The 56570-nt window shown below is 68.4% G+C and carries 56 protein-coding genes (2 of these 56 cut by a window edge); 23 read left to right on the top strand and 33 right to left on the bottom strand.

From position 1 onward, the window contains the following. Positions 1-768, top strand: the end of a protein-coding gene (gene fadD11, locus ACFV2O_RS16470; RefSeq protein WP_379252489.1) for a fatty acid--CoA ligase FadD11. The gene continues 1074 nt to the left of window position 1, outside the view; 768 of the gene's 1842 nt are visible here — the last part of the coding sequence; the start codon falls outside the window, past its left edge; it ends in the stop codon at positions 766-768. Here the strand turns inward: fadD11 and ACFV2O_RS16465 are convergent. The 7 genes from ACFV2O_RS16465 to ACFV2O_RS16435 form a co-directional block, all read right to left on the bottom strand. Next, complete coding sequence (locus ACFV2O_RS16465; RefSeq protein WP_379252488.1) at positions 752-1831, bottom strand: MBL fold metallo-hydrolase; 1080 nt, start codon at positions 1829-1831, stop codon at positions 752-754. The genes fadD11 and ACFV2O_RS16465 overlap by 17 nt on opposite strands. A gap of 43 nt (positions 1832-1874) precedes the next feature. Continuing rightward, positions 1875-3113, bottom strand: a complete 1239-nt coding sequence (gene mshC / locus ACFV2O_RS16460; RefSeq protein ID WP_379252487.1) for a cysteine--1-D-myo-inosityl 2-amino-2-deoxy-alpha-D-glucopyranoside ligase — start codon at positions 3111-3113, stop codon at positions 1875-1877. Positions 3114-3250: 137 nt separating this feature from the next. Further along, complete coding sequence (locus ACFV2O_RS16455; protein ID WP_379252486.1) at positions 3251-3673, bottom strand: hypothetical protein; 423 nt, start codon at positions 3671-3673, stop codon at positions 3251-3253. A 78-nt stretch (positions 3674-3751) separates the two neighbouring features. Continuing rightward, entirely contained in the window at positions 3752-4561 is an 810-nt protein-coding gene (locus ACFV2O_RS16450) for an SCO1664 family protein (RefSeq protein WP_379252485.1), read from the bottom strand. Positions 4562-4565: 4 nt separating this feature from the next. Beyond that, positions 4566-5150 carry a DUF3090 domain-containing protein gene (locus tag ACFV2O_RS16445; RefSeq protein WP_355078007.1) on the bottom strand — a complete coding sequence of 195 codons (585 nt, stop codon included), beginning with the start codon at positions 5148-5150 and terminating at the stop codon, positions 4566-4568. 71 nt (positions 5151-5221) lie between these two features. Next, entirely contained in the window at positions 5222-5980 is a 759-nt protein-coding gene (locus ACFV2O_RS16440) for a histidine phosphatase family protein (RefSeq protein ID WP_379252484.1), read from the bottom strand. A 16-nt stretch (positions 5981-5996) separates the two neighbouring features. After that, on the bottom strand, positions 5997-6926 hold the full coding sequence (locus ACFV2O_RS16435) for an undecaprenyl-diphosphate phosphatase (RefSeq protein ID WP_379252483.1): 930 nt from the start codon (positions 6924-6926) through the stop codon (positions 5997-5999). Between the two features lie 281 nt (positions 6927-7207). On the opposite strand from ACFV2O_RS16435, the gene ACFV2O_RS16430 reads away from it, so the two are divergent. From ACFV2O_RS16430 to ACFV2O_RS16415, 4 genes are all read left to right on the top strand, one after another. Beyond that, positions 7208-8167, top strand: coding sequence for an aldo/keto reductase (locus ACFV2O_RS16430; protein WP_379252482.1), 960 nt, complete (start codon positions 7208-7210; stop codon positions 8165-8167). A gap of 83 nt (positions 8168-8250) precedes the next feature. Continuing rightward, on the top strand, positions 8251-9240 hold the full coding sequence (locus tag ACFV2O_RS16425) for a hemin ABC transporter substrate-binding protein (protein ID WP_379252542.1): 990 nt from the start codon (positions 8251-8253) through the stop codon (positions 9238-9240). Then, positions 9237-10331 (top strand): FecCD family ABC transporter permease, encoded by a 1095-nt coding sequence (locus ACFV2O_RS16420; RefSeq protein ID WP_379252481.1) that lies wholly within the window; start codon positions 9237-9239, stop codon positions 10329-10331. Before ACFV2O_RS16425 ends, ACFV2O_RS16420 begins: the two co-directional genes overlap by 4 nt. Before the next feature lie 82 nt (positions 10332-10413). Beyond that, complete coding sequence (locus ACFV2O_RS16415; protein WP_379252480.1) at positions 10414-11244, top strand: heme ABC transporter ATP-binding protein; 831 nt, start codon at positions 10414-10416, stop codon at positions 11242-11244. Positions 11245-11332: 88 nt separating this feature from the next. Here the strand turns inward: ACFV2O_RS16415 and ACFV2O_RS16410 are convergent, their stop codons facing one another. The 5 genes from ACFV2O_RS16410 to ACFV2O_RS16390 are packed head-to-tail and all read right to left on the bottom strand — an operon-like array spanning position 11333 to position 15058. Next, positions 11333-11668, bottom strand: a complete 336-nt coding sequence (locus ACFV2O_RS16410) for a hypothetical protein (protein WP_379252479.1) — start codon at positions 11666-11668, stop codon at positions 11333-11335. Between the two features lie 59 nt (positions 11669-11727). Further along, positions 11728-12027 carry a recombinase family protein gene (locus tag ACFV2O_RS16405; RefSeq protein WP_379252478.1) on the bottom strand — a complete coding sequence of 100 codons (300 nt, stop codon included), beginning with the start codon at positions 12025-12027 and terminating at the stop codon, positions 11728-11730. Positions 12028-12056: 29 nt separating this feature from the next. Continuing rightward, positions 12057-14150: an MMPL family transporter gene (locus ACFV2O_RS16400; protein ID WP_379252541.1), complete on the bottom strand. Its 2094-nt coding sequence runs from the start codon at positions 14148-14150 to the stop codon at positions 12057-12059. Positions 14151-14161: 11 nt separating this feature from the next. Then, positions 14162-14695 (bottom strand): hypothetical protein, encoded by a 534-nt coding sequence (locus tag ACFV2O_RS16395; RefSeq protein ID WP_355078000.1) that lies wholly within the window; start codon positions 14693-14695, stop codon positions 14162-14164. A 6-nt stretch (positions 14696-14701) separates the two neighbouring features. Beyond that, on the bottom strand, positions 14702-15058 hold the full coding sequence (locus ACFV2O_RS16390; RefSeq protein WP_356966110.1) for a hypothetical protein: 357 nt from the start codon (positions 15056-15058) through the stop codon (positions 14702-14704). A gap of 153 nt (positions 15059-15211) precedes the next feature. Between ACFV2O_RS16390 and ACFV2O_RS16385 the strand changes: the two genes are divergently transcribed. The 3 genes from ACFV2O_RS16385 to ACFV2O_RS16375 are packed head-to-tail and all read left to right on the top strand — an operon-like array spanning position 15212 to position 17605. Continuing rightward, complete coding sequence (locus ACFV2O_RS16385; protein WP_379252477.1) at positions 15212-16225, top strand: YncE family protein; 1014 nt, start codon at positions 15212-15214, stop codon at positions 16223-16225. Next, positions 16225-16524, top strand: coding sequence for a DUF5703 family protein (locus ACFV2O_RS16380; RefSeq protein ID WP_355077997.1), 300 nt, complete (start codon positions 16225-16227; stop codon positions 16522-16524). Before ACFV2O_RS16385 ends, ACFV2O_RS16380 begins: the two co-directional genes overlap by 1 nt. A 4-nt stretch (positions 16525-16528) precedes the next feature. Further along, complete coding sequence (locus ACFV2O_RS16375) at positions 16529-17605, top strand: quinone-dependent dihydroorotate dehydrogenase (RefSeq protein ID WP_379252476.1); 1077 nt, start codon at positions 16529-16531, stop codon at positions 17603-17605. 9 nt (positions 17606-17614) lie between these two features. Here the strand turns inward: ACFV2O_RS16375 and ACFV2O_RS16370 are convergent, their stop codons facing one another. Next, positions 17615-18004 carry a hypothetical protein gene (locus ACFV2O_RS16370; protein WP_379252475.1) on the bottom strand — a complete coding sequence of 130 codons (390 nt, stop codon included), beginning with the start codon at positions 18002-18004 and terminating at the stop codon, positions 17615-17617. Between the two features lie 760 nt (positions 18005-18764). Here ACFV2O_RS16370 and ACFV2O_RS16365 point away from each other — a divergent pair. The 3 genes from ACFV2O_RS16365 to ACFV2O_RS16355 all read left to right on the top strand — a co-directional run bounded on the left by ACFV2O_RS16365 (position 18765) and on the right by ACFV2O_RS16355 (position 23005). Then, positions 18765-20246, top strand: a complete 1482-nt coding sequence (locus ACFV2O_RS16365; RefSeq protein WP_379252474.1) for a PfkB family carbohydrate kinase — start codon at positions 18765-18767, stop codon at positions 20244-20246. Then, a complete protein-coding gene (locus ACFV2O_RS16360; RefSeq protein WP_379252473.1) occupies positions 20243-20983 on the top strand; it encodes a GTP cyclohydrolase II in 741 nt (246 codons plus the stop codon). The genes ACFV2O_RS16365 and ACFV2O_RS16360 overlap by 4 nt, the downstream gene beginning before the upstream one ends. 189 nt (positions 20984-21172) lie before the next feature. Continuing rightward, on the top strand, positions 21173-23005 hold the full coding sequence (locus ACFV2O_RS16355; RefSeq protein ID WP_355077992.1) for a long-chain fatty acid--CoA ligase: 1833 nt from the start codon (positions 21173-21175) through the stop codon (positions 23003-23005). Positions 23006-23451: 446 nt separating this feature from the next. Here the strand turns inward: ACFV2O_RS16355 and ACFV2O_RS16350 are convergent, their stop codons facing one another. From ACFV2O_RS16350 to ACFV2O_RS16335, 4 genes are all read right to left on the bottom strand, one after another. Then, positions 23452-23721 (bottom strand): hypothetical protein, encoded by a 270-nt coding sequence (locus ACFV2O_RS16350; protein ID WP_379252472.1) that lies wholly within the window; start codon positions 23719-23721, stop codon positions 23452-23454. Between the two features lie 159 nt (positions 23722-23880). Continuing rightward, the gene (locus ACFV2O_RS16345; RefSeq protein WP_379252471.1) at positions 23881-24159 is read right to left on the bottom strand and encodes a hypothetical protein; all 279 of its coding nucleotides are present in this window, start codon (positions 24157-24159) and stop codon (positions 23881-23883) included. Positions 24160-26095: 1936 nt separating this feature from the next. Next, positions 26096-26626 carry a class IV adenylate cyclase gene (locus ACFV2O_RS16340; protein ID WP_379252470.1) on the bottom strand — a complete coding sequence of 177 codons (531 nt, stop codon included), beginning with the start codon at positions 26624-26626 and terminating at the stop codon, positions 26096-26098. A 73-nt stretch (positions 26627-26699) separates the two neighbouring features. Beyond that, a complete protein-coding gene (locus ACFV2O_RS16335; RefSeq protein WP_379252469.1) occupies positions 26700-27152 on the bottom strand; it encodes a winged helix-turn-helix transcriptional regulator in 453 nt (150 codons plus the stop codon). Positions 27153-27236: 84 nt separating this feature from the next. Between ACFV2O_RS16335 and ACFV2O_RS16330 the strand changes: the two genes are divergently transcribed. Together ACFV2O_RS16330 and ACFV2O_RS16325 are read left to right on the top strand one after the other, a co-directional pair. Next, positions 27237-28547, top strand: a complete 1311-nt coding sequence (locus ACFV2O_RS16330) for an MFS transporter (RefSeq protein ID WP_379252468.1) — start codon at positions 27237-27239, stop codon at positions 28545-28547. Between the two features lie 235 nt (positions 28548-28782). Continuing rightward, positions 28783-29913 (top strand): FAD-dependent oxidoreductase, encoded by a 1131-nt coding sequence (locus ACFV2O_RS16325; RefSeq protein WP_379252467.1) that lies wholly within the window; start codon positions 28783-28785, stop codon positions 29911-29913. 207 nt (positions 29914-30120) lie between these two features. Here the strand turns inward: ACFV2O_RS16325 and ACFV2O_RS16320 are convergent, their stop codons facing one another. From ACFV2O_RS16320 to ACFV2O_RS16310, 3 genes are all read right to left on the bottom strand, one after another. Further along, the gene (locus ACFV2O_RS16320) at positions 30121-30348 is read right to left on the bottom strand and encodes a hypothetical protein (protein ID WP_379252466.1); all 228 of its coding nucleotides are present in this window, start codon (positions 30346-30348) and stop codon (positions 30121-30123) included. 96 nt (positions 30349-30444) lie between these two features. Beyond that, positions 30445-30819: a DNA-directed RNA polymerase subunit beta gene (locus ACFV2O_RS16315; RefSeq protein WP_379252465.1), complete on the bottom strand. Its 375-nt coding sequence runs from the start codon at positions 30817-30819 to the stop codon at positions 30445-30447. A gap of 129 nt (positions 30820-30948) precedes the next feature. Next, positions 30949-31173 carry a hypothetical protein gene (locus ACFV2O_RS16310; RefSeq protein ID WP_379252463.1) on the bottom strand — a complete coding sequence of 75 codons (225 nt, stop codon included), beginning with the start codon at positions 31171-31173 and terminating at the stop codon, positions 30949-30951. On the opposite strand from ACFV2O_RS16310, the gene ACFV2O_RS16305 reads away from it, so the two are divergent. Both ACFV2O_RS16305 and ACFV2O_RS16300 read left to right on the top strand, forming a co-directional pair. Beyond that, the gene (locus ACFV2O_RS16305; protein ID WP_379252462.1) at positions 31172-32509 is read left to right on the top strand and encodes a hypothetical protein; all 1338 of its coding nucleotides are present in this window, start codon (positions 31172-31174) and stop codon (positions 32507-32509) included. The genes ACFV2O_RS16310 and ACFV2O_RS16305 overlap by 2 nt on opposite strands. A gap of 612 nt (positions 32510-33121) precedes the next feature. Next, positions 33122-34258, top strand: coding sequence for a hypothetical protein (locus ACFV2O_RS16300; protein WP_379252461.1), 1137 nt, complete (start codon positions 33122-33124; stop codon positions 34256-34258). Positions 34259-34389: 131 nt separating this feature from the next. Here the strand turns inward: ACFV2O_RS16300 and ACFV2O_RS16295 are convergent, their stop codons facing one another. Beyond that, on the bottom strand, positions 34390-34809 hold the full coding sequence (locus tag ACFV2O_RS16295) for a hypothetical protein (RefSeq protein ID WP_379252540.1): 420 nt from the start codon (positions 34807-34809) through the stop codon (positions 34390-34392). 361 nt (positions 34810-35170) lie between these two features. After that, complete coding sequence (locus tag ACFV2O_RS16290; protein WP_379252459.1) at positions 35171-35680, bottom strand: HXXEE domain-containing protein; 510 nt, start codon at positions 35678-35680, stop codon at positions 35171-35173. 41 nt (positions 35681-35721) lie between these two features. Here ACFV2O_RS16290 and ACFV2O_RS16285 point away from each other — a divergent pair, with 41 nt between their 5' ends. Further along, entirely contained in the window at positions 35722-36291 is a 570-nt protein-coding gene (locus ACFV2O_RS16285; RefSeq protein WP_379252458.1) for a TetR/AcrR family transcriptional regulator, read from the top strand. A 162-nt stretch (positions 36292-36453) separates the two neighbouring features. Here the strand turns inward: ACFV2O_RS16285 and ACFV2O_RS16280 are convergent, their stop codons facing one another. The 4 genes from ACFV2O_RS16280 to ACFV2O_RS16265 all read right to left on the bottom strand — a co-directional run bounded on the left by ACFV2O_RS16280 (position 36454) and on the right by ACFV2O_RS16265 (position 39520). Continuing rightward, positions 36454-36921, bottom strand: coding sequence for a hypothetical protein (locus ACFV2O_RS16280; protein ID WP_379252457.1), 468 nt, complete (start codon positions 36919-36921; stop codon positions 36454-36456). Between the two features lie 57 nt (positions 36922-36978). Continuing rightward, entirely contained in the window at positions 36979-37512 is a 534-nt protein-coding gene (locus tag ACFV2O_RS16275) for a YbhB/YbcL family Raf kinase inhibitor-like protein (RefSeq protein WP_379252456.1), read from the bottom strand. Between the two features lie 22 nt (positions 37513-37534). Beyond that, positions 37535-38896: a M20/M25/M40 family metallo-hydrolase gene (locus ACFV2O_RS16270; RefSeq protein ID WP_379252455.1), complete on the bottom strand. Its 1362-nt coding sequence runs from the start codon at positions 38894-38896 to the stop codon at positions 37535-37537. Between the two features lie 120 nt (positions 38897-39016). Continuing rightward, complete coding sequence (locus tag ACFV2O_RS16265) at positions 39017-39520, bottom strand: GtrA family protein (protein WP_355077980.1); 504 nt, start codon at positions 39518-39520, stop codon at positions 39017-39019. Positions 39521-39627: 107 nt separating this feature from the next. Here ACFV2O_RS16265 and ACFV2O_RS16260 point away from each other — a divergent pair, with 107 nt between their 5' ends. Continuing rightward, on the top strand, positions 39628-41982 hold the full coding sequence (locus tag ACFV2O_RS16260) for a beta-ketoacyl synthase N-terminal-like domain-containing protein (protein WP_379252454.1): 2355 nt from the start codon (positions 39628-39630) through the stop codon (positions 41980-41982). A 298-nt stretch (positions 41983-42280) separates the two neighbouring features. Here the strand turns inward: ACFV2O_RS16260 and sigJ are convergent, their stop codons facing one another. Both sigJ and ACFV2O_RS16250 read right to left on the bottom strand, forming a co-directional pair. Next, the gene (gene sigJ, locus ACFV2O_RS16255) at positions 42281-43201 is read right to left on the bottom strand and encodes an RNA polymerase sigma factor SigJ (protein WP_379252453.1); all 921 of its coding nucleotides are present in this window, start codon (positions 43199-43201) and stop codon (positions 42281-42283) included. After that, positions 43198-44391 carry an NAD(P)/FAD-dependent oxidoreductase gene (locus tag ACFV2O_RS16250; protein WP_379252452.1) on the bottom strand — a complete coding sequence of 398 codons (1194 nt, stop codon included), beginning with the start codon at positions 44389-44391 and terminating at the stop codon, positions 43198-43200. Before ACFV2O_RS16250 ends, sigJ begins: the two co-directional genes overlap by 4 nt. A 367-nt stretch (positions 44392-44758) precedes the next feature. Between ACFV2O_RS16250 and ACFV2O_RS16245 the strand changes: the two genes are divergently transcribed. After that, a complete protein-coding gene (locus tag ACFV2O_RS16245) occupies positions 44759-46258 on the top strand; it encodes a serine/threonine-protein kinase (protein WP_379252451.1) in 1500 nt (499 codons plus the stop codon). A gap of 13 nt (positions 46259-46271) precedes the next feature. Here the strand turns inward: ACFV2O_RS16245 and ACFV2O_RS16240 are convergent, their stop codons facing one another. Beyond that, positions 46272-47249, bottom strand: a complete 978-nt coding sequence (locus tag ACFV2O_RS16240) for a zinc-binding dehydrogenase (RefSeq protein ID WP_379252539.1) — start codon at positions 47247-47249, stop codon at positions 46272-46274. A gap of 120 nt (positions 47250-47369) precedes the next feature. On the opposite strand from ACFV2O_RS16240, the gene ACFV2O_RS16235 reads away from it, so the two are divergent. Further along, on the top strand, positions 47370-48140 hold the full coding sequence (locus tag ACFV2O_RS16235) for an AraC family transcriptional regulator (RefSeq protein ID WP_379252450.1): 771 nt from the start codon (positions 47370-47372) through the stop codon (positions 48138-48140). 13 nt (positions 48141-48153) lie between these two features. Here the strand turns inward: ACFV2O_RS16235 and ACFV2O_RS16230 are convergent, their stop codons facing one another. Next, the gene (locus ACFV2O_RS16230; RefSeq protein ID WP_364425683.1) at positions 48154-49155 is read right to left on the bottom strand and encodes a YafY family protein; all 1002 of its coding nucleotides are present in this window, start codon (positions 49153-49155) and stop codon (positions 48154-48156) included. On the opposite strand from ACFV2O_RS16230, the gene ACFV2O_RS16225 reads away from it, so the two are divergent. Beyond that, positions 49155-50381 (top strand): epoxide hydrolase family protein, encoded by a 1227-nt coding sequence (locus ACFV2O_RS16225; RefSeq protein ID WP_379252449.1) that lies wholly within the window; start codon positions 49155-49157, stop codon positions 50379-50381. The two genes, ACFV2O_RS16230 and ACFV2O_RS16225, sit on opposite strands and share 1 nt — an antisense overlap. A 114-nt stretch (positions 50382-50495) precedes the next feature. On the opposite strand, the gene ACFV2O_RS16220 is transcribed toward ACFV2O_RS16225, so the two are convergent. Continuing rightward, positions 50496-51335 (bottom strand): LysR family transcriptional regulator, encoded by an 840-nt coding sequence (locus ACFV2O_RS16220; protein WP_379252448.1) that lies wholly within the window; start codon positions 51333-51335, stop codon positions 50496-50498. Positions 51336-51440: 105 nt separating this feature from the next. On the opposite strand from ACFV2O_RS16220, the gene ACFV2O_RS16215 reads away from it, so the two are divergent. Both ACFV2O_RS16215 and ACFV2O_RS16210 read left to right on the top strand, forming a co-directional pair. Next, positions 51441-52166 carry an SDR family oxidoreductase gene (locus tag ACFV2O_RS16215; protein WP_379252447.1) on the top strand — a complete coding sequence of 242 codons (726 nt, stop codon included), beginning with the start codon at positions 51441-51443 and terminating at the stop codon, positions 52164-52166. Positions 52167-52239: 73 nt separating this feature from the next. After that, positions 52240-53163 (top strand): NADP-dependent oxidoreductase, encoded by a 924-nt coding sequence (locus ACFV2O_RS16210; RefSeq protein WP_379252446.1) that lies wholly within the window; start codon positions 52240-52242, stop codon positions 53161-53163. A 241-nt stretch (positions 53164-53404) separates the two neighbouring features. On the opposite strand, the gene ACFV2O_RS16205 is transcribed toward ACFV2O_RS16210, so the two are convergent. Then, positions 53405-53917 (bottom strand): helix-turn-helix domain-containing protein, encoded by a 513-nt coding sequence (locus ACFV2O_RS16205; RefSeq protein ID WP_355077966.1) that lies wholly within the window; start codon positions 53915-53917, stop codon positions 53405-53407. Positions 53918-54051: 134 nt separating this feature from the next. On the opposite strand from ACFV2O_RS16205, the gene ACFV2O_RS16200 reads away from it, so the two are divergent. Next, positions 54052-55005 (top strand): NmrA family NAD(P)-binding protein, encoded by a 954-nt coding sequence (locus ACFV2O_RS16200; RefSeq protein ID WP_379252445.1) that lies wholly within the window; start codon positions 54052-54054, stop codon positions 55003-55005. Positions 55006-55342: 337 nt separating this feature from the next. On the opposite strand, the gene ACFV2O_RS16195 is transcribed toward ACFV2O_RS16200, so the two are convergent. After that, positions 55343-56570, bottom strand: partial view of a cytochrome P450 gene (locus ACFV2O_RS16195; protein WP_379252444.1) — the 3' portion only. Its footprint extends 122 nt past the window's final position; 1228 of the gene's 1350 nt are visible here — the last part of the coding sequence; the start codon falls outside the window, past its right edge — the gene reads right to left on this strand; the stop codon is at positions 55343-55345.

The following is a 56570-nucleotide window of genomic DNA, read 5'->3' as shown; positions in this document are numbered from 1 at the left end:
TCGGAGATCTGGGGCATGTCCGAACTGACCTGCGTGGCCAGCGCCTGCTCGCCGGAGCAGGCGCGGCTGGGTTCGGTGGGCCGGATGCTGCCGGGAATGCAGTGGCGGATCGCCGAGGACGGCGAATTCCTGGTGCGCGGGCCACTGGTGATGAAGGGCTACCGCAAACAGCCGCGGCAGACCGCCGAAGCGCTCGACCCGGACGGGTGGCTGCACACCGGCGACATCATGTCCGTCGACGCCGAGGGGTATCTGCGGGTGGTCGACCGCAAAAAAGAGCTGATCATCAACTCGGCGGGCAAGAACATGTCCCCGGCCAACATCGAGAACGCGATCAAGGCCGCGACGCCGCTGGTGGGCGCCATCGCCACCATCGGGGACGTGCGCCCGTACAACACGGCGCTGATCGTCATCGATGCCGAGACCGCGGCACTGTATGCCGCCGAGCACGCGCTGCCGGATGCCTCGGCGGCGGCGTTGGCGGCCGAGGACGGGGTGATCGCCGCGATCGCGCGCGGCGTGGCGGCGGGCAACGCGACGTTGTCGCGGGTCGAGCAGATCAAACGGTTCACCGTGCTGCCGGTGTTCTGGGAGCCCGGCGGCGACGAGGTCACCTTGACGATGAAGTTGCGGCGCAAGCCGATCGCCGACAAGTACGCCGAGCAGATCGCACAGCTCTACGCCGAAGACCTCGCCGCGACCGTGCACGAACCCGACGGGCAGCGATCCCGCGCCGGCGGCGCGGACACGCTCACAGCTGGAAGGTGAGCCGCTGTGGGCGCACGTAGTCGGCCGGATCGTGCAGGGTGCGCAGTTCCGGTCGCCGTGGCGCGGAGATCCGTTCCAGTTCCGCGCGCAACGGTGCGTCGTAGGTCGCCGCGCTCGCGGTGAGTCCGGGCAGCCAGTTGTCGTGATGGCTCGGCACGAACAGCGCGGGGGTGAGGGCTTCGATGTAGGTGCGGGGATCGCGCAGCCCGTTGCTGATCTGGTTGTAGCCCTGCACCGCGCCGATCTGCACGTCGGTGGCCGGGAGCGCGGCGAGGGTGTCGAACACCTGCGGGGCGCGTTCGGTGAGCGGTCCGGTCGAGTCGTGCCACACCAGGCACAAGCCCGGCACCCGGAACTGGTACAGCAGCACCCCTCCTTCGGGGTCGCGCAGCCGCGGCACACCTTGCAGCAGACCGCTCAGTGTCGGCGGGTGGGTCAGCACGATGCCCGGTTGCGGGCGGGGAAAGAAGCGCGGTGATCCGCCGACGGGATCGGACGGGGTGCGTGCGGAGTGCAGGTGCCGCACGACGGTCGCCTCGACCGCGCCCACGGCGAAATCCTCCCGGGTGCCGATCGCGGTGCCCGCGTCACCGTGCACGGCGGTGGGGAACGCCGGATCGGTGACCTGTGCGGCGATGCTCGCGCAGTGCTCGGCGGTGCCGTGTACGACCGCGCCGCTGGCCTGGGCGATGCGTCCGGCGTCGGCGGCGTGGTCGAAGTGGCCGTGGCCGATGAAGATCGCCGCGGGCGCCAGGTCCACCAGGTCCTGCGGGGTGGCGGGGACGTAACCGGTGCTGGTGAGCCGGGGCACCCACGCGTCGAGCAGGAACACCGAACCGCCGATGGCCAGGGCGAAGGTGGTGCAGCCGACCCACGACAACACGACCCGGTCGGTGTGCAGGGCGCCGGTCTGCGGGTCGATGGTGTCGGCGCCGAAGAAGCGGGCGCGCGCGGCGATCGTGCGCGAGTCGGCGGGATCGGCCGCCGGCCGCAAGACGCCTGCGCTGAGGGAGGTCAGTTTGCCGCCGGGGCCGAACAGGCCGAGGCCGGGAAGCTTGCACACCCCCGTACCCCATCACGTGCGGGGGATGCGGGCAAGAGACCGGCTACAGGCGTACGCCCAGCAGGGCGTCGACGGCGGTGGCGATCAGCGCGGGCGCGTCGGTGTCCTGGCCGCCGTAGTCCAGTGCCTGGCGGGCCCAGTTGTCGAGCGCGTCGAGCGCCTTGGGGGTGTCCAGATCGTCGGCCAGGTGCTGGCGCAGGCGGGCGACGGTGTCGGTGGCCGACGGGCCGGCGGGCAGCGCGGTGGCTTCGCGCCACAGCTCCAAGCGCTGCTGCGCCCGCTCGAGCAGGGCGTCGGTCCACATCCGGTCTTGCCGGTAGTGGCCGGCCAGCAGGCCGAGGCGGATGGCGGACGGGTCGACGCCGCCGCGGCGCAGCGTGGACACCAGCACGAGGTTGCCGCGGGACTTCGACATCTTCTCCCCGTCCAGCCCGATCAGGCCGGCGTGCACGTAGTGGCGGGCGAAGCGGCGGCCGGCGATGAGCGACTCGGCGTGCGCGGCGGAGTATTCGTGGTGGGGGTAGATCAGGTCACTGCCGCCGCCCTGGATGTCGAATTCCGGGCCGATGCGGTTCAACGCGATCGCCGAACACTCGATGTGCCAGCCGGGTCGGCCCGGGCCGAAGGGGGCGGGCCAGGACGGCTCGCCGGGCCGCGCCGAGCGCCACAGCAGCGCGTCGATGGTGTCGCGTTTACCGGGACGGTCCGGGTCGCCGCCGCGTTCGGCGAACAGCCGCTGCATGGTGGCGCGGTCGTAGCCGGATTCGTAACCGAACTGGTCGGTGGCGTCGGCGCGGAAGTAGATGTCGGGGTACTCGGCGTCGTCGACGACGTAGGCGGCGCCGGAAGCCAGCAGTTTCTGCACGAATTCGACGACCTCGTCGACGGATTCGACGGCGCCGACGTAGTCGCGGGGCGGCACGATCCGCAGCGCGGCCATGTCCTCACGGAACAGGTCGGTCTCCGCCGCGCCGAGGTCGCGCCAGTCCACGCCGTCGCGGGCGGCGCGTTCGAACAGCGGGTCGTCGACGTCGGTGACGTTCTGCACGTAGTGCACGTCGTGGCCCGCGTCGCGCCACAGCCGGTTGACCAGGTCGAAGGTCAGGTAGGTGGCGGCGTGCCCGAGGTGGGTGGCGTCGTAGGGGGTGATGCCGCAGACGTACATGGTGGCGGTGGGGCCGGGGGTGACCGGGCGCACCAGACGGTCGGCGGTGTCGTACAACCGCAACGGCGGTCCTGCTCCGGGGACGGTGGGGAGGGCGGTATCGGACCAGGACTGCATGCTTACGAGGGTAAAGGTGTGGTGGAGCTCATCGTTCCCCGGCCCGGTGGCCCTGGTCGTTCGTGTGGTCGGGCTGCCCGCCACGACCTGCGTCTTCCAGCAAATCGTGGGATGTCAATAATTACGGTTTCGCTGAATCAGCTGTCGGCGCCGCGGGTGGGATCGGTGACGGTGTTCGGGCCGATCGCGAACGTCCCGTCCAGTTCGGGGATGTCGGGATCGGTGTCGGCGAGCGCGAGCTGGGTGAATTCGCCGCGCGCGACGTCGAACTCGAGTTCGTGATAAGCGACCGTATCGCCCCAGTCCGCGGAAGGCAACGAGATGAACCGCATGGTGAACCGCCCGGAGTCCACCGAACCCTCGGTCATGACGTAGACGCCGAAGTGGTTCTCCCCCGCCGAGCTCAGCCAGTAGACGCCGTTGTCGTAGAGGTGCAGGTCGGTGTCGGGGTAGGGCTTCTTGTCGTAGAGGTGCACGTAGTGCAATGCGATGCGGTAGGTCGGCGCGCCGACGGCGACCCGCACGACCGGCGCCGCGCGATCGGGAGTGGAGTGGGGCATCGCGTCCTCCTCGTCGTCGCGCCGAGCGCTCGAAGCTTCAACTGTGCCAGGAAACCCCGCCCACGGCAGCGGTCGCGATCAGAACGCCGGCCACGGAATGGGCCGCGAGGTGCGCGGCAGCGGCATCACCGGGTCGTCGAGCACCTGTTGGGTGCGTTCGATCAACGCGTCGATCTCGGCGTCGGTGATGTGCTCGCCCAGTGTGTCGGCGAACGCGCCCGGCAACTGCTTGGCGAAGGCGGTGATGTCGGCGATCAGCCCGTCGTCGATGGGCTGCCCGGCCCAGCCCCACAGCACCGTGCGCAGTTTGTGGTCGGTGTGCAAGCAGATGCCGTGGTCGACGCCGTAGACCTGCCCGTCCACCCCTTCCAGCGCGTGCCCGCCCTTGCGGTCGGCGTTGTTGAGCAGGACGTCGAGCACCGCCATGCGCTGCAACCGCGGATCGTCGGCGTGGATCAGCGACACTTCGTTGCCGACGTCGTCCACCGCGCGCAGCACCTCGCGGAAGCCGTCGGGCACCGCGCCCGCCGGGCACAGGTCGATCAGGTCGAGGCGGTCGCCGCGGTCGGTGTGGTTGTCGGCGCCCACGACCCAGCGTTGCACCATGCCGGAACCGAAAGGGCCGTCGCGCAAGATGGTTTCGGGGATCACGCCCCAGCCGATCGCCTCGGAGATCAGATACGAGGCCACCTCGCGCCCGGCCAGGGTGCCGTCGGGGAAATCCCACAGCGGTCGTTCGCCGCGGATCGGTTTGTAGACCACCCGCAGGGGTGTCTCGCCGGTGGCGGTGTCGTTCACGTCGCAGACCAGGGTGACGTTGCTGGCGGTGCTCACCCGCCCGATCACGGTCAGTTCACCGTTGTGGAATCCGTCCCCGGCCTCGGCCACCGAATCACTCCTCCATTTCGGCCGCGCCGAAGATCTCACCGCGTTTGTAGCCGTTGGTGCGCACGCACATGTGCCCGCGCGCCGACAGCGGCTCACCGCACAGCGGGCACGGCGGGCGGCCCGCCGCGATCACCCGGGTGGAGCGCAGCGCGAATTCGCGGGCTTGGATCGGGGTGAGGAACACCCGCACCGCGTCGGGGCCCTCTTCGGTGTCGTCGAGGACCACCGACTCGTCGACCTCGGTCTCGGTGATCGCCAGCAGTTCCACCACCACCGCGCCCGCGTCGGCGTCCCAGCCCAGGCCCATGGTGCCGACACGGAACTCGGCGTCGATGGGGGTGACCAGCGGTGCGTTGTCGGCGACGTCCTCGGCCTGCGGGGGCACTTCGGCGCCGAAGCGGCGCGCGACCTCGTCCAGCAGCAGACCCATCCGGTCGGCGAGCACCTTGACCTGCTGCTTTTCCAGCAGCACGCTGACCACGCGCGGTTCCTGCACGGCCTGCAGATAGAACGCGCGATCGCCCGGCTCACCGACGGTCCCGGCGACGAAACGATCGGGGGTGCGGAATACATGGATTGCGCGTGACACATGCACCTCCTGATATGACCCTGATCGACTACCCGCGGCGCGGGGATCCCATACAACGACCGCTCGGTTGTTTACAAGGAATCTCGACGCTCCGCATTCCCATTATCCGCACTTGCGCTATTGCCGAGCTCGCCACCGGGGACTGGTCCGGAGACCTCGGGTCCCGGCGTCGACGACGACGACGCCTGCTGTTGCCCGCCGGAGGCGGCGAGGGCCGACAGGTCGGCGCCGGTGTCGTTGAGCCGCCACACGTACGGTGCGGTCGGGGTGTAGCGCACGACGCTGAGCGAGGCCGGTTCGACGAGGATCCGTTGGAAGCCGTCGAGGTGGATGCCGAGGGCATCGGCGAGCACCGACTTGATCACGTCGCCGTGCGTGCACGCCACCCACAGTGCGTCGCGGCCGTGCTGGGTGGTCAGGGCGTGGTCGTGTTCGCGGATCGCGGCGACCGCGCGGGCTTGTACTTGCGCCAGCCCTTCTCCGCCGGGGAACACCGCGCCGGAGGCGTGCCGTTGCACGACCTTCCACAGCGGTTCCTCCAGGAGTTCGGCGATGGGCCGCCCGGTCCACTCGCCGTAGTCCACCTCGAGCAGCCGGTCGTCGAATACCGGTTCCAGCCCGAACTTTTCCGCCAGCGGCGCGACCGTGCGCTGGCAGCGCAGCAGCGGGGAGTGCACGATTCGTTCGATCGGCAGCCCGGCCAGTCGTTCGGCCACGGCCCTCGCCTGCTCCTCGCCGCGCTCGGTGAGCTCGACGCCGGTGCTGCGACCGGCCAGGGTGCGGGCGGTGTTCGAGGTCGACACACCGTGCCGCAACAGGATCACCGTCATGCGGTCAGCCTAGCGATCATGTCGCCGAGACCACCCCGCCCGCCAGCAGACCCAGGAGGATCGCGCCCAGGACGATGCGGTAGCCGACGAACCAGTACAGCGAGTGCCGTGCCACGAAACGCAGCAGCCACGCCACCGACGCGTAGCCGACCGCGAACGCCAGCACGGTGGCCACCAGCAGTTGCGGTCCGCTGGCGTTGAGGCCCTCACCAGCGGGTTCGAACGCGTCCGGCAGGCTGAACAGGCCCGAGGCGGTCACGGCCGGGATGGCCAGCAGGAACGAAAACCGTACGGCGGCTTCGCGCTCCAAGCCCAGGAACAGGCCCGCGGTGGAGGTGGCGCCCGAGCGCGAGACACCGGGGATCAGCGCCAGGCACTGCGCGAAACCCATGGCCAGCCCGTCACGGGTGGTCAGTTGCTCGATCGGGCGATCCTTGCGGCCGAAGTGTTCGCCGGCGGCGATGACCAGGGCGAAGAAGATCAGCATGAACGACACCAGCCACAGATTGCGGGCGCCGGTGCGGATCTCGTCTTTGAGCAAGAATCCCAGCACACCGATCGGGATGGTGGCGATGATCACATACCAGCCGATGCGGTAGTCGAGTTCGCGCTGGGCCTGTTCGTCGAAGACGCGTTTGTGGTCGGCGGTGATGACCGGAAGTCTCGTCGTGGGCTGATCGTGCAGCGGGATCTGCTGGCGACCGCGCGTGGTCAGTTGCTCGCGCAGACCCGCGAACCAGGCCAACAGGATCCGCCAGATGTCCTTGGCGAAGTACACCAGCACCGCGGCCTCGGTGCCCAGCTGGGTGACCGCGGTGAACGAGGCGCCCGCGTCGTCGCCGAAGAAGACCGACGAGACGATGCGCAGATGCGCCGAGGAGGAGATCGGCAGGAACTCCGTCAGTCCCTGCACCAGACCCAGCACCAAGGCCTGCACCCAGGTCATCGACTCGCCTACCACGAACCATCCTCCACTTCCGCGCGGAATACGCGTTGCTACCTGGGCATTGGTGCGGCGATCGGTCGCTTCTTCCTGACCACCGCGCCAATCACGCAGCGACAGTACAGTGTCGAGGCCGCGGCGGCGTGCCCGGCCGTGGCGCTGCCGCCACCGCGCGGGTCGCGGGGGTGCTCGCCGCACCCGAGCGCGACCCACTGTGCTGGTGGCCGCCCAGTCGCGTATCCACACTCTAGGCTTGGCGCCGTGACGAATGCGCGGACACGGTGATGGAACAGCGGACGGTGGGCCGCAGCGGCCTGCGGGTGTCGCGGATGGGCCTGGCGACCCATACCTGGGGTGCGCACACCGACGCCGAGGACGCGGCGGGGCAACTGGTGGCGTTCGTCGAGGCGGGCGGCACACTGGTGGACACCTCCCCCGCCTACGCGGGCGGGGCCGCGCAGCGGATCCTGGCCGAATTGCTCGGTGACCTGGTCTCCCGTGACGAGCTGGTGCTCAGCGGTTGCGCCGGGATCGCGCCGTGGGGATTCGCCGGGGCGGGGATGCCGGAGGCGGCGCAGGTCACGGTGGACACCTCGCGGCGGGCGCTGCTGCGGCAGCTGGACCGCACGCTGCTGGAGTTCGGCACCGACCATCTCGACATCTGGAATGTCGCGGTGTGGGATCCGCGGACGCCGTTGGAGGAGGTCGCCTCGACGTTGGAGCAGGTGGTGGGCTCGGGCCGGGTGCGTTACGCGGGGGTGCGCGGGTTCGGGGCCTGGCAGCTGGCCAGTCTGGCCGCGGTGGCGCCGGTGACCGCGGCGCAGACGCCGTATTCGCTGCTGGCGCGGGGGGCGGAGACCGATGTCGTGCCCGCCGCGCGGTTCCACGGTGTCGGGGTGATCGCCTCGGCGCCGTTGGCGGGCGGCATCCTCACCGGCAAGTATCGCGACGGTGTTCCCGCTGATTCGCGCGGCGCCGACGAGGCGACCGCGGCGGAGATCCGCAGTGGTCTCGACGACCGCGCCACCCGGGTGGTGGATGCGCTGGTGACCGCCGCGGACGGGTTGGGCACCTCGCCGCTGGCGGTGGCGCTGGCTTGGATCCGGGACCGGCCGGGTGTGGCGAGCATGATCGTCGGCGCCCGCGATATCGGGCAGCTCACCGGCGTGCTGGCCGCCGAGACCCTGGAGTTGCCGCGGGCGATCGCCGCGGCCTTGGACGACGTCAGTGCACGCGCGGAGTGACACAGATTAGCCTTGCCTGCATGAGCACTGCAGCGGCCAGGGGTGGGAGTCGGATCCGAACCGGATGGCGGCGCGCCCTGCCGATGTTGTTCGCGGTGAGCTTGCTGTCGGTGGTGGTCGCGTGTGGCAGCGACGCCGGGTCCTCGCACGGCGGGCACGGGCCGACGACGGCGACGCTGACCGATCTGGATCCGGTGCCGATCGGGCCGGAGCCCACGCCCACGCTGCCGGTGACGGTGCGTTCGTTCGACGGCGCCGAGGTGACCGTCACCGACGCCTCCCGCATCATCGCCGTGGATCGCTACGGCACCCTCGCCCAGATCGTGTACGCGCTCGGGCTGGGGCCCAAGCTGGTGGGCCGCAGCACCTCGGCGGCGTTTCCCGCGGTGCGGGATGTGCCGAACGTGGCCGGGGGCAACGGGTCGCTGAATGTGGAGTCGGTGCTGGCGATGCGGCCGTCGGTGTTCTTGACCGACACCACCAGCGCGGCGCCCGCGGTGCGTGAACAGTTGCGTGCGGCGGGGGTCACGGTCGTGTACTTCGATCCGGAGCGCACGATGGACGGGGTGGTGCCGCAGATCGAGGCGGTCGCGGGCGCGTTGGGGGTGCCGCAGCGGGGGCAGGCGCTGGCGCAGCGAACCCGCGACGAGATCGCCGCCGCGAGCGCCGCGGTGCCCGCGCAGGACCCGCAGCTGACCATCGCGTTCCTGTATCTGCGTTCCACCGCGATCACGATGCTCGCCGGCCCGGGGTCGGGTGCGGACGCGTTGATCGCGGCGCTGCGGGCGCGGGACGCGGGCGCGGTGGCCGGGGTGAAGGAGCCGTTCACGGCGATCACCAGTGAGGCCATGATCGGCGCGGCGCCGGATGTGCTGCTGGTGATGTCGGACGGGTTGAAGTCCGTCGGCGGTGTGGAGGGGCTGGAAAAGGTGCCGGGGATCGCGCAGACCCCGGCGGGCCGCGACCGGCGTGTGGTGGACATGTCGGATGCGGTGCTGCTGAGTTTCGGGCCGAACACCGGCCGGGTGATCGCGGCGTTGAGCGCGGCGGTGTACGGCACCGGGCACGCATGAGCGTCTCGGAGACGGATACCGCGCGGCCGCCGGTGCCGCCGCTGCCGAAGTCGCGGGGCCGTTCGCGGGTGCTGCTGGTGTTCGCGGTGGCGGTGGCCGGGCTGGTCGCGCTGGCGGTGGCGTCGGCGGCGATCGGTCAGGTGCCGACGACGCCCGCCGAGGTCGCGGGCAGCGTGTTGCACCGGATCGGGCTGGATGTCGGGCCGATGCCCGCGCATCCTGCTGGTGAGGTGACGTTGTGGCAGGTGCGGTTCCCGCGGGTGGTGCTGGCGATGCTGGTCGGTGCGGCGCTGGCGACAGCGGGTGCGTTGTTGCAGGGTGTGTTCGCCAATCCGCTGGCCGAGCCCGGCGTGATCGGGGTGTCGGCGGGGGCCGCGGTCGGTGCGGGCACGGTCATCGTGGTGGGTGGGGCGTTCGTGGCGGCGTGGTCGGTGGCCGCGGCGGCGTTCGTGGCGGGGCTGGCGACCACGTTGCTGGTGTATCTGCTGGCGCGCTCGGGTGGCCGCACCGAGGTCGTCACGCTGGTGTTGACCGGGGTCGCGATCAACGCGTTCGCGGGCGGATTGATCGCGCTGCTGCTGTTCGTGGCCTCCCCCGCCGCGCGCGATCAGATCGTGTTCTGGCAACTGGGGTCGCTCAACGGGGCCACCTGGGAGTCGGTGGGTGTGGTCGCGCCGCTGGCCGCGGTCGGGGTGGCGGCGGCGGTGCTGCTGGCGCCGCGGCTGGATCTGCTGGCGCTCGGAGAGTCGGCGGCCCGCCATCTGGGTGTCGACGTGGAGCGGTTGCGGCGCAACGTGATCGTGGTGGTGGCGATCCTGGCCACCGCCGGTGTCGCGTTCACCGGCATCATCTTGTTCGTCGGTCTGATCGTGCCGCATCTGGTGCGGATGCTGGTCGGTCCTGCCCACCGGATCCTGATCCCGCTCAGCGCCGTCGTCGGCGCGGTGGTGTTGCTGGCCGCCGACGTCGCCGCCCGCTCCCTCGTCGACAACGCCGACCTCCCCCTGGGCATGCTCACCTCCCTCATCGGCGGCCCGGTCTTCTTCTACCTGCTGCGCCGCACCCGCGCCCGGGCCGGAGGCTGGGCATGAGCGGGCCGCGCCGAGTGGCACATGGCCGCGGCGAACGCCGAGAAGACCTCTCGATGGTGTGCCACTCGACGGGAGATGCGGGGTGAAGGTGCGGGTTGTGCACGAGGTGCCGGGGTGGCCGCGGCGGGGAGATGTGACGGTGCGGGCGGCGGGGGTGAGCGTGGAGCGGCGCGGGGGCGGGCAGGCGCGGCAGGTGCTCGACGGTGTGGATTTCGAGGCGGTGGCGGGGCAGGTCGTCGCTCTCGTCGGGCCCAACGGGGCCGGTAAGTCGACGTTGCTGGCCGCGTTGGCCGGGGAGTTGGCGCCGAGTGCGGGGACGGTGGAGCTCGACGGGCAGCCGTTGGCACACTGGACGACGTTGGACATGGCCCGGCGGCGGGCGGTGTTGCCGCAGACCCACACCGTCGGGTTCCCCTTCACCGCGCGGGAAGTGGTGGCGATGGGCCGCGCGCCGTGGGTGCGCACCGAACGCCGCGAACACGACGAGAAACAGATCGCCGCCGCGATGGCCGCCACCGATGTCGCTCATCTGGCCACGCGATCGTTCCCGACCCTGTCCGGTGGTGAACGCGCCCGGGTGGCGTTGGCGCGTGTGCTGGCGCAGGACACCGCCACCCTGCTGCTGGACGAGCCGACCGCCGCGCTGGACCTCGGCCACCAAGAGGCCGTGCTGCGTCTGGCCGCCGAGCGCGCCGACGACGGCGCCGCGGTCGTGGTCGTCTTGCACGATCTGGGTGTCGCGGCCGCCTACGCCGACCGCGTCGCGGTCCTGGACTCAGGTCGCATCGCCGCCGACGGTCCACCCCGTGACGTGCTCACCACCGAACTGCTCACGCGGGTCTACCAGCACCCGGTCGAAGTGCTCGACCACCCGGTCACCGGGGCACAACTGGTGCTGCCGGTGCGCCGCTGAGCGCAGCGGCGACACCGCCTGCCGGGGGTGCGGTCAGGGATCGTGTCCTCGGGTACATGACGAACCGAGACCACCGCTGTCGCAGTGCTCATGTCGCCAGGAAGGTTCTGATGGCTTCGTCGCTGGAGAGGTGGTTGGCACTGATGGTGACGTCGATCGTCGGGTAGTTTCTGCGCACGGCCTCGGCGATGCCGGTGAGTCGATCGGCGACTACTGCGGGGTCGCGCAACGAATCCTGCCCAAGGCCGTCGAAGCCGGGGAACCCGTCGGCGACCAGGTTTACCTCGGGGTTGGTGATGATGTCGTCGTAGGTTTGGAATTCCACGCTGACGATCTTGGATGTGTCGACGCGGCCCGGGGTGGTGAATACGCGGTCGCTGACTCCCTCGACGTAATCGGCCGCCGAATGCCCTTCCGCGGCCATCGATGTTCGCGACCGTCAGCCGTGCCGGGGATACAGCCGGGTCGAGCCCGAAGCCGCCGTCAGGGAGACCTTGTCGTCGCGTCCCGGAGGCCGCGGGCGGCGGGGTCGTCACCGACCGCTCGTGCGGGCGGGACCGAGCGGGCGAGCCGGTCGAGTTCCGGTGCCACGAGAGTGTCCTCGGCGCGGAGCGCCGCGCGCGTCCGGTCCGGCCCGGGACGCTGACGGTTGGTGCCTGTCGATCCGTGGACGGGACAGCTGCGTTGCCCGGTGCTGCCGAGCTCACCCGACCGGTCGCGCTGAGCGGTGAGATCCTTTGTGCCCGTGCAACAGCGGGCGTAGCCGATCAACGTGCCGGACATGCCCGAAAGCGTAGACGATTGCCGGTGTCCTACCGCCAGATCAGTTTCAGCACCGCGGGTGTCAGCAGCATGCGGATGACGGTGGCGTCCAGGATCAGGGCGGCGATCATGCCGTAGGCGATGTATTTCATCAGCACCAGATCCGAGAACCCGAACGCACCGGTGACCACGATGAGGATCGCGGCGGCGGAGGTGATCACGCCGCCGGTGTGGGCGATGCCGTAGCGGATGGCCTCGGGGGCGTCCGCGCTGGCGGCACGCGCTTCCGACACCCGCGACAGCAGGAATACCTCGTAGTCGGTGGACAGCCCGAACACCACCGTCACGATCAGCGCCAGCACCGCGAACATCAGCGGTCCTGGCGTGAACTGGAAGATCCCCGCGCCGTGCCCCTCGACGAACATCCAGGTCAGCATGCCGAGGGTGGACACGAGGCTGAGCGCGCTCATGGCCACCGCTTTCAGGGCGAGCACCAGCGAGCGGAACGCCGCGTACATCAGCGCCAGCGCCGCGGCGACCAGGATGGCCAGCAGTACCGGCAGGCCGTCGAGCAGGCCGTTGATGCTGTCGCGTTCCAGGGCCGGCACGCCCGCGACCATCACCTGCGTGCCGGGCGGTTCGGGAATGGCGCGCAGTGCGGCGATCACCCGGTCGGCGTCGCGTTTGTCGGTCAGCCCGGCGGCGAGCACGTTGATGCCGTCCTTGGTGGGTGCGGCGGGTTCGAAGCGTCCGGTCAGGCCGGGGATCTGGTTGGCGGCGTAGCGGATGTCGCTCAACTGCTGTGGGTCGGCGCCGACCACCACCAGTTTCAGTGGCTCGGTGCGGAAGCTGGGAAACACGGCGTCGAAACGTTCCTGCGCCACTCGCGCCGGGTTGTCGTCGGACAGATAGCGTTCGCTCAGGCCGCCGAATTCGATGTGACGTATCGGGATGCTCAACGCCAGCAGGGCCAGCACGATCGGTACGGCCACCGCCAGGGGGCGGCGCATCGCCCACAGCGCCAGGCGAGAGAAGAAGCCGGCGTCGATCTGGGCCTCGGTCTTGCTGCGGGAGAAGCGTTTCCAGCCCAGGAAGTCGATGCGGCGCCCGACGATGCTCAACGCCGCGGGCAGCGCGGTCACCGACAGCAGCGCCGCCAGCAGCACCGAGCTGATACCGCCCAGCGGCACCGAGCGCAGCACCCCGTTGGGGAAGATGAACAGCGCCCCGAGGCTGAGGGCGATGATCGCGGCGGAGAACAGCACGGTGCGCCCGGCGGTGGCGACGGTGCGGGCGGTGGCCTCTTCGACGGTGTGGCCCGCGGCGAGTTCCTCGCGGAAGCGGGTGACGGTGAACAGGCCGTAGTCGATCGCCAAGCCCAGGCTGACCAGGGTCATCACGGCGCTGGCGAAGACGTTGACGTCGAGGTGGTCGGTCAGCGCCCGCAGCGCGCCCTGGGTGCCCAGGATGGTCATGCCGCCGATGAGCACCGGCAGCAGCGCGCCGATCACGCCGCCGAACACGAAATACAGCAGGATCGCCACCAACGGCAGGGCGATCATCTCCGCGCGTTTGATGTCGCGTTGCATGCCGGTGTTGATGCCTTCGACGATCGGCTGCAATCCGGCCAGTTGCACGGTCGTGCCGCCCGGGCCGCCGCCCGCGTGTCCGGCGCCGAGATGGTCTTCGATCGCGGCGTAGTTCTGCACCGTCGCGGTGCCCGAACCGCGCAGGCCGACGCTGGCGAAGGCGTGGGTGTGCGTGGCGTCGGTGGCCTGGGCGGAGAACGGGCTGTCCCAGTAGCTGTCGATCTTCTGGATGCGGTCGGGGTAGGCGGCCAGCAATCCGGCCAGGTGCTGGGTGACCGGGCCGCGGACGGCCGGGTCGTCGACGGTGGCGCCGTCGGGTGCGGTGTAGAGCAGGATCAGGTCGCTGTCGGTGTCGCGGCCGAAGGTGCGGTCGGCCAGTTCGGCCGCGGCCACCGATTCGCTGCTCTCGTCGAACCAGCCCTCCTGGGTCAGCCGCCCGGCCAGGTCGCGGCCGTACCAGCCGGAGACCAGCACGAACAGTACGAACAGGGCGAGAACGAGGTAGCGGTTGCGGTGGACCCACCGCCCCCACCGCAGTGATCCGGAACGGCGCATCGCGTCGCGGGTCAGCCGCAGGCCGGGGTGCGGTAGTCGGCCGAGCGCAGGATGCCGCACAGGTCGGTGCGCGAGATCTTCCACTTGCCGTCGACGAGCACGAAGTGCACGACGGTGGTGCGGACCGCGGCGCCGGTGCCGTCCTTGTCCAGCCGCATGGTGGCGGTCAGGGTGCCGTCGTGGTTGTCGAACACCGGATCGGTGACGCCGTAGACGGCGCGCGGGTTGTCCTGCAGCGCCTTGTACATGTCGGGGATGGCCTGGCGGAAGGATTCCCCGTCCTCGATGAGGGCGGTGCGTTCGCTGTCGGGCAGCGCCGGGTCCAGTGCCCGCTTGATCTGGGCGTCCAGGTCGGCGGCGGTGGGCAGCGGCGGGTGGGCGGCACGGGAGGACACGGCGATCGAGGACGACAGCGACGCGTTCGCCGAGGACCGGGCGGCGTCGACGGCGGCCTCGTCGGTTCCGGTGTCGCACGCGGCGAGGACCGCCGTCAGCAGCAGACCGGCGGCGGTGAGCGCGGCGCGGGCGAGTGGTGTGTGGGTCATCACTTCCTACATACCTTCGATGACGGAGCTGATCCGTCCCAGCAGGGCACGCACGGTCGTGACGTCCCGTCCCGCGGCGGCCTCGATCGTCGCGGTGTCGGGGATCATATCCCGCACCAGGGCGGCGACACTGCGCTCGTCGTCGAGGTCGATGTCGGTGACCGTGGCGTCGGCGGTGGCGAGCACGTCCTCCGGGCCGGGGACGGCATCGCCCAGATCGCGGCGGTAGATCTCCAGTGTCAGGGTGGCGCGGACCGTGCGGAACGCGAAGGGGTGGCCCTCGGCGGTGGTCCCGAAGCCGTGCGCGTGGGGGCCTACGGTGATGTCGTCGATGACAAATCCCGACGTATGGTCGGCTTTCAACCCGGATCTCCCTGTATCGGACAGTGTGGTCTCCACCGTAGCCGCCGCCGACGACATTCCGCTCGAGCCGCCACCCCGGTCGGTCGGTTGGTTGCCGCATCATGGTCAGATGGTGAGGTTGCGGAAAATTCGTCGGTAGAAGGAGTTCGGTGGATGCGTCCTCGCGGCTCGCTCGTCTCGGTGTTCGCGGGTGCGGCGGTGCTGGTGTTGCTGGCCGGCTGCTCCTCCGGCTCGGGCGGCCCTGATCTGCCGACAAGGGAACCGGCCACCCCCGCGGTCGCGCCTGCGGTGACGACGCCGCCGGTCGGGCGGGTGCTGCCCGCCGGTCCGCTGGCTGAGCTGCAAGCCGATTCCGGCGGCGGGTTGCTGGCCGGTCTGGACGGTTCGGTCCTCACCGTGCTCGATCCCGCCGCCGCCGCGCCGGTGGTGCGCACGGTGACGTTGCCCGATCGCGCGGGCGGTCTCACGCCGGGCAAGCCGGGTGAGATGCTGGCGGCCGCACCGGGGCGGGTGCTGCGGGTGGACCTCGCCTCCGGGGCGGTGTCCGCGGTGGCCGTCGACGGCGATGTGCGGTCGGTACGCGCACGCCACGACGGCGGGTTGCTGGTCGGGACCGCCGACGGCCGGGTGCTGGACCTGGCACCCGACGGTGCGGTGACCCGCACGGTGTCCGGGCTCGTCTCCGCCGACGTGCTGGCCGAAGCCGGCGGGAACCTGACCGTGCTCGACCGGCATCAGACCGCCATTTTCGAACTCGACCCGGGCGAACAGCGCCCCGGATTGGCGCTGCGCGCCGGTGACGGGGCCACGCAGTTGATCGGCGACACGCGCGGACGGTTCGTGGTCACCGACACCGCGGGCGGCGAACTGCTGGTCTACACCGCGGGACCACTCGTGTTGCGGCAGCGTTTCCCGGTAGGATCTTCGCCTTACGCACTTGCCTACGACCAGCGGTCGGACACCGTGTGGGTGACGTGCACGCAGCGCAACGAGGTCGTCGGATTCGACCTGTCGACTGGTATACCGAAGGAAGTGGGCCGCTACGCCACCGTCAGGCAACCGAACTCGGTGGCTGTCGAGCAACGCACCGGTGATCTGTTCGTGGGGTCCGCGACCGGCGACGGTCTGCAACGGATCGGTGCGGACGATCGGAAGAGAGGGCACTGATGGCTCGGACACCACACGCGGACGAGGATTCCGCGGCATCTACCGAACCGGCAGCACATCGGGGGCGCGGGCGCGCACTGCCCGCGGGCTGGGAAACCACCAGCGACGACTACGAGTACGTGCCGTTGCGGCTGCCGCCGGATGTCACGCGGGTGACCGCGTCCATGCGGCTGGCGATCCAGGCGGAGTTCGGCGGTTGGGAACTCTCGCGGGTGCGCGCCTACACCGACGGCAGCAGGCGGGTGCTGCTGCGGCGGCGAAAATCCGCCCTACTACCCCAGCCCGAACCCGGAATGTGAGCCGATGTACGCCCTGCTACTCCGACTGATGTTCCTGGTCGCGCCGGAACGCATCCACCACCTGGTCTTCGCGGTCATGCGGCTGGCCGCCTGGCTCGCGCCGCTGCGCTGGGCGATGAGCAAGGTCCTCGTCAGCCGCGATCCGATCCTGCGCGCCGAGGCGTTCGGGGTCGAGTTCCCCGCGCCGCTGGGCCTGGCCGCCGGTTTCGACAAGAACGCCGACGGTGTGGATGCCTGGGCGCCGCTGGGGTTCGGTTTCGCCGAGATCGGCACCGTGACCGCGCAGCCGCAGCCGGGCAATCCGGCGCCGCGGCTGTTCCGGCTGCCCGCCGACCGCGCTCTGATCAATCGGATGGGGTTCAACAATCACGGCGCCGCCGCGGCCGCCGAACGGCTGCGTGCCCGGCGTGGTGGGGTGCCGATCGGCGCGAACATCGGTAAGACGAAGATCGTGGCGCCCGAGGCTGCGGCCGCGGACTACGCCGCCAGCGCCGCGCTGCTGGGGCCGCTGGCCGATTTCGTCGTGGTCAACGTCAGCTCCCCCAACACGCCGGGCCTGCGGGATCTGCAGGCGGTGGAATCGCTGCGGCCGCTGCTGCGGGCGGTGCTGGACAGTGTGCGGGTGCCGGTGCTGGTGAAGATCGCGCCGGATCTGTCCGACGAGGACATCGACGCGGTCGCCGATCTGGCCGTGGAACTCGGCTTGGCGGGGATCGTGGCCACCAACACCACCATCCGCCGGGACGGTCTGCGCACCGACGCGGCGCAGGTGGCCGCCATGGGGGCGGGTGGCTTGTCCGGTCCGCCGGTCGCCGACCGTTCGCTCGAGGTGCTGCGGCGGCTGTACCGGCGGGTGGGTGATCGGCTGGTGCTGATCTCGGTCGGAGGTATCGAAACCGTCGACCAGGCGTGGGAACGCATCCTGGCCGGGGCGACGTTGTTGCAGGGCTACACCGGTTTCATCTACGGCGGCCCGTTCTGGATGCGCAGGATCCATCGTGGGCTGGCGCAGCGGTTGCGTGCCGGGGGCTATCGCAGCATCGGTGAGGCCGTCGGCGCGGAGCACAAAGCCCACGCCTGAATCAGGTGGTCAGCCGAGCACGAACGGTGGTTCGGCAGTGCGGGTGCGCACTCGCCGGGATCGTGGTCGATGCCCCGGCGGTGCCGGATCTCCCTTCGGCCGCAATTGCTGGCCCAGCCGAGCGGCCATTCGCTTGGCGAGCAGGATCACCGCGTGGTCGCGCAAGATGCCCAATTGGTCGGCATAGGCCTCGACGCGGGCCTGGGTCATGCGGTCGTGCACGACGTGCGGGTCGCTGAGCAGTTCGTCCAAAGACATCCCGGCCAGTGCCTGGCCCCGGGTCAGCCGCCGGTCCGGTAGCCAGCTCAGCCGCCAGCTGTCGGTCGCGTCGGTGTCGCGGTAGGCCGATTCCGGGGTTATGTCACTGGTCATCGTCCATTCGGTGGTGTGTATGGTCATCGCGGTCTCCGGTGCAACAGGTGGAGTGAGGCCGGCTCCAGGGTGCTGAGTTCGATGATCACGAATGCCTCCTGTCGTGCATCCGCTGGTGCGGCGCGGTGCAGGCGCCGCATCGTGTGTTCCGCCGGTCCGGCGGGCGCGGTGGGTGTGCCCGGGCCGGAGAAGTCCGCTGCCGGGCCGGGTGGTCCAGGGGATGGCTCGCTGCTGTGCGGCGGCCGGGGGCACCGCGGTATCGGGCGAGTCGGTGGGCGTCGCGCGCCGAGGGTGGCGTGCGAGGCTGGATCGGCGCGGTGGCAGGCGCCATGGCTGTGGGATTCGGGAAGCGGAGTGGGTAGCGGCCGTCGGGCCGGGAGGCCGGGGGCGCTACGGCGTGTGGTCGGTGTACCGGTGTGCCGCCGCGAGGCGGGTGCTGACCGGTGCGTTGCCGCGGAGAGTGTCCGGCGGCTGGTTCAGTCCCTCACCTGCTTGGGCACCAGCTCGGTATCGGATCCGCCGGAGCGGTGTTGCCGTCGCCGTCGCGGCTGCCGTATCTGAAGAATCATTCTCATCACCAGCCCTCCCGATGTGCCTGGTGGTGCGATGGGGATCGCCACATACAGTGTGGCATTTGCCGTTCCCCGCGCGCAATTGCCGTTGTAATTTGGTAATTGACAATTTGCCCGCTGGCTAAACCCGATTTGCGTGGCCAACATGCGCGCGACGGCCCGGTGTCGCGCCGATAGAGGAGGGTGGCATCGCCATGGTCCCGCAGGATTCGGGAATGGTTGCCGTTCGCAATATCCTCACCCGCTTGTGCAAACGCTCCGGCCTGAGCTCGGATCGGTTGCGCAGCACCGAGATCGACGTACTACCCCTGCTGGATCTGCTGGCCGTGCGGCAGTACGCCCGGCGTGCGGGCGTCGACCGGGAAGAGGCGGTGTTGCCGCTGGTGCGCGAACTGGCGCTGCGCTTGGACCCCACCCACCGGCTCGTCGTCGACGCGGAACTGTCACTGGGGCTGCTGCGCGAAAACCCGCCTGCCGGAGTGGATCCCGGCCGGCTCTACGCGCCGGACCTGGGTGAGCGGCGCGAATATCTCGCCGAGCGGTGGGCGGTGTTGCACGAATCCCTTGGGGCGCAACCGATTCCCGGCACACTGACGGTGCGCTCACTGCGTGGCGCTCCCGAGCGCCGGGCGTTCACCGAACTGGCCGCGCAACTGGCCACGGCATCGGTGTTCGACGGCGCGCACGTCGTCGACTTCGGTGCCGCGACGGAAACCGCTGCGGCCGAAACCGTTCCGGTGGACGACCGCAGTGTGGTCACGGTGATCGGCGACGCGGTCATCGACCACATGTACGTGGTCGACCGTATCCCCGGCTCCGGCGCGACCGCGCGCGGCAGCTACCGGGAGCATCCCGGCGGCAAGGGCCTCACCCGCGCCGTGGCCGCGGCCCGGCTGGGGCTGCGGGTGCGGTTGATCTCGGCGGTCGGCGACGACGACGCGGGCGATCGCATCCTGGAATACCTGCGCAGCGAACGCGTCGAGACCGAACTCGTCAAAGTGGTGCCTTTCGCCCCGACGCCCGTGACCGCGGTGATCGTGGCCCGTACCGGAGCCGCGAGCACGATCGGCTGCAAGGACGAGCGAATCCGGTTGAGCGCGCAGGAATTGCGCACCGACGCGATCCGTTCGGCGATCGCCACCGCGGACGCGGTGCTGCTGACGTTCGAGCAACCCACCGGCGTCATCGAGCAGATCATGGGGCAGCTGCGCGAACTGCCGCGGCGGCCGCTGGTGGTGGTGCATCCGGCGCCGCGATTGGAACGCCCGCAGTACCTGTATCAGCATCTCGGGGCGGTGGACTACCTCGTCGGCGGCGACAAGGACCTGCAAGCGCTGGCGATGGCCGGCGATGACGCGACCCGGTGTGGCGAGCCGACCGCCACACGGCTGCGCGCGCTCGGCGTCGGCGCGGTCTGCGCGATCCAGGATTTCCGGTGCGAGGTGTGGTCGGACCGGGTCAGCGACCGATTTCAGCCGTTCCCGACGGCGCTGGAGGACTCGGTGGGCGCTCACGCTGCCTTCTCCGCCGCCCTGGTATATCGTCTCGTTTCGACGCGCCGCCCCGCCGAACGCAAAGACTACGTCTGGGCGACCGCCGCAATGGTGGCGACGCAATCGATCGGGGATGTCCCCGGGGCAATGCCACTGGTGAGTGAGGTCGAGCGAATTTACAAACTCGCTACGGAGGAGCATTGACCAACGTTGTGGATCCTGCCGACACCGAGCATCGGTTCCGTCGCAACGGGCAAGATCTGCGAGTTCGGGTGGTGGAGTTGACCGGGGAGGGCGAGAAGGGGCACCTGCTGCTGTTCGGCGCGGTCGCCGACGGCTGCCTGGTGCGGGTGCACTCGCGCTGCCTCTACGGAGAGGCGCTGCGGTCGCAGGACTGCGACTGCGGGCCGGAACTGGACAAGGCGCTGGATCTCATCCAGGCCGCGGGCTCGGGCGTGCTGGTCTACCTGGAACAGGAGGGCCGCGGCGCGGGCCTGATCGCCAAAGCGCTGGGCTACCGGGAAAGCGAGCGCTCGGGCGCGGATACCTTCTCCAGCTACGAAGCCCTCGGCTACCCCGCCGACGGGCGCACCTACGTGGCCACCGCTCGCGCGCTGGCCGAACTCGGACTGCGTTCGGTGCAACTGTTGACCAACAATCCCGCCAAGGTCGAGGCCCTGCGGCAGGAAGGGTTGCGGGTCACCCCCGTGCCGTTGCGTACCCGGGCGCTGAGCGAACGCGCCCGCGAGTACCTCGAGGCCAAGCGCACCCGGCGCAAGCACTGGATCCCGACCGACTCCGCGCCGTGGGCGTTCGACGAGCACGACAGCGATCCCACCGGCGAACCTCGGGGGGCTGTGGACGCGGTCGTGCTCGCACCCGGTGAGAACGTCCGTCCGCGTCCAGGGCCCGGCGCCGCGCCGGATCTGATCGGTGCCTGAAGGATTGTTGAAGTTTGCCCCACCCGGCTTCCCGCCTGTGGCTACCATGAGTGAGCCGCGCCACATGTGGCGCGCCGACTCGTAGGACCGACAGCGCCTTCGTCGCGCTGTGTCACGGCTTCGAGTCCTGGATCGGGCGTCGGCGCAGACCGGCGCCCGGTTCACGCCAGCGCTATCGGGAACAGGGATATGACGACAACAGAAATCGGATACGCGCATCAGTCGGGCAAAACGGTGTACACCGTTCCCGCCGCATTCCAGGAGACCGCGCGGCTGCGCCCCGACCAGATCGCCTTGCGCAAGGTGGGCGGCACCCAGCAGTACACCTGGCGCGAGTACGCCGAACGGGTGCGTTCGATCGCCGCGGGCCTGGCCGGGCTCGGCGTCGGCCACGGCGACACCGTCGGCATCATGCTCACCAACCGCCCCGAGTTCAATCTCGTCGACACCGCCGCCCTGCATCTGGGCGCCACCCCGTTCTCCGTCTACAACACCAGCTCCCCCGAGCAGATCACCCACCTGTTCACCAACGCGGGCAACAAAATCGTTGTGACAGAACAGGTCTTCCTCGACCGGATCACCGCCTCCGGCGTACCGGTCGACCACATCATCCTGGTCGACGGCCCCGCCGAGGGCACCGTCACCCTCGAAGAGGTGGAGGCCGCGCCCGCCGCCGACTTCGATTTCGACGCCGCCTGGCAGGCCGTCGGCGCCGACGATTTGGCCACCCTGATCTACACCTCCGGCACCACCGGACCGTCCAAGGGCGTGGAGATCACCCACCGCAACGTGCTCGCCCAGATCATCGTCCTGGTCAGTGGCCCGCTGCAGGTCGGCCTGGACGACCGGGTGGTGTCCTACCTGCCCGCCGCGCACGTCGCCGACCGGATCTCCGCCCACGCGCTCAACCTGCTCACCGGCATCCAGATCACCACTGTCCCCGACCCGCGCGAAGTCGCCGCCGCACTGCCCGACGCGCGCCCGACCACCTTCTTCGGCGTCCCGCGCGTCTGGCAGAAGATCAAGGCCGGTGTCGAGGGCAAACTCGCCGAGGAACCGAGCCCGGTCAAGAAAGCGCTGGCCAACTGGGCGATCAGCACCGGAATCGCCGCCGCACGCGCCGATCTGGCGGGCAAAGGACGCAGTCCCCTGCTGAGCGCGCAGCATCGGATCGCCGAGACGCTGGTGCTGTCCAAGCTGCGCCACGCCTTGGGCCTGGATCACCTGAAAGTCGCCTCCTCCGGCGCCGCGCCCATCCCGCCGGAGACCCTGGAGTACTTCCTGGGCCTCGGCTTCACCGTCAGCGAGGTGTGGGGCATGTCGGAAACCACCGGCGTGGGCACCTACACCGAACTGGACAAGCCTCGGCCGGGTTCGGTCGGGCGCGCGGCCGACGGCGTGGAGGTGCGACTGGACGCCGACGGTGAGGTGCTGGTGCGCGGCGCGATCGTCACTCGCGGCTACCGCAACATGCCGGACAAGACCTCCGAGGCCATCGACTCCGACGGCTGGCTGCACACCGGCGACATCGGCACCTTCGACGCCGATGGTTACCTGCGGATCGTGGACCGCAAGAAGGAGCTGATCATCAACGAAGGGGGCAAGAACATCGCCCCCAGCAACATCGAGAACTCGGTGAAGGCCGCCTCCTCGCTCATCGGTCAAGTCGTGGCCATCGGTGACGCCAAGCCCTACATCGCCGCCCTGATCGTGCTCGACCCCGACGTCGCCGCCCTGCGCGCCAAGGAACTCGACGCCACCGGCGAGGACATCGCCGCCCTGGCCGCCCGGCCGCAGATCGTCGAGGAAGTACTCGCCGCGGTCCAGGCGGGCAACGCCAAACTGTCCCGCGTGGAACAGATCAAACGCTTCACCGTCCTGGGCGCGGTCTGGGAACCCGGCGGCGACGAACTGACGCCGAAGATGTCGCTCAAACGCGCGCCCATCGCGGCCAAATACAGCGCGGAGATCGAGGCGCTGTACGCCAAGGAGCCCTCCGGCCAGGTGGTCAGCGTCAAGTAAGTCCGTCGAAAAGCGCTGTGGCCCAGAGCATCACGCCTGGGTCCACAGCGCCTTGTGGTCCCGGGCCTCAGAGACGAAGATCGTGGCCGTCATGCGACTGTCCCCACGCGCGACGAGATCAACAGTGGTTCCGGTAGTAACCGCGCGAAAAGCAACGGATACGGCGAAGGCGCAGTTCAGCGGCGGCGGTTGGCTCCCGGACCGAGCAACGCGGTGAGATCGCGCATCGCCTGCGGCGACGGTTTGAAGTAGCGGCGCAGGTTCTCGGCTTTGCGGTGCCGGGACTTGGCCATCAGCTCCAGCAGGCTGGCCCGGACTCCCCGAGGTGCGTCAGGCCGGAGTGTCGGAGTTCGTGCAGATCCCAGCCGGTTGCGGGTCCCTCGATCGCGGTGGCAGGGTCGAGCAGGTCCCGCGCCTGGTCGTAGGACAGCTGCGCCGGGCCGGTGTCAGGCAGAGGTCGCGCTCGGCGAGGTACTTGCCGGGCCCGGGCCGGCGGTGAGTGACGAACACCGGTCCCGGGTGCGTCCTCGGAGCAGTCGCGGCAACAGCCGGGCGGTGCCCGCGTCCCAGTACACCTTTTCCAAGACGTGCTCATGGTGGGCGGCACCGCGGCGGTGGGTGCGGTGTTCGGCGCCTTTGGACTTCACCCGGGCGCACCGTCCCGCCTGGTCCAGTTCTTCGATGTCGAGTTGGAGCAGTCCTCTGCGCGAGCGCATGTTTCGTAGAGCATCCGCCACAGTGTCTTCTCCTGGACATGGACCTCGCGGCGCGCGAGCGCGCCGGGGTGTCGAAGTCCGGCGAGGTCGACCGCGCAGCCGAGGCGGGCAGTTCCGGTCCGTCCCAGCCTTGTTCGGCGCACCAGCTCAGCCATTTGCCTACCGCGCGGCGCGGCGCGCGTTCCGAGTGTTGACCGCCGCTGCGCCCCACAGCGATTCCAGCGCTGCGCCGATCTCTGCGTCGGACACCGAGTCCAAGGCGCGCGAGCGCGCGATCAGTCCTTCGGGGCCGTGTCCGTCGAGGGCGTCGACGGTTTTGACGATCGCGATGCCGGAGGCGCGGCGGGTGTTCGCCGATCCGATCGTGTCCAGGAACGCCTCGGCGCTGCGCAGGGTCCGAGCCGGCGGGGTGCGCAGCCGGGTCACGGTCGCGGCCATCGGCCCACTCCCCTGGCTTGCCCCGGATAAGGGGACCGGGCATGTTGCGTCGCAGTCCGATCGCCGCAGTACGGCACTGACACTTCCCCGGATAGCAGACTGTCATCCGGGGAAGGAGATGCGCAGGCACAGCCCACCGAACATGTAGGCAGTATGCGGAGCATGATCGTGCGTTCCGCCGACTGGCTGGCCGCTTCAGGCAGCGCGGCATGCGGCATGAGCGTGCGTTCTCGGCACGCCCGGTGGAGCGTCGAATCCAGGATTCGACAGGTGAACACCGTGCTCGAATCCGCGACCTACACGACCGAATGCATCGGAATGCGGGTCGCTGATAGAGGTCACGGTCACGATCCTGGCCGCCGACGGCCCGACCGATCTGCAGCTTGCCACGGGTAGCGCCACGCCCGTGGCGGTGATGCAGGCTCTTCGAAAGTTCGGAGCGCTCTCCTCGCCGAAGCCCCTGCGATGGCCGAGGAGCTCTGTCACCCGGGGGCTCAACGGAACCGGGTCGAATTGGAAGTTCTAGCGATTGCGCTTCGCGCAACGGGTGCGCTTGTCACTACCCGGTCCTACGACACAATTTGACGGCATAATGGTGCGTCGCCGAGCGTTGAATGGCGGTGGACAGGGGGACTTGTGACGTCCGATGAGTTGCGCGGCGAATGCCGCGATCTGGTGGCGGTGCGTTCGCCCGACGGACACATCCAGCGCTGGTCGGTGACAGCGCGAGCCCTTGACACAGGTCGGTGGCGAGTCACGTTGACCGATGGGGCCGGCGGGGAATGGGTCGCTGAGAGCGACGATGTGTTCGACGGGTTCGCGGCGGTGCGAAAACTTCCGGAGGGCAGTGGTTTTCGATTTCTCGTTGTCGGCGCACGGCCGGAGTATTGGCCGACCTCGATGAGCAGTGGGATGGGTGGTGGGTTCGAGTTGTGGGCCCGCTACCGGTGTGGCCTTCGTAACGTTTTTCGTACTGCGATCGCAGGTGTGTCGCGAGGTCGCGGCTACCGGTACATATTTTCGCCCGCGCCCGCGTCGAAGGTTTCGACTGTCGAGCAACAGCACGCCTACCGCGAGCAGTGGCTGGCCTGGAGTCGGTTGAACTGATGTGACATTGGTACGAGCGCGCCTGCCTCCGAGGCACCGGCCAAGCTGTCCTGGCGCGCGATATGCGGCATGACAGTGCGTTAGCCGGTCAGAGCGGAGCCTCAGTCTGCCCGCCGCAGCCACTGAACCGTCATGACCGGGCGCGCTTCCAGCCTCGTGCTCGCTGTGCCGTTGCCGCCACTCGGTCCGGACACCACGGCGGCCGGCCCGGTATGAGCGGTTTCCGTGCTCGTGCGCTGCCGGTAGCTTCCCGAGCAAGGTCAGGGTTGGAAGGTGATTGCGGTGAGTCGTTCACCGTCGGCCCATAAGCGCGCGTCTCGCCTACCTGAAGTGGCCGCTGCCGCCGCTCACCGGGCGAGCCCCAGCCTGGCATCGGAGCTTGTGGTCGGGCCGGTGGCGGTAACAGGCATGAGGTCGCTCGCCGACGGGTCGAGGTGTGCGCAGCAGAACCCAGGCCCTCCTCGAAAGTTCCCGCCGCGGCGGATCCCTATGGATCTCCCTGGCAGGCACCGTGATTGCTGCCCTCGTGGCGACGTCTGGACCTCACGCAGTTGGCTTGCACCCACCGCAATAGGCAACACTTGTAGTAATCGCGCGGAAAACACCACATATGGCTGGACCAGCGGCGATGGCGTTGTGATCGGTTCGGGCTGCGGGCGGCCGCGAACACCTGCGTCGCCACGAAACCCGACCTCCACCACGCCGACCAACCTCATCGGTACCCGAGCCGAGCACCAAACACGCTGCGCCGCAGTCCGAACCAGTCGATCACCGCTGGTGAAGACAACTTCGTTGTTTTTCGCGCGATTACTACCAGAACCCCCAACACTCAGAACCGTAGTTCGCCGACAGTGTTGAGATCGATGCCGTGCCGCGCGTAGATCTTGATCGTGTTCTCGCCGGTCAGATCGGCTTCGGTGTAGCCGAGCAGTCCGGCGATCCGGATGACGTCGTCCTTGGTCGCGGCTTCGATCTCCAGATACGGCGGGATCCGCGGCCAGGTATCGATCTCGAGCTGCGCGCCGTCGAGGACGAAGCTGATCCGCTTGGTCTCCTGATAGGACTTCGCGGTGAAACCCAGCATCTCGAGCAGGGAATTGGCGGCGGCGAAGTCGTCGACGCTCACCTCGACTTCGTGGGTGCCGTCGATGGCGTCGCTGGTGATGTGCTTGACGGCGAGCGTGGTCCCATTGCCGTTGTCGCGCAGCCTGATCCACTTCGAGTCATCGCCCGGCGCGATGTCGTAGACGTAGCGGCGCATGAACCGCTCACCGAGTTTCCGGCCGCCCTTGTCGATGATGTGCTGTTCGATGGCGCCGGGGTCGATGTCGAGAATCTTGGCTTCGTGCTCGATGGGCACTGCTGACTCCTGTTTCGGATGGGCGGTCGATCGAACTTACCCGCCGCGCGCCGCTGGTACCGCCAACTCCTGCTCAGCCGACCTTGTCGACTCGGGTCGTTGCCGCTGTGAGGGGCTTGCCTGCCGGGGTTTGCGGGCGCAGTTCGGCGACCGGGCTGCCGTCGAGGTCCAGGAGTGTGGAGCGCGGCTCGTTGCCGGTGAAGGCGTGGCGTTCTCCCCACTGGCGCAACGCGACAATCGTGGTGAAGAGGTCCTGCCCGGCTTCGGTGAGTTCGTAGATGTGCCGCTTGCCGCCGGGGTTCGGGCTGCTGGTGAGGATGCCGTGATCCACCAGCCGACGGAGGCGGTCGGCGAGGATGTTCCGGGCGATCCCCAGGCGCTGCTGGAATTCGGTGAACGCGGCCGCGCCGTCCATGGCCTCGCGCACGATCAGCAAGCTCCACCGATCGCCCACCAGGTCGATCGTTCGGGCCACGGGGCAGGTGGGGTCGGTCCACTCGCGTGCGGAACCGAGCGGCGTCGTCATCGCACTCCTCCCTGTCGGTTGCAATACGAAACCATTATGCCTACGCTGTAATGGTTTCATTTTGCTACCAATTGTGGAGGTGTGGTGTCGACCGGAGTCACACGATCGCAGCGATGGATTCTGGCGCTGATCTGCGCCGTGGCGGTGTCGACCATCTACGCGATCCAGCCCGTAACCGAAGCAGCGGGACGGGATCTGGGGCTGTCGCCGCAGTCGCTGGGCGGGCTGGTCGCCGCCGGACAGATCGGCTACTTCGCCGGTCTGGTGGTCTTGGTGCCGCTCGGAGACGTGGTGAACCGCCGCCGCCTCATCACCGCGCATCTGGCACTCACCGCGGTGGGCACCGCTATCGCGGCCGCCGCACCGAACGGTGTTTTCGTGATGGCGGGGCTGGCGATCGCGGGATTCTTCGCAGTCGTGGTGCAGGTGACGGTCGCGTATGTCGCTGCCGTCTCCGAGCCGGGCGAGCGGGGCCGCAATATCGGGGCCGTCACCTCGGGCGTGGTGATCGGCATTCTCGGTGTCCGTGTCCTCGCGGGCGCGCTGGGCGATACGGTCGGCTGGCGAGCGGTCTACGCGCTGCTCGCCGCGTCCTGTGTGGTGCTCGCCATCACCGCCCGAGCGAGGCTCCACCCGGACCACAGGACGAGCGAGGTGCGATACACGCAGGTGCTGGCATCGATAAGACGGCTCGTGCGCACGGATCGACTGTTGCTGAGCCGGGGCCTGATCGCCCTGTTCCTGTTCGCGTCCTTCGGGACCCTGTGGAGCGGGCTCGCGCTGCCACTCGGCGCCGAGCCGTGGAAGCTGGGCACCACCGAGATCGGGCTGTTCGGATCGGCCGGGCTGGCCGGAGCGCTCGGGGCCGCCCGTGCGGGACGATGGGCCGATTCCGGTCGCGCGCAAACGATCACCGGCTGGTCACTTGCTCTGCTCACCGGCTCCTGGTTGCTCATCGCCCAAGCCCGATCGAGCCTCTGGCCGCTCATCGCCGGTATCATCCTGCTCGACTTCGCCGTCCAAGCCGTGCACGTGAGCAGCCAGCACCTGCTGACCACCGCGCATCCGAACCGCGCCAGCAGCGTCATCGGCGTCTACATGGCCTTCTACTCCCTCGGATCCGCCCTCGGCGCCATCACCACCACCTGGGCATACAGCTCGTGGGGATGGCGGGCCTCCTGCTGGGTCGGCGCGATCTACGCCCTGTCGGCACTGATGCTGTGGGGGCTGGGCCGACTCGGCGGCATCGCGCGCCCCGCCGACTCGAGTGCCGAAGGCGCGAAAGCGCGGACGAACGCCGACCCTCGGCTCTGGATTCCACAGCCCACAGCTCGTTCCGCGAGCGCCCCGCACTCGGAGCTGGAGTGCCGAGCCGGATCGTCGGAGCATCCTTGACGGATGGCAGGCATCCGGCCTGCCACTCACGCCTGCGCGCTCGGCGCGACGATCAGCGTCGAATACCACCGGCACGAAAACCGCTGTGCCAGAGTGTTTCCCGGGCTCCAGGATGGCTGGATGCCTGACGAGTTTCACGCTGCGCGTGGCCGTATGCGGCATACGGGGGATGGACGCATGCGGGTGCAAGCCGGGCGCAAGGACGGTGCAATCCCTACCCAGCACTCTCGTCACCATGACCAAGTCAGTAACGATCATCGGCGCCGGACTCGGCGGGCTCGCTCTGGCCCGCGTCCTGCACGTCCACGGCATCCCGGCCACGGTGTACGAGGCCGAACCGACCCCGACGGCACGCACGCAGGGCGGCATGCTCGACATCCACGACTACAACGGCCAACTCGCCATCGCGGCGGCCGGACTGATGGACGAATTCCGCGGCCTCATCCTGGAGGGCCGCCAGGCGATGCGGGTCCTCGACCCGAACGGGACCGTCCTGCTGGACAAACCCGACGACGGCACCGGTGGACGCCCCGAGGTGCAGCGTGGCGAACTGCGACAACTGCTGCTCGACTCGCTGCCGGCAGGCACAGTCCGATGGGGTCACAAATTCAGCGGCGCTCGCGCTCTCGGCGCGGGCCGCCACGAGGTCACCTTCGCCGATGGCAGCACGGTCGTCACGAGCCTGCTGGTCGGCGCCGACGGCGCGTGGTCACGGGTCCGGCCGCTGCTGTCCACCGCCGTACCCGACTACACCGGCGAGTCGTTCGTCGAGACCTACCTGTTCGACGCCGACACCCGCCATCCCGCCGCCGCGGAAGCGGTCGGCGGCGGGTCGATGATGGCGCCCTCGCCGGGCCGAGAGATCCACGCGCACCGGGAAAGGGGCGACACCTTGCACGCCTACGTGGTGCTCGCCAGGCCGTACGACTGGTTCGCCGCCATCGATTTCACCGATGCCGCCGCGGCCACCGCACGGATCGCGCAGGAGTTCGACGGCTGGGCACCGGAACTCACCGCACTGATCACCGACGCCGACCTACCGCCGGTCTGGCGCCCGCATTACACCCTGCCGATCGGGCACCGGTGGGATCGGATACCAGGGGTGACCCTGCTCGGCGACGCCGCCCACCTCATGCCCACGAACGGCGAGGGCGCCAACCTCGCCCTGCTCGACGGCGCCGAACTCGGCAACGCCCTCGCCGCGCACCCCGACGACATCGAGACCGCCCTGAGCGAATACGAGCAGAACATGTTCGCCCGCAGCACCGAGGTCGCCACCCAAACCGCCGAGCTCTTCGGGGACCGGAACGACGGAACGGCCCAGGGCCTGGTCGCCGCGTTCACCGCACGCGAGCACACCCCCTGACCTCGAGCCACTCCGTCGGGCATTCGTACCTGACGCGGGCGCGCGTTGATCGGCCACCCAGCTTCGCTCCGGATCGGTTGAAAAACCAGCCTTGTCAACGCGCGCTCGCGCCGAACACCCACATCGACCGGCAGCTACCCGAATTTCGATGGTTGCGCGACTACGACCGGAACCCTGCCCGGGGCCGCAGCGCGTTCGGGCCGACTTTCACGGCTCCAGATACAACCGCTCGCACGGCAGGCGCGGATGCCCGTCGGTGTCGTCCATCGACACCTCGACCGCGTCGTGCCAGTGCCGGGCGCGCCATTCCTGGACGAACAAGCACGCGGCGGTCACGCAGGCGACGAAATCCATCCGGACGCCGTGCCAGAACACCGACAAATGGACATCCGGCTCGGACGGCAGCGGAGACACGCCGCGCTGATCGCCGTTCACCGTTGCGGCTCCGTCGGCGCGTGTCGAACATGGAGACCGCAGCGTTCGAATCCGCCGATCCCGCAGCGCGTCAACGTGTTCCACACCGCAGGCGCATCATGCATACGCGATGCCCCGCTTCCGGCGAGCAATGCTTTCGGCCACGCATCCACGGATAGCGGCCACGACGACGCTTCCCGAGGGACGAAAAGCGCTGGCGGGTTGAGTGACCCACGCACGGAACGTGGTACCGCGATCGGCCGGACTCGGCAACGCCACGGTTCCACCAGCGCCCACGAGCGAGACATTGAGCCGGAACATCTCCGCGAACAGCGTGATGTCATCGGGAAGGTCGGGCTGCGTCAGATACGTCCACCGCTTCGACCGAGGATGCGACATGATCGGCCCGATAGCGTGGTGGTGCCGCTGCATCCATACCTTCACGTCCTGCCCCAGCGTGGCGGGCATGATCACCGCCCACGCCACCCCCATGCGTAGCACTATGCGCCCCACCTGAGGCGGATCGACCTCTGCGGGCAGATCGCACACCTGCCGGTAGTAGGCGCACCGGGACAGCGGCGTGTTCCCGAAAGGTACCCGGCCCATCATCAAACCCCCTGCTCAGATCAATCGACGGTCGAGATGCGCCCGATCCCGCGAATTGCGGAAGTCGCTCGGAAGCGGGAGTGGGCACGCGGTGAGATTCGCGCTGAGCTCCCTCTGGCCGGGCGCGTATTCAGCACACACTTCGGAGGCGTGGCGAGTAAGGTCGCAGCGGGTGTTGAAAGGTGGTGGATCGGCTTCTTCCGGTGACGAAATGGCGGGCGTGATGAACAGTGCGAACATGCACCTTTCCCAGTGGCTGGCCCGTTCCGGCTGGAGTCGCGGCGAATTGGCGCGCCGCGTGCGCACGCTGGCGGTCGAATGGGGCGAACCCCAGATCAGGCCCGACGCGTCCAGCGTGCGGCGCTGGGTGGACGAGGGAGAACGCCCGCGCCCGCCGGTTCCGGCAATCCTCGCGGATCTGTTCTCGGCGCACTTCGGATATCGCGTGACGACCTATGACCTCGGTCTGGGCGAGATGCCGACCGTTGACCGCGCCCTCGCTTACCACCCATCGTGGATACGGACACTGGAAGCGGTCGCAGACCTCGGGAGGGCAGACGTGGATCGCAGGAAGCTCCTTGCCACAGCTCCGTTCGCCGCCGTCGCGGCGATCGGGCCGTCCCGCGACTGGCTGCTGAACACTCTGGATCAGCTACCGGATGAACGTCGGCGAGTACGGCTCGAGGACGTCACCGCCGTGAAGAACATGTTCGGCACATTCCAAGAAATGGATATCTTCCAGGGCGGTGGCTCGGGGCGGCTGGTGCTGGCGGCCTACATGAACGAGCACGTGTACCCGCTGCTGCGGCGCACGCACACAGAAGACGTCCGCGTGGCGCTGTGCGGCGCGGCGGCCGAACAGACCTACCTGCTCGGATGGATGGCGTTCGACAACGGCGAGCACGGCGCGGCGCAGCGGTATCTGATCCAGGCGCTGCGCTTGGCCGAAGAGTCACGTGATCCCGCGCTCGGCGCGCACGTCCTCGCCGGACTGGCCGACCAGGCGACCTTGCTCGGGCATCCGCACGAAGGCCGACGCCTCGCCCAGGCGGGTCGCCAAGGCCTGGCGAAGGTGGACGCGCCCGCTTGCCTCGCGGACTTGTGGACCTTGGAGGCTCGCTCGCTCGCCGTCATCGGTGACAAGGCAGGTGCCGCGCGTGCGATCAACGCCGCGGAAAACGCGTTCGCTCGTGTCGAGCCCGATCGTGAACCCGAATGGGCTCTGTACATCGATCAGGCATACATCTGCGGTGAGTGGGCGAACGCGTTTCGCGACCTGGGACAGCCGAAACAAGCCACATCGCACGCCCGCCGATCGATCGCCTACGCCCGTGCGCAGAACCGCGCACGGCGAGGAGCGCTCTCGCACGCCGCGCTCGCGGTCACCCACCTGCAAAGACGCGACCTCGAGGCCGCTCACGCCACCGGGGTGCGGACACTGGATCTCGCCCGAAAGGTCAAGTCTTCTCGCTCAGTGGAAGCCGTGCGCGACATCCAACGGCGCATGGTCGCTTTCGGTCCACATCCTTTGGTCGCGGACTTCGCCGAACGCACCAGATCTTTGCTCGCGGCCTGACCGCGCAGCAGCCGGCTGGAAGGTAGCAGCGTTTCCGCGCAGAAGTGCACACGGTGTGGCGCACTCGCTCGTTCAGCGACGAATTCGAGACGGTGGACCGGCGGGTCATGCCAGTTGATCCACCACTTCACCAGCGGTTTCCGAGTGTCGATCTCCGTAGTCGCCGCCGAGCGCGGGAGTGGCTCGATCTCGGCGACTATCCGATCCTGTTCTCCGGTGGTCTTTCCGAACGGATTCGTGTCACGATGCGCGATGCGGTCGAGTATGGGGTTGAGGTCCAAGTCCGCGGAATCCGGCGCTGAGAGCCACCGGTAGCTATTCACATTGTGCGGCAACGAGTTTCAGCGGTGTCGTCTTGCGGCATCGATCTTCGTGCACGGGTCGACATCTCGACACCGGCGTTGACCCCTGCTGGTTCGTTACACGGCGGGCAGCAACCGCGTGCTGGGCGCATGATGCCGGCGAGGGGCGGGCATGATCCTTCCCGCGATCGGGTGCAGCCTTCCCGTGCCTGGCGGGCGGTTCGATAAAGGAGCCGAGGACAATGAGGTCGCGTGAGGATCGGAACGAACCCGTTCGGGCGGAGCGGGGTAGCGGTGTGTTCGAGCGGCCATGGATGAGCACCGGCGTGACAGGCTGTCGATCGAATCTGCCCGCCGGCTCCAGCGACAGCTGCCGGCCGAGATCACACCGGGGCTGACCGACAGCGAATTCGACACCATCGAATCCCGCTACAACTTTCGATTCGCCGACGACCACCGAGCCTTCCTGGCAGCCGGACTCCCCGTGGACAAGCCTGGTGAGTCCGGATGGCGAGGCTGGCCGGACTGGCGACGCGACGACACGGAAGTCTTGCGTGCGTGGCTCGCTCAACCCGCCGAGGGTGTGCTTTTCGACGTTGAACACAACGGTTTCTGGCACCCAGCATGGGGAGACCAGCCCGCCGATCCGATCCGATGTCTGGAGATCGCGCGCCGCGGGCTCGAGGCCGCGCCGCGGCTGGTTCCTGTGTTCGGTCATCGGTTCCTGCCCGCCATCGCGGGGCAATGGGGTCACCCGGTGCTGTCGATTGTCCAGACCGACGCGATCTACTACGGCCTGGACCTTTCCGACTATCTTCGGCACGAATTTCTGGGACAGGCCAGCGACCTCGACTTGGCTCACGCAACAGTTCCCTTCTGGAACTACCTGCTCGGCGACAGCGGCGGACCGCCGACCTCGAGGGTCGTCGCACCGTCTGATCCCTACGCTGTCAGTCCCGACCAGGCCGTAGAACGACTGCGCATGCTGGCGCTGGAGCGTCTCATCGGACAACCGGTGGAACCGGAAAAGCTCATCGAAGCCGCCCTCGTCGCACTGGTTGTCGATATCGACAGCGAGTCCCTGCCTCTGCTCGGCGGACTCACCCGAGCAGAGCAAGACCAAGCCGAGGAACTGTTCGACCAGGTGCTGAACGAACTCGACATCGTGGCAACGATTCCCACCGATGAGCGCGATGTCCGGCACCTGCTGGTTCGATGGTGGCTTCGTCAGATCACACAGGGCCATCTGCCACCCGTGATCGGTGCCGAACTGATCGCGACCCAGGCTTGGATGCAGCTCAACCGGCCGCAATCGCTGCGCCCGCTGCTAGAGCTCACCGACCGCTACAGCGACTGGGAAGCCAACCAAACCGCCACGCCTTCCCAGCTTGCTACAGACATCGTTACTGCGGCGCAGGGGCTACTGAACGGCTCGTGGGGGTACTGATCAACTCTCGGGCAGGCGAAGACAGCGCGACCGACAACACCGATCGTCTGATGCTCAGAATCCGCGACGCGGATCGGATGCACATGATCAGTTGTGCAGCAAAGACATTGGGCGTAGGTTCGCCCGCGCGGCTAGCCCAATTGCTCGACAGCGAAGCCGACCAGTAGCACGGCGAATCCGCCGATCTCCCCCATGATCAAGGCGGCGAGGACGAAACGCATCGACGGCGGCGGGTTGCGCATCTGGTTGTCGGTCTCGCGCTGTAGTCCGAGCCGGATGTAGTTCGCGATCGTCACCACGAACAGCAGGATGACGGCCCCTGCCGCGGTGGCATTCACCGCGGTCGGCCAGCCCGACAGCTCGACGAACCACGCGATCAATCCGGTCGCGAACGAATACAGCAACGCGGCCCGGTGGGCGATGTCGACGTAGGGGTGGGCCAGACCGTCCGGCGAAGTGGTCATCGCCTGCCACTTCCACACGCCGAGCACCAGCGCCCACAGGAAGATTAGCCCGGCGAAGAAGAGCACCCAGGCGGTTTCCGTGCGAATGATCACGTTCTTACCCTCATCAATCCGTCGCGCCCACCTGGGCGGCTGTCCAGCGGCAGCGTAGCGCCTGGATAAGCCCCTGGGAATACCGCGGCGGCGCAGCCCTGTCCGGGGCGGCGCGCTTCTGGCTACGCCGATTGAAGGGACCTGACAGCATGGACGTCATGGGTTCCGCTGCAACTGACCCGCGCGTGTTCCCGAGCTTCTCGTCACGAACCAGGTGAGAACGGCGGCAGGGCTGTCCGCGCCCGGCCCCAAGGGCGGAGACAGGCCACTGCAATGCCAGCTCCGGCCATCAGAGTGCGTAAAAGACCGCACGTGACAACGATTTCCGAGGGCGCAGCCGAATCTGGCTCGGCCTTCAGGATCGATTCGGCCGGTCGGTGACGGCCCGTGCGACGGCGTGCACGGCCGCGAGCGTAGTGGGCAGCAACACCGCGCTGCCCAGCCAGGTGTGGGTGTCGTCGCGCCGAACTCCGGCCCGGCCCAACGTTCGCCAGGCCCACAGCGAGAACGGAATGACCACCGTCGGCGCGGTCGCCACCCCGGGCGTATAGCCTCGGTGCGCCACGGTGAGCGCGAGATGACCGACGCCGTGGACGCCGAAGCCGAGCAGCGTGGCTTGAAAGAACCGGGAGCCGCCGCCGGTCCGCGCGCCTGCGGCCGAGGCGGCCAGCACGATCAGCCCCATCAGTGAGATGGCCACCCGCGAGTGCGCGGGCGAGACCTCCGTTCGAAGCCATACCGGCCCCGGCAGCGGCTTGCCGCCCTTGGCTGCGTTGGTTCGCGACCACCGCGACATCGTGAACCACTCTTCGGCGTCGTTGGCCAACCAGGCCAGGAACAGCCCCCACGTCACTGACTTCCGCATCTCGATCTACCCACTTTCATTACGTGATGTAACGTAACTATATGGCGACAGGGCGACCCCGCAATAGTGAGATAGACCAGGCGATCATCGCCTCGACGATCGACCTGCTGATCGAATCGGGCTACGCCGATCTCACGATCGAGGCGGTCGCCTCCCGCGCGAGGATCGGCAGGCCCACGGTGTATCGGCGCTGGCCGACCAAGGACGAACTCGTAGTGCGCGCGCTCATCGAGGCGGTTCCGCCGTTGGAGGCGCCCGACACCGGCGACGCGTTGCGCGACCTCACGGAACTCGCCGTCACCTTCGTGACCCGACTGGCCGCGTCACCACTCGGACGAGTGGTGCTCGCGGTGCACGCCGACGTCGGCCGCAACGCCACGCTCGCCGGTCAGCTGCGCGAGCATTACCTGCGACCGCGAAACGACGTGATCACCGCCGTGATCGAGCGTGCCCGCCGACAAGGCGGGCTGCGCCCCGACCTGCCGACCGAGACTGTCCGCGACCTCGTGTTCGGCCCCCTGGTCTATCACTGGCTGATCACCAGCGAACCCACGGACCGGACCACCGCGGACACCCTGGTCGCGGCAACACGCCGCGCGATCAGTAACTGAGGCCACCAGTCATCGGTGAAGACCCCGGATGCCCGAGAACCAGCACTTCCCGAGCTTGCCGAGCCAAATCCGCCCGATTACGGCGGCAGTAAGCGCTCCGTGCGCCACCGAACCCATGTACCGACGAGAACGAGTCAACACTGGAACTGCCGACGGGCCGGATCAAGTCGCAAGCCCGAGTTCGCCATACGGAACCACATGGTCGCGATCCACCGTGCTCTGCCAGCCCCGCTCGGTCGCCGCCAGGGCGTGGCCGCTCGCGGCGGGATCCCTCGGCCACGGCTCGCGCAGGTGGATCTGGATATCGTCCTGCAGAACCTGCACGAGCCCCATCGCGAACTCTTCGGCAGTCGTACTGCCCGGGTCGCTGGGATCCAGGGCTATGGTCGTGCCGACTTCCGGCACCGAAATGCTCACCCACGCCGTCGGGATCGGACGCCCCGCCAGCCCGTGGAAGCGGCGCCACGGTTCGGGGTACTCGGTGCCGACCCTTGCCGAGAAGCCGAGGGACCGTTCGATATCGGCAGCGAGCAGGCGCGCGCCTCGGACCGCTTCAGAGATGTCCATAGGGCGATTCTCGACGGCGCAGGCGATTCGCGCCCGCGAATTCCTTTGCATGAGCGCTGCCACCAGAAAGCACCGTGGCCCCGAGCGTTTCGCTCAGGGCCACGATCCGTGCGGCGGTTCCTACTTCTGCTCGTAGGTGGCGATCAGGGTCGCGCGGGCAAGCGTGTGGGAGAACAGGTTGAAGCCCAGGTAGGCGGGGCTGGCGGTCTCATCGATGCCCAGGCTGTCGACGTCGACGGCGTGTACGACGATGAAGTAGCGGTGCGGGCCGTGCCCGGGCGGAGGGGCCGCGCCGACGAAGCCGTGGAAGCCGCCGTCGTTGCGCAGGGTGATCGAACCGGTCGGCATCGCGCCGCCCTCTTCGCCGCTGCCCGCGCCGGCGGGCAGGGAGGTCGCGCTCACGGGGATATCGGCGACGACCCAATGCCAGAAGCCGGAGGCGGTGGGCGCGTCGGGGTCGTACACCGTCACCGCGAAACTCTTGGTCTCCGCAGGGAAACCCGACCAGGACAACTGCGGGGAGATGTCCTGGCCACCCGCCCCGAAGATGCCGCTGACCTGCTCATTTTTGAACGGCTGCCCGTCGGTGACGTCGTCGGAGGTGAGCGTGAACGACGGCACCTGCGGAAGCGCGTCGTAGGGGTTGTAGGTCATGAAACCTCTCTTCCGGATCGGATCAGCTGTGCAGTAGGAAGTGTTCCAGCACGCGGGTGCCGAATTCGAGGGCCTTCACCGGCACCCGCTCGTCGACGCCGTGGAACAGGGCGGTGAAGTCCAGCTCCGGCGGCAGCTGCAACGGCGCGAAGCCGAAGCAGCGAATACCCAAGCGGGCGAACGCCTTCGCATCCGTCCCGCCGGAGAGCATGTAGGGCACGGTGCGGCCGCGCGGGTCGTGGGCCAGCACGGCGTTGTTCATCGCTTCGACCAGATCGCCGTCGAAGGTCGTCTCGTAGGAGTCGAGCTTGGTGATCCACTCGCGTTCGACGTCGGGGCCGATCAGCTCGTCCACCTCCCGCTCGAACTCTGCCTGCCGTCCGGGAACCACACGGCAGTCCACCACCGCCTCGGCGGTCTGCGGTATCACGTTGGCCTTGTAACCGGCCTGCAGCATGGTGGGGTTCGCCGTGTCGCGCAGGGTCGCGCCGATGATGCGGGAGATGGTGCCCAGCTTCGCCAGCTGGCCCTCGATGTCGGGACTCGCCGGATCGAACTCCAGACCCGTCTCCTCGGCGACGGCGGCAAGGAACGCGGCCACCGAATCCGACAGCACCAACGGGAAGGTGTGTTTGCCCAGACGGGCCACCGCGTCGGCGAGGATGGTGACGGCGTTGTCCTCGTGCAGGAATGAGCCGTGGCCCGCGCGGGCCTTGGCGCGCAACCGCATCCAGCCAAGGCCCTTCTCGGCGGTCTCCACCAGATACAGCCTGCGTTCGGTGCCGTCGGGCCGCGGCACGGTCAGCGAGAACCCGCCGACCTCCCCCACCGCCTCGGTGATGCCGTCGAACAGATCGGGGCGGTTGTCCACCAGCCACTGCGAACCCCACTTGCCGCCGTTCTCCTCGTCGGCGAGGAAGGCGAAGACCAGATCGCGCGGCGGCACCGTGCCCTCGAGCTTGAACTGGCGGGCCACCGCCAGCGCCATCCCGACCATGTCCTTCATGTCGATCGCGCCGCGACCCCACACGTAGCCGTCGCGCACCGCACCGGAGAACGGGTGCACGCTCCAGTCCGAGGCCTCGGCGGGCACCACGTCCAGATGCCCGTGGATCATCAGCGCGCCGCGACTCGGGTCGACTCCCTCCAGTCGCGCGAAGACGTTGCCGCGCCCCTCCGCGCCGGACTCGACGTACTCGGTGACATACCCCGCTTGATGCAGTTGGTCGGCCACCCACTGCGCACACTCGCGCTCCCCCTTGGTGGTGGCCAGGTCGCCGGTGTTGGAGGTGTCGAAGCGGATCAGCGTGCTGACCAGCTCCACCACTTCCGACACCGCGCGGGAGTTTCTGTTCGGGTCGAATCCTTCGCCAGTTGCGGACACGCTCCCTTTCCTACCACCCGCGCGGCAGGGCGAACGCGCGGACGGGTGTCACGGCGAGGCGACGCGGCCCGCACGGTGCGCGATCACCTTCGACAGGGTTGTCATCAGAGTGATCGGAACTCACACCGGATCGGGCGGCTGGACCTTGTCGGGGAACACCACCCGCACGAAGGCCCAGAACCGGAACACCATCCCCAGCGCGGTGCCGATCAACTGGGCGGCCACGAAGTCGGCCACGTTCTGGGTGAAGCGGGAGACCTCGGGCACCTCGAGATGCAGCACGTACCGCGACACCCACAGCGGTGCGGTGTTGATCGCGACGGCAAGGAAGCTGACCAGGTAGAACAGCGCGGCCTCGTGATGACCGCGCCGCCCGCCGCGTTCGTCGAAGGACCACTGCTTGTTGAGCACATATGACAGCGTGATCGCCGCCAGCACAGCGACGACTTTCGCCGTCACCGGATGCGGCTCGAGCACAGTGCTCTTCAAGGTCAGGAACACCGCGGTGTCCAGCGTGAACGCTGCGACACCGACGGAAGCGAATCGGAATAGTTCTCGACGCCGTGCCTCGCCCCCCAGCGCGGACGTCACCCGGGCGAAAACGGGGCGTTCGGAAAACAGCACAGGTAAAGTCTCCGACACATGTCCCGACCCCACAACAAGATCGGCAGATTCACCGCACCGCCTGTTGCGCGAGTGCACGGTCGGTGGATCGCGGGCAGGTGAGTAGCGTGAAAAAGACCAAGCGGCGCAACGGTTCTCGGCCGGACCGCGTCGGCGCGGAGCCGATCGCCGTGATCGGCATGAGCTGTCGCTTCGCCGGCGGCGCCGATTCTCCGGAAGCCTTGTGGCGGTTGCTGATCGAGGAGATCGACACGATCGCCGACGAGCCGCCGCCCGGCCGCTGGTCCGGCGACCACCGCGGGCGCGATCGTGCCGCAGTGGGCAAGACGGTGTCGGTCGCGGGCGGGTATGTGGCGGATGTCGCCGGTTTCGACGCCGAATTCTTCGGGATCACCCCGCGTGAGGCGGCCGATATGGATCCGCAGCAGCGCTTGGCGCTCGAATTGGCCTGGGAAGCCTTCGAAGACGCGGCGATCCGGCCCGACCGGGTGCCGGACACCGGCGTGTATTTCGCCAACAAATTCAACGATTATCGCGCCGTCAAACTCGCCAGGGGCGCCACCGCCATCACCCCGTTCACCAGCACCGGAGATGTCGAGGGTGTGATCGCCAATCGGGTGTCGTACTTCCTGGGTTTCGACGGTCCCAGCATGACCGTGAACGCCTCCTGCGCCGGATCGCTGGTGGCGGTGCACCTGGCCTGCCAGGCGTTGCGGACGGGTGAGAGCGCGCTGGCCGTCGCCGGTGGCGTGCAACTGAATCTGATACCGGAGACCGCGATCGGGTTGTCCGCGCTGGGTGTGCTGTCCGCGCGCGGCCGGTCACACACCTTCGACGCCTCCGCCGACGGCTACGTGCGTGGCGAAGGCGGTGCGGTCGTCGTGCTCAAGCCGCTGCGACAAGCGTTGCGCGACGGCGACCGCGTCTACTGCACCCTGCTGGGCAGTGCCACCAACAACAACGGCAGGCACCGCTCCATGCCCGCCAGCAGCGCCGACGGTCAACGGCAGCTGTTGCGGCGGGCCTGCGCGCGAGCGGGTGTGGACGCCTCGACGATCGACTACGTCGAGGCGCACGGCACCGGCACCGCCGTCGGTGACCGCGCCGAATTGACCGCACTGGCAGAGGTTTACGGCACCGGCAGGCCGCCCGGCGCACCGCTGATCGTCGGCTCGGTCAAAACCAATATCGGACACACCGAAGCGGCCGCGGGCATGGCCGGACTCGTGAAAGTCGCGCTCGCCCTGTCGCATCGCCGGATCCCGCGCAGCCTCCACTTCGACCACGCACCCGCGGAATTCGATCCCGCCGCGACGGGAGTGCGCGTGGCCGACACCGCGATGCCGTGGCCGCGGCACGACGCCCCCGCGCGCGCCGCGGTGAGCGCGTTCGGTTTCGGCGGCTCGAACGCCCACGTCATCGCCGAAGCGGCACCCGCGCACGATCCGGTCGATGACGGCGGCGTCTCGCAGCGGCTGGTGGTGCTGTCCGCCCGCACCGAAGCCGCGCTGCGGGAACACGCTCATCGGCTGCGTGAGCGTCTCGTGCGCGACCCGGACATCCGCCTGAGCGACCTCGCGCACACGCTTGCCACGAGAACCGCCTTCCAGCATCGAATTTCGACGGTCGCCGACAACGTGGGCCAGGTTGTCGAATTTCTCGACGCCTACCTCGCCGAGGATGGGGACACCGAGGGAGACGACAACGAGGCGCTGAATCTGCTGCTGGCGGCGGCTCTGCGTCCCGGCACAGTGGACCACCGCGACCTACTGCACGCGGTGGGGAGGCTGTTCGAGCGTGGCATCGAACCCGACTGGACGGCCGTGAACCCGGCGGGCCGCCCGGTCTCGCTGCCCACCTATCCGTTCCAGCGCGAACGGCATTGGGCGGACCCGCAGGCCCGCGGCGAGGCACACGGGTCGCCCTCGTGGGACGCGGTGCCCATCGAAATCGCTGCCACTACTGGCATTTCGAGTCCAAGATCTCGGTCCGCGGCGTCGGCCACAACTGCCGAATCGGTCGAATCCATCGCGATGATCGCCGACTCGGCGGCGCGCCCCGTGGCGATCGCGTCGAGTGACCCCACACCTTCCTCCGCGCCCAGCGTCGCGGCGCTCGCCGCCCTGGTCACCACCGAACTGGCCGAAGTCGTCGGCATCGAGCCCGACCGGGTGGCCGCCCGGCAGAACTTCGAACAGCTCGGAATCGGCTCGGTGCACGCCGTGGAGCTGTCGGCCCGCCTCGGAGCCCGCCTCGGCATCGAGGTCCCCGCCGCCGTCATCTGGGGCTGCCCCACCGTGGAGCTGTTGGCCGCCGAACTCCACGCCCGCCTCGAACCCACGAACCCGGCGACGGCGCCCCCGGAACCCACTGCGTCGGCGGCGGACCCGCGACCGCCGGTGCAGGAGGAAGCTCTGTCGACCGCTGAACTGCTCGCATTGAGCCGGGAATTGCTCGGCTGAACCGAAATCGCAAGCGAGAGCATCTGCGGTGCAGTCGATTCGCGCTTTCGCTGCGGTCGATCGCACTCTCGTCCGGCCTGCGGGAGATCAGCCGGAGAGGTGGGACAGCGCGACGTCCTCCCAGTGGTCCGATCAGTGGGTTCGGGTGGTGCGCGTGGGTGCCGACAGGTGCCCTCGCGGGAAGATCCCACGACCTGGTCCACCTGGCGTGCCCTGCGTCCACACATCGACGCACTCCTCAGCTACACCACTACCGACACCGTCCCCGGCATTATGGGATGCACCAGGTGGGGCGGGATTACGCCGTGGGCGTTTCAGTGCGGCTGATGGCGCGCGGGATTTCGAGGGCGGCCAGTTTGTCGGGGTTGCGGATGCCGTAGCCGCTGACGATCTGGTCGTCGGCGATGTCGAACACGAGGACGGCTTCCAGTTTGTCGCCGATATAGCACGCGAGTGCCGGTTGACTGTTGCAGTTCACTGTCTCGATGCGTACTTCCGGTCGCCGCTGCGCGTATCTGAAGACCGCCATGAGAATCGCGCCCACTCGTTCGGCGCCGACCATGACCAGCTCCGGCAGTGCGGTCACCTTGCCGCCGCTGTCAGTGGTCCAGGTGATGTCCGGCGCGAGCAGCGACAGCAAGCCTTCCATGTCCCCGGTGGTCGCGGCCGTGATGAAGCGTTCGGTGACCGCGGCGGTTCGGACGGTGTCGACGGGGCCGTAGCGCTTGCGCCGGGAATGGACATGGTTGCGGGCGCGGCGGGCGGTCTGATGCACGGCGTCGACAGATTTTTTTGTTGCGGAGGCAATTTCGTCGTAATCGAAGCCGAAGACCTCACGCAGCACGAAGACCGCCCGCTCGGTGGGGGTGAGCGTTTCCAGCACGATCAGCATCCCCATCGAGACAGATTCGGTGAGTACCACATCGCTCGAGGCGTCACCGTCGGTGAGCAGCAGCGGCTCGGGCAGCCACGGTCCGACGTACTCCTCGCGACGACTGGCGCCGGCCCGCAACGTATTCAGTGCCTGCCGCGTGACGAGCTGGGCCAGATAGGATTTCGTATCCCGGACCGTGGCCAGGTCCACCCGCCGCCACCGTAGATAGCTGTCCTGCAGCACGTCGTCGGCTTCGGTCGCCGAGCCCAGGATTTCGTAGACGATGGTGAACAGCAGCGGTCGCAGGTGAACGAAACGCTCGGTGTGCTCGTCGGTGGAGGTCATGGCTTCGGAACTCCCTGCGGTTCGGCTGCGCTCAGATCCTTACGCCTGCCCAAGCCCAGGAAGGTCGGGATCGCGCCGGGTTTGCGGGCTTCCTTGCGGATGGTCCCGATCGGGCCCGCGAGACCCACCCGTTCCTTGATCCACCCGGCAGTTCGCCCGCCGAGATACATCGGCACGGGTGTGTCGTCACGCCGGCTGAATTGCATCGCACCCGCGCGGCTCCCCAAACCCGCGGTGCAGGCGGTGAAGGCCACGTCCAGCACAGCAGGTTCGTCCCCGGCGATGCGGGCCAGTACATTGTCGGCGGCCTGCGCGCCCAAGGGTTGGGCGGCATAGCAGCTCATCCGCAGTGGGCGGCCCGAGGGCGCGACCGAGTCCCCGGCGGCGACGATGCGTTCGTCATCGATACTGGTCAACGTCTCGTCGGTCAGCAGCCGGCCCAGGTCATCGGTGCGCAGCCCACTGTGTGCCGCCAGTTCGGGCACCCCGAATCCGGCGGTCCAGATCGTGATCGCACCGGGCAGCACATCGCCGTCGGTCAGGACGACCCCGTCGCGCCGCACCTCGCCCACCCGCGCCTGCTCACGCACCTTTACTCCGTTCTCGGACAACCACTTCGCCACCGATCGCCGGGCCGGATTCGAGAAGTTCGCCGCCAACTTACCGCCACCCACCAGTGTCACGGTACGGCCCTGCTCCACGAGTTCGGCGGCGGTCTCGATGCCGGTGAGCCCGCCGCCGACGACGACAATCGGCGCCTGGACCGGCACCTCCGCCAGCGCCGCGCGCAGCCGCTGGGCGTGTTCGAATTCGGCGATCGGATAGGCGAATTCGGTGGCACCGGGCACCGACGCCGGCACCGCCGCGGTGCTGCCGACCGCGTAGACCACGTAGTCGTAGTCGAGCGCGCGCCCGGAACCCAGTTCCACCCGGCGGGCGGCGGTATCGATGCGGATGGCACGATCGACGATCATCCGCACCCCGGCGCCGAGCAGTGTGTCGTAGTCGACGGCAGCCTCATGGGTGCCGGCCACGAACTGGTGCAACCGCATGCGCTCGACGAACCGCGGACGCGGATTGACCAGTGTGATCTCGACATCGCGCCGCAGCCGCAGCCGATTGGCCGCCACGGTACCGGCGTAACCGCCGCCGATCACAACCACTTTGGTGATGGCATTGAAATCAGTCATGCCCTCCAGACACGCCACACCGTCCAGATCTGACACGAAGTGACAGCCGTCACGTTCGCAGCCCGTCGCCAGCCCGCCGAGATCGTCGATCCGGGTATCTGAAGAGTGCGAGGACTGTGCAAGGGTGAGCGAGCATCGTTCTAATGTTTTCGCAGGTCAGCTTGTTTGAACAGTTCATCTGTGTTCGTCACGCCCCGGGAGTTCCGATCGCCGAAGCGGTGCAGTGGGGGCTCGCTACTGGTATACGCTGCGCGGTCACTCCTCGGCATACTTGGCCGCGATCGGTTCGAACCGGTCGACCTTCGGCGACGGCCACGGGCCGTGCGGCAGGTCCCCGTCGCGAAGCCGGGCCCGGAAACCAGGAGTTATGCTGCCTGCGGTCCGGGTGGCCGGGTCTAGAAGGGGGCCAGAGGTGTTGAGGCAGCACGAGTCGTTCGCCGGCTACGTGATCGAAGGCGTGCTCGGGCAAGGCGGTATGGGCACCGTCTATCTGGCGCGGCACCCGCGCCTGCCGCGGCTGGTGGCGCTCAAACTGCTCAATCGCGCGGTGTCCGAGGACGAGGAGCTGCGCAGGCGGTTCGAACAGGAAGCCAATGTGGTTGCGCGCCTGGATCATCCGGGCATCGTCGGCGTCTACGACCGCGGCACCGAGGGCGGGCATCTGTGGATTTCCATGCAGTACGTCCGTGGCACCGACGCCGCACGGCTCGATCCCCGGAGCGCCCGCCCCGAACAGGTCCTGCAGATCGTCGGCGATACGGCGAAGGCGCTTGACTACGCCCACAGCCGAGGTGTGCTGCATCGCGACATCAAACCGGCCAACATCCTGATCGCCGAACCGGAAGCCGGTCGCGAAACACGTGCTCTGCTCACCGATTTCGGGATCGCGCGAATACTCGACGCCGATACCAAACTGACCGCCACCGGAACGTTCACCGCCACACTCGCCTACGCCTCGCCGGAGCAACTGTCCGGTGAGCCGGTCGATCACCGCGCCGATCAATACTCCCTCGGGTGCACCCTCTACACGATGCTGGCGGGGCAACCACCGTTCCCCTCGACCAACCCCGGTCAAATCGTCGCCGGACACATCGCCAAGCCGGTGCCGCGCCTCAGCGATACCCGACCCGAGTTGTCACGACGACTCGACGAGGTGATCGCCCGCGCCCTGGCCAAGCACCGCGACGAACGATTCGCCAGTTGCGGCGACTTCGCCGTGGCCGCGGCGGCGGCCCTGCGCGGCGACACTCCCGCCGTGGCGCCCGCGCCGACTTTCGTCGACCAACGCTCGGCCCACCCCGCCACGGCGGTCGACCCGTGGCCGCGTTCGGCCCCGACCCTGCTCAACCAGCCTTCGGAGCCCCGGTGGCGCGCCGAACAGCTACCGCCGCTGCAACCGCTCACGCCCATCCACGATCCGGCCCGGCCATCCGGCGTCGTTCCCAGGATCGGCGCTGTCGTCGCGTTCGGCTTCGGGCTGGTCTTCTGTCTCATCATCGCCAACGGGGTGATGGAGTTGACGACCCCGCACATCGAATACGGTCACCGCCAGACGCTGCGTGAGGTCGCCCTCGAACTTCTCGCCCCCATGGCGATCTCCACCACGATGGCGCTGGTGCTGCTCGGCGGCTCGATCGCCCTGTTCCGGCGCAAGCGCGCGGGCCGCATCGCCGTGGCGTTGGGTACCGGGATCCTCACGCTGGTCGGATTGGTCGGAGCCGGAGCCAGTCTGGGTGGCGACAGCCGTACCAGCGACCTGGTTTTCGTCGGCACGCTCCTGTTTTTCTCCTGTGCGGGGCTGCTGTGCACCCTGTCCCCCGCGACCAGGCGCTGGCTCGCTGACAAGCATCCCAGGAACCGGCCATGAGCCCGCAGAGCGCTCAGGGCACCACCACGATCTTTCCGGTGGCCCGGTTGTCCTCCATGTACCGATGGGCTGCGACGATGTCGTCCAGACCGAAGACACGGTCGAGGTTGGGTCGATAGACACCGGCCTCGACTTCGTCGACGACGCGCTGCAGCACGGCCGCGCCCGCGCTGCCCTTCAGGTTGTCGCTGTGGAACGCCGTCAGTTTGGTTCCGGACGGGATCATCGCTATCGGTTCGAAGTCCGAGATCAGCCACCCACTCAGCGAACCCGCCACACATACCGTCCCGCCCCGGCGGACCAGGCGCAGCGAGTCCACCGCCGTGCGCGCTCCGACGAGATCCAGCACGTAGTCGGGCCCTTCGGGCCAGACCGCCTGCACGCCGGCCGCCAGCGACCCGCCGTCGTCGACGAGTACGTGGTCGACGCCGATCGCGGTCAGCGCGTCGATCTTGTCGTGCCGTCGGGTCGTGGCAGCGATCTCGATGCTGCGGCCGGACGCGATCGACGCTGCCGCCATACCCACCGACGATGTCCCACCGCGAATCAGCAACCGCCCCTGGCTATCCGCCACGATGCCCAATGCGTCGAGTGAGCCCTGCGCGGTCAAGTATGTCTCGGGCAGTGCGGCCAAGACCTCCCACGGCAACCTGGTGGTGACCGGCATCAGCAGCGAATTCGGCAACAACGCGTACTGCGCGTAGCCGCCGTCGAACTCCCGGCCCATCTCACCCATCACCGCCGCGACGGTCGCGCCGACCGGCAACATGGGATCGGTCGAGGCTGCCACGATTCCCACACATTCGATCCCGAGCACACGGGGGAACCGGACGTTCGGCGAATGTCCCTGACGGGTTCGCAGCTCCGATCGGTTCAAGCCCGCGCCCTTCACCCGCACCAGGCTCCAGCCCTCCCGAATCGCTGGTACCGGTAGCTCACGGATCTCCAGTACCTCCGGGTCACCCGCCCGTACACAGACGGCCGCTCGCATCGTCGTACTCGTCGTCTCACACCGCATCGGGGCGGCGGTGGTGTCTGAATGGAGGTCATCGCGCATGCGTCCACTGTCGCCAGGCGAGCGTGTGGCCGTCTACCGATAGAATGCCAACTCATGCCCGTTGGCCGCCAACTTCCCCGGCTCGGCCCGACATCCCAGCTGTGGCCGTCCGGAGGGGTGCACCTGTGGCCGTCGGGGGGAACGAGCTCGGTGCACTCCCATCCGCGTGGACACCTGGTCTACGCGGCTCGCGGCGTCCTGTCCGTGCACACCGAACGGGGCACATCGATCGTTCCGGCCAATCGAATCGCGTGGACCCCTGCCGAGTTCGCGCACTACCATCGGGCGCACGGCGACACCGACATGCGGATCGTCTTCCTACCCCCATCCCAGGCGCGGCTCGTGCCGAACCGTCCCGCCGTGTTCCTGGCTTCCGGCCTCGCCCGCGAAATCCTGCTCACCCTCACGAGCCCACGCGACCACGACCGCGCCGCGCGCGCTCGCCTTCGCCGCGTCCTCGTCGATGAACTCCAGGAAGCACACGAACAGCCACTCGTGCTGCCGAAACCTCAGGACGACCGGTTGCAAGCGATTGCGCGGATCCTCTCCGAGAACCCCGCGGACAACACGTCACTGGCCGAACTCGGGCGCACGATCGGAGCCAGTGCCCGCAGCCTCAGCCGCCTGTTCCACAACGAACTCGGCATGACCTTCTACGAGTGGCGCACCCAGCTCCGCGTCTACCACGCACTCGTCCTGCTCGCCGACGGCCACGACACCACCCGCGTCGCCCACGCCTGCGGCTGGGCGAACCCCAGCAGCTTCATCGCCGCTTTCACCAACCTCGTCGGCACCACCCCGGGCCGCTACCGCACCACTCCATGACCTCGGCACCACGTCACAAGGCCCCGCCCGTCGGTGGCGACCAACGACGTCGACCCGACGACGGGGCGAGCGCGCGCTGGTAGCGCTCGCTGATCGTCCGCAGGGTCCGCACCAGTTCGGGTGAGTCCACGATCTCGAAGTCGGCGCCAAGCAGCCCGAGGTAGAGCGCCAGCATTTCCGGATGGTCGGAGCCGGGTTCGAACGCGCACCGGTCCTCGCTCAACGGCTCGACGTCGACGGGAATCGGGAGTCGGCTGCGCACGTGATCCGCGGGTGCGTGCACGATCACCCTGGCGCGGAAGCGCCACGTCGACTCGCCGATTCCGCGGGCGACTCGTGCGGTGATCTCATGGTCGGGCGGCAGCGGCCGCGGCGTAAAGCGGGGGCCGGTCGGTGTGCGGGGCCGCATCCTGTCGACGCGAAAGGTCCGCCAGTCGACGCGGTCGAGGTCCCAGGCCATCAGGTACCAGCGTTGTCGATCGTTGATCAGGCGATACGGCTCCACCGAACGCCGACCGGCGGCCCCCGAATGCGTCTGGTAGTCGAACCGCAGTCGTTCATGGTCGCGGCAGGCGTCGGCGATCACGGTCAGCACATCCGGGTCGACGAGCGGGCCGCGCGGGGGGAGCGCGAGGGTGTGCGACCCGAAGGCGTCGACGCGACGGCGCAGCCGCGACGGCAATATCTGTTGCAGTTTCGTCAGTGCACGCAACGAGGTCTCCTCGATGCCCGCGATGGAACCGGCTGCGGCGCTGCGCATCCCGATCGCGATCGCGACCGCTTCGTCGTCGTCGAGCAGCAGCGGCGGCAGCGCACCTCCGACACCCAGCCGGTACCCACCGTCGACACCCGGCCGAGCCTCGACGGGATAGCCGAGCCGTCGCAGGCGGTCGACGTCGTTGCGGACGGTGCGCACGGTGACCTCCAGTCGAGCGGCCAACTCGGGTCCGGTCCAGTCGCGGCGCGCTTGCAGCAGCGAAAGCAGACGAAGCAGTCGTGCCGAGGTTTCGAACATTGATCGATCTTCTCCCGAATCGAGGAACCAACCTTTCCGCAATGGCAACTACCTTATGTTTCACCGGCGCGAAACGCTCGCCCGAGCCGACGGAGAGAACCCCAATGAGTGACGCAATTCAGCCCTTTCGCATCCACATCGCGCAGTCCGATCTCGATCACCTGCACCACCGGCTCGCCGATGCCCGCTGGCCGGCCGAGTTGCCCGATGCCGGCTGGAACCGCGGCATACCGCAGCTCTACCTGAAGGAGCTGGCCGAATATTGGCGCACCGGCTACGACTGGCGTGCGCAGGAAGCCGTGCTCAATACCTATCCGCAGTTCACGACCGAGATCGACGGCCAGCGCATTCATTTCCTGCACGTCCGCTCCGGCCGAGCGGACGCGACGCCACTGCTGATCACCCACGGCTATCCCAGCTCCATCGCCGAATTCCTCCACCTCATCGAGCCTTTGGTCGACCCGGCCGAGGGGCCTGCGTTCCATGTGGTCGCGCCGTCGCTGCCCGGTTACGCCTTCTCCACTCCGCTCAGCGCGACCGGCTGGGCGATGGGCCGCACCGCGAACGCGTGGATCGAGCTGATGCGCAGGCTGGGCTACCAGCGCTACGGGGTTCACGGCGGCGACGTCGGCGCAGGCATATCCGGCCTGGTCGGCGCCCGCGACAGCGAGCATGTCATCGGCGTCCACGTCGTGACCGATCCGCTGACCGCCGCCAATGTGGCGACGTTCCTTCCCGGAATGGCCGAGCGCCTCGATGCCGACGACCCGGTCGACAAGCTGATCCTCGAGCGCATGGACGCGTTCCGCAAGGAGGGTTCCGGATACTTGTCGATCCAGCAGAGCCGACCGCAGACCATCGGTTACGGTCTCGTTGATTCGCCGCTACTGCAGCTGGCGTGGATCGCCGAGAAGTTCGAGGAATGGACCGACTTGCCGATCGATCGCGACCAATTGCTCACTACCGTCAGCCTTTACTGGTTCACCGGAGCGGGCATCACCGCGGCGCACACCCTCTATGACCAAGCGCACTCTTCGGATTGGGGCGCGCCCGCGGTACCGCAGGGTTTCGCGGTGTTCGGTGCGGACGAGACCGTGCGCAAGGTGGTCCCGGCGCCGCCGGACGCGCACTGGACCGAATTCGAGCACGGCCTGCACTTCCCGGCCATGGAGGCGCCGGCTCAACTGGCAGCTGATCTGCGAACATTCTTCGAACATCTGCGATAGCCCGAACCCGACGGTGCAGAACCTCGCGAGCCATCGCTACCCGGTCAGCCGGTAGCCGTCCCGTGGAGTGGTGATGCTCGGTGCAGCCGTGCGGCCGGCGAACAATGGTGCCGATCAGAGGCGTGTCGCGGTGCGGACGAGGTCGGCAACGGCTTTGGATCTGCTGTGTGGCGGCCAGGCGATGACGGTCGTGACCACCGGTGCGTCCGGCACCGCCACCACGGCATGATCGTCGCGTAGCTGAGTTCGCAGCGACTCGGGCACGACCGCACAGGCCAGTCCGAGCGCGATCAGCTGGAGCAGTTGGGTATGGTCGCGCACCCGCGGGCCGGGGCCGTCCGGATAACTTCCATCCCGTCGCGGCCAGCGCGGCAGAGGCAGATCCGTCTGGGCGTTGAGCTCGGCGAACGACAGATGCGCCCGGTCGGCGAGGGGATGACCCGCGGGCAGGACCGCCACCTGCTGTTCAGTATGCAGATCCTCGGTGTCGAATCCGGCTGTCGTGTCGTAGGGCCGGTGGAGCAGCGCAACGTCGGCACGCCCGTTGCGCAGCAGGCTTTCCGGTTCGCCGGGCCCGCACAGCATCACCTCGACGGCCACGGCGCCCGGTTCGGCGGCGTAGGCGTCCAGCAGCTTCGACAACAGTTCCCTGGACGCACCGGCCTTGGTGACCAGCACCACACCCGGCTGGTCGGCCGCGGCGCGGCGGGTGCGGCGCTCGGCGGCTTCGACCGCGTCGAGCGCGGTCCGGGGTTCGCGCAGCAGCACCGTCCCGGCCTCGGTCAAGGCGATGGCGCGAGCGGTGCGGTGCAGCAGAACGACTCCGAGCCGCCGCTCGAGCTGCTGGATGGCTCGCGAGAGTGGTGGTTGCGCCATGGAGAGCCGTTGTGCCGCCCGACCGAAGTGCAACTCCTCGGCGACGGCGACGAAATATCGCATCTCCCGCGTCTCCACCAGGCCATGGTAACCGGCGATGACCTCGACCGATACCCGTGCGGTATCGACGCAAACCCGACCGGTCTTGGACGCCGCACCCGCGACCGCAGCAGGATCGACGGTGTGAGTGAACAGACGATCGCGCTGGTGACCGGCGCGAACAAGGGAATCGGATACGAGATCGCCGCCGGCCTGGGCGCGCTCGGCTGGCGAATCGGTGTGGGCGCGCGGGATCGGCAACGCCGCGACACCGCGGTGGAGAAGTTACGCGCGGCCGGGACCGATGCGTTCGGTGTGCCGCTCGACGTGACCGACGACGCGAGCGTGGCCGCGGCGGCCGAATTGATCGCCGACCAGGCCGGCGGGCTCGACGTCCTGGTCAACAACGCCGCGATCACCGGCGACCTGCCGCAGACACCGACCACCGTCGATCCCGCGACCGTGCGAATCGTCGTGGAAACCAACGTGATCGGGGTCATTCGGGTCACCAACGCGATGCTGCCGATGCTGCGCGCCTCGGCCTCACCGCGAATCGTCAACATGTCCAGCAGCGTCGGCTCGCTCGCCCTGCAAACCACACCCGGCATCGACATGGGCCCGGTTCCCGCCGCCTACTTGGCGTCGAAGACCTTCCTCAACGCCCTCACTATCCAATACGTCAAGGAACTCAGCGACACCAAAATCCTGATCAACTCCGGCTGCCCCGGCTTCACCGCCACCGACCTCAACGGCTTTCGTGGCGTCCGCACACCGCAACAGGGGGCGGCCATCGCGATTCACCTCGCGACCCTGCCCGACGACGGACCGACCGGCGGATTCTTCGACGACGCCGGAACAGTGCCCTGGTGACAAGAACACCGGTGCCCACCGTTCCCGTTCTCGACGTCAGCCGCGCGCCGCGCGCCGAGGGAGAAGCAAGACCATGACAAAGGCAGTCAGATACGACGAGTTCGGCGGAATCGAGGTCTTGCGGGTCGACGACGTCGACCGGCCCGTACCCGAGGACGGGCAGGTCCTCGTGCAGGTAAGGGCGGCAGGCATCAATCCCGGTGAGGCGGCCATCCGTACCGGCGCGATGGCCGACATCTTTCCCTCGACATTTCCGTCCGGGCAGGGCAGCGACCTCGCTGGGGTTGTCGCCGAGGTCGGCGCCGGAGTCGACCGATTCTCGGTCGGCGACGAGGTGATCGGGTTCTCCGAGAAGCGGGCCGCCCAGGCCGAGCTGGTCCTGGTCGACGTCGACAACCTCACACCCAAACCGCGCAACGTCTCATGGGAGGTGGCGGGCGGCCTCTACGTCGCAGGCGTGACCGCCTGGCGGGCAGTGCATTCCGTACAGCTCGAGCAGGGTGAGGCCGTTGTGGTCTCCGCGGCGGCCGGCGGAGTCGGCTCGCTCGCCGTACAGCTCGCTCGCCGTGCCGGAGCCACCGTCATCGGCCTGGCGAGCGAGCGCAACCACGAATGGCTGCAAAGCCACGGCGTGATTCCGGTAGCCTACGGAGCCGGCGTCGCCGAACGGATCGAGACCGCCGCACCGGGCGGCGTCGATGCCTTCATCGACACCCACGGCGGCGGCTACGTCGAACTGGCCCTGGCTCTCGGCGTCTCGGCCGAACGGATCGACACCATCGCCGATTTCGCGGCAGCCGCGAAGTACGGAGTCAAAACCGAACCCGGAACCGACGCCAGGCCGGGCGCCGAGGTGCTCGCCGAATTGGCCGTCCTGATCGCCGACGGGCACCTCGAAGTCCCGATCGCGAACGTCTACCCGTTGGCGCAGGTCCGCCAGGCCTACACCGAACTCGAACGCCGCCACACCCACGGCAAAATCGTGCTCGAGCCCTGACCTGCACCGACACAATGCAGCCTGCTCCGAACGGCCTCGCCCATGGCCGCGGCGCGTGCCTCCGTGGTGATGTGCAACGCGGACGGACCAGGCGAATCCCGACCTGCCCTGGCTTCGAACGCGTCCGAAAGGCCGAACTGCATCGAGTTGCGGTAGCCGCGGCTGTCGCGGCTCGACACATCAGGCCGTTGCTCCGCGCGGTTTTTCCGTCCGGCAGCAGTCCATCAAAGGAGACGTGCACTTAGTTGGCGCCGCGTCGGCGCCGCGCCTCCCGCAACTCGGGGTCGAGACGTTCACGCATGAAACCGTCGGCCCCTGGGCCGGCGAGGAAGGCGAGGTCGACGGCCGAGAGGGGGCGTCCGCTGTGCTGGTCCACGAGGCCGGGCATGACCTCCTCCCCGGTGTCCCGATCGGTGAGGACCACGCTCGGCGCATCCGATCCCGTGTGTTTGCGGCCCCAGGCGTACAGGGCGACGAGTACCGGAGAGAGGTCTCGCCCCTTGTCGGTGATGACGTACTCGTAGCGGGGCGGGGACTGGCTGTAGCGCCTGCGTTCGAGCAGCCCGGATTCGACCAAAGTGCGCAATCTCCTGGTCAGCATATTCGGGGCGATGCCGAGGTTGCGTTCGAACTCGTCGAATCTGGTGAATCCGTCCAGCGCGTCGCGCACGATCAGCAGCGTCCACCAGTCGCCGACATACTCCAGAGCGCCCGCAATCGGGCACCCCATCGCCTGGAAACTCGTTCGCCGCACCTGCTGATCCTTTCGTCATCCACAGTAACCCTACAGTAACTTGCATAATAGTAGTTACCAGTTCTAGCGTGGGCGTCGCAGCCGGACCACGAGCTGCCACATCTCACCCTGGTGAACGATCGGAAGGCGCACTTGTGACTTTCTCCCCCGACAGCCCCCGAACCACCACGCTCGTCATCGGTGCGGGCGGACGACACGGCGGCACCGGCTCACATGTCGTGCGGCGTCTTCGTGAACACGACTGCGGGGTCCGCGTGCTGGTCCGCGCGGATGACGAACGCGCACAACACCTTCGCGCTCTCGGCGCGCAAATCGTCGTGGGCGATCTGCTGGATCGCCGGACGCTGGATGCGGCCGTGCGGGACGTGGACACCGTGTATTTCACCTATCCGGTCGCTCCCGGCATCGTGCAGGCCGCCGCCAATCTCGCCTCCGCGATCCGGCACGCCGAGACCACGCCGCGACTGGTCGTGATGTCCATGGCGGTCTCGGCCCCCGACAACCCCAGTGGGCTGGGACGCGCGCAATGGGCCGCTGAACAGGTGCTGTCCTGGGCGGGACTGGAACCGACGATCTTACGGATCAAGGCCCTGTTCTACGAGAACATCGTGCTGTTGCACGCCGGATCCATCCGCCAGACCCGCAGCTTCGCCAACAGTTTCGGCGATGCGGCGGTGCCGTGGATCAGCGGTCTCGACGCCGCCGATCTCGCCGTGGCGGCGCTGACCGACCCGGCGCGATACCCTCGCGGCACCACGCTCTACCCGCAGGGGGCGACCGTGCACAGCCACGCCGAGATCGCCGCTCTCATCGGTGCCGAAACGGGAACACCGGTCCGATACACCTCCATCCCTGCCGGTCAATGGCAGCGCGAACTGGAAGCCCTCGCACACAACGGCACCGAACCATCCGTCAATCCAGCCATGGCGCAGCACATTTCGGCCATCGGCGCGATGTTCTCCCAGCTGCCCTCGGCCCCGCCGGGCGATACCACCGCACTCACCGAGGCCATCGGCCATTCGCCGCAGACGTTCGCCGAGTTCCTCCGCGAACACAGTCACCAGTTCGTTGCGGCCCCCGGACGTTGATCCATCGGGTCCGGGCGTGTGCGCACTGAGAGCTGAACAGCGTGCGACCGCCGCGGAGGGCTGCCCCCTTCGACACCACCGTCTGACCGTTGGTCGATGGATGATGCAGTGGGGTCGCCCTCGGCCCGCGCCGCGGTGAGCGGCTCGGGCCGAGGGGGTGCATCGCAGCGCGATCGTGGGCACTGCCCGGTGTCGATTTGGGAGCCCCCTTTGCCCACGTGTGGACACTCGCGCGTACCCGAACCGGTCCATGCCTCGAACTGGCCCATAAAGGGCACTTACTGGCACCCCGTCAGGCATGCTCGAAGCTCCTGAAGTGTGCGGCCACGGCGGGAGGTCAGGTCGTCACGGGTTCGGTGACGCGGCGGACCGGGCGGATGCGGATGCCGAACTCCGGGCGCAGGTTCACCGAAGCCAGCGGCACCACCGGGTGGGTGTCGTCGAGTTCGAGGCGGAAACGCTGCACCGTCATGGCCAGGATCAGCACCATCTCCGTCATCGACATGTCCTTGCCCAGGCAGATGCGGGGGCCGCCGGAGAACGGGAAGAACGCGAACTTGTGCCGTTCGGCCACGGCGGCGTCGGCGAAACGCTCCGGACGGAACTGCTCCGGGTCGTCCCACAGACGTTTGTCGCGGTGGACGTAGTACATGCACAACGTGACCCGCGCGCCCGCGGGCACGTGGTAGCCACCGATCTCGTCATCGGCGATCGGCGTGCGTTCGACGATCCAGGCGGGCGGATACAGCCGCATCGTCTCCTCGATCACCATGCGGCAGTAGCTGAGCTGTCCCAGATCGGCGAAGGTGGGCGTGCGGTCGCCGATCACGGAGCGCACCTCCTCGGCGAGTCGCTCTTGGATCTCGGGATGGGTGGCCAGCAGGTAACACGCCCACGACAGCGCGTTGGCCGGTGACTCGTGACCGGCCACCAGCAAGGTCTTGATCTCGTTGAGCAAGTCCTCCTCCCGCATGCCCTGCCCGCCCTCGTCGCGAGCGCGCACCAGCGCGGTGAGCACGTCGCTGGTGTCGCCGCCGCGGCGGCGTTCGTCGATGAGATGGCGCACCACGTCGTCGAGTTCGCCGACCTTGCGCGCGACCCGGCGGGCCTCCGGCGTCGGGAACGACTGCGGTAGCTTCACCGGCGCGTTCACCCGCTTCATGATGAGCGCGAACGCCGCGCGCATCGCGTCGGTCACCTGTGTGGTGTCGGTGGACAGGTCGATGCCGAACAGGATCCGGCCGGTCACCGCGAGCAGCAGCTTGACGTAGTCGTCGTAGATGTCGCGGAATTCTCCGGCCGAGGCGTCCCAGCTGTCGAGCATCGCCGCGGCGCTGTCGGTGATGTCGTCGGCGAAACCCTTGACGTGCGAGTGGGAGAACGCCGGGGAGATGAGTTTGCGCTGTCTACGCCAGTACTCCAGGTTGTTGGTGGTCAGCTGCCCGTCGCCGAGCAGGATGCTGAACTCGTCGTAGATCGGGCTCTTGCGATAGTTGGTGTAGTTGTCCTTGAGGACGTACTCGGTCATCGCCGGATCCGCGACGAGGTAGACCAGCATCGGGCCC

This window comes from Nocardia sp. NPDC059691, from assembly GCF_042733915.1.
In the GTDB taxonomy this organism is placed as follows: domain Bacteria; phylum Actinomycetota; class Actinomycetes; order Mycobacteriales; family Mycobacteriaceae; genus Nocardia; species Nocardia sichangensis.
This window is presented reverse-complemented; position numbering and strand designations above follow the sequence as displayed.

Coding starts and splice junctions, on each gene's coding strand:
- ACFV2O_RS16315 (WP_379252465.1), bottom strand. CDS start 30,819: ATGGGGGTGGCGTGGGCGGTGATCATGCCCGCCACGCTGGGGCAGGAC.
- ACFV2O_RS16335 (WP_379252469.1), bottom strand. CDS start 27,152: ATGACGACGCCGCTCGGTTCCGCACGCGAGTGGACCGACCCCACCTGC.
- ACFV2O_RS16300 (WP_379252461.1), top strand. CDS start 33,122: ATGGATGAGCACCGGCGTGACAGGCTGTCGATCGAATCTGCCCGCCGG.
- ACFV2O_RS16240 (WP_379252539.1), bottom strand. CDS start 47,249: ATGCGAGCGGCCGTCTGTGTACGGGCGGGTGACCCGGAGGTACTGGAG.
- ACFV2O_RS16405 (WP_379252478.1), bottom strand. CDS start 12,027: ATGTCCGGCACGTTGATCGGCTACGCCCGCTGTTGCACGGGCACAAAG.
- ACFV2O_RS16345 (WP_379252471.1), bottom strand. CDS start 24,159: ATGGCCGCGACCGTGACCCGGCTGCGCACCCCGCCGGCTCGGACCCTG.
- ACFV2O_RS16245 (WP_379252451.1), top strand. CDS start 44,759: ATGCTGCCTGCGGTCCGGGTGGCCGGGTCTAGAAGGGGGCCAGAGGTG.
- ACFV2O_RS16420 (WP_379252481.1), top strand. CDS start 9,237: ATGAGCGTCTCGGAGACGGATACCGCGCGGCCGCCGGTGCCGCCGCTG.
- ACFV2O_RS16455 (WP_379252486.1), bottom strand. CDS start 3,673: ATGCCCCACTCCACTCCCGATCGCGCGGCGCCGGTCGTGCGGGTCGCC.
- ACFV2O_RS16395 (WP_355078000.1), bottom strand. CDS start 14,695: ATGACCCACACACCACTCGCCCGCGCCGCGCTCACCGCCGCCGGTCTG.
- ACFV2O_RS16310 (WP_379252463.1), bottom strand. CDS start 31,173: ATGTTCGCACTGTTCATCACGCCCGCCATTTCGTCACCGGAAGAAGCC.
- ACFV2O_RS16375 (WP_379252476.1), top strand. CDS start 16,529: ATGTACGCCCTGCTACTCCGACTGATGTTCCTGGTCGCGCCGGAACGC.
- ACFV2O_RS16435 (WP_379252483.1), bottom strand. CDS start 6,926: ATGACCTGGGTGCAGGCCTTGGTGCTGGGTCTGGTGCAGGGACTGACG.
- ACFV2O_RS16305 (WP_379252462.1), top strand. CDS start 31,172: ATGCACCTTTCCCAGTGGCTGGCCCGTTCCGGCTGGAGTCGCGGCGAA.
- ACFV2O_RS16430 (WP_379252482.1), top strand. CDS start 7,208: ATGGAACAGCGGACGGTGGGCCGCAGCGGCCTGCGGGTGTCGCGGATG.
- ACFV2O_RS16425 (WP_379252542.1), top strand. CDS start 8,251: ATGTTGTTCGCGGTGAGCTTGCTGTCGGTGGTGGTCGCGTGTGGCAGC.
- sigJ (WP_379252453.1), bottom strand. CDS start 43,201: ATGACCTCCACCGACGAGCACACCGAGCGTTTCGTTCACCTGCGACCG.
- ACFV2O_RS16350 (WP_379252472.1), bottom strand. CDS start 23,721: ATGCGCTCGCGCAGAGGACTGCTCCAACTCGACATCGAAGAACTGGAC.
- ACFV2O_RS16370 (WP_379252475.1), bottom strand. CDS start 18,004: ATGACCATACACACCACCGAATGGACGATGACCAGTGACATAACCCCG.
- ACFV2O_RS16250 (WP_379252452.1), bottom strand. CDS start 44,391: ATGACTGATTTCAATGCCATCACCAAAGTGGTTGTGATCGGCGGCGGT.
- ACFV2O_RS16285 (WP_379252458.1), top strand. CDS start 35,722: ATGGCGACAGGGCGACCCCGCAATAGTGAGATAGACCAGGCGATCATC.
- ACFV2O_RS16410 (WP_379252479.1), bottom strand. CDS start 11,668: ATGGCCGCGGAAGGGCATTCGGCGGCCGATTACGTCGAGGGAGTCAGC.
- ACFV2O_RS16365 (WP_379252474.1), top strand. CDS start 18,765: ATGGTTGCCGTTCGCAATATCCTCACCCGCTTGTGCAAACGCTCCGGC.
- ACFV2O_RS16230 (WP_364425683.1), bottom strand. CDS start 49,155: ATGTTCGAAACCTCGGCACGACTGCTTCGTCTGCTTTCGCTGCTGCAA.
- ACFV2O_RS16355 (WP_355077992.1), top strand. CDS start 21,173: ATGACGACAACAGAAATCGGATACGCGCATCAGTCGGGCAAAACGGTG.
- ACFV2O_RS16290 (WP_379252459.1), bottom strand. CDS start 35,680: ATGCGGAAGTCAGTGACGTGGGGGCTGTTCCTGGCCTGGTTGGCCAAC.
- mshC (WP_379252487.1), bottom strand. CDS start 3,113: ATGCAGTCCTGGTCCGATACCGCCCTCCCCACCGTCCCCGGAGCAGGA.
- ACFV2O_RS16275 (WP_379252456.1), bottom strand. CDS start 37,512: ATGACCTACAACCCCTACGACGCGCTTCCGCAGGTGCCGTCGTTCACG.
- ACFV2O_RS16235 (WP_379252450.1), top strand. CDS start 47,370: ATGCCCGTTGGCCGCCAACTTCCCCGGCTCGGCCCGACATCCCAGCTG.
- ACFV2O_RS16210 (WP_379252446.1), top strand. CDS start 52,240: ATGACAAAGGCAGTCAGATACGACGAGTTCGGCGGAATCGAGGTCTTG.
- ACFV2O_RS16325 (WP_379252467.1), top strand. CDS start 28,783: ATGACCAAGTCAGTAACGATCATCGGCGCCGGACTCGGCGGGCTCGCT.
- ACFV2O_RS16400 (WP_379252541.1), bottom strand. CDS start 14,150: ATGCGCCGTTCCGGATCACTGCGGTGGGGGCGGTGGGTCCACCGCAAC.
- ACFV2O_RS16385 (WP_379252477.1), top strand. CDS start 15,212: ATGCGTCCTCGCGGCTCGCTCGTCTCGGTGTTCGCGGGTGCGGCGGTG.
- ACFV2O_RS16380 (WP_355077997.1), top strand. CDS start 16,225: ATGGCTCGGACACCACACGCGGACGAGGATTCCGCGGCATCTACCGAA.
- ACFV2O_RS16440 (WP_379252484.1), bottom strand. CDS start 5,980: ATGACGGTGATCCTGTTGCGGCACGGTGTGTCGACCTCGAACACCGCC.